The sequence below is a fragment of the Pseudidiomarina aestuarii genome, assembly GCF_003987355.1.
Classification (GTDB): domain Bacteria; phylum Pseudomonadota; class Gammaproteobacteria; order Enterobacterales; family Alteromonadaceae; genus Pseudidiomarina; species Pseudidiomarina aestuarii.
In genome coordinates this window covers 402921-460591 of the sequence record NZ_PIPR01000001.1, presented here as the reverse complement: position 1 = coordinate 460591, position 57671 = coordinate 402921, and the positions used below count along the sequence as shown (strand labels likewise).

The following is a 57671-nucleotide window of genomic DNA, read 5'->3' as shown; positions in this document are numbered from 1 at the left end:
GAAGCTGGATTAGCAAATTTGAAGGATTGGGTCGAAAAAGGCGGTGTTCTCATTACGCTAGGAACTGCGACGCGCTGGGCTGTTGATAATGATCTTCTCGCCAGTGCACGAGAAGCTGCCATCACTGATAAAGAGCCCGGCCATGGCGATGATAACCGAGTGGACGGATTGCTTCTTGAAACCGCTAAAGACCTTGCTCATTACATTCAAGCTGACGAGTCTGATCCATATTGGACCGCAGGTATTCTCGCGCGTGGTGATGTAGACCAAGATCATTGGCTGGCGGCAGGCGTTAAGCCTGAGGTGGTCAGTATTACTGTGGGGAATGACATTTATCGTCCACTGACCATCGATAATGGTCGCAATATCGTTAGCTATGCGGCTGCAGACCGTGTTGTCGCTAGCGGTTATCTGTGGGCGGAAAATCAACAACAGTTGGCACACAAGCCGGTATTGATGTGGCAGCCGCACGGCCGGGGAATGTTGATCTCCTTTACTCAAGAACCGACTTATCGTGCGTATCTTGATGGCATGAACTTGCTATTGATGAATGCTATTTTTGGCGGCTCGGCGCACGCACAACCGTTACGTTAGGCGTCGCATAATAAAAAAGCGTTGCCGTTGTTATAACGGCGACGCTTTTTTTATAGTCGTACGAAAGGATTTCGTCTAATCGTCACTAGTATCGTCAGCACTGATACGCGACGCCACCGCTCCGCGTTGATCTCTGTATTTGGCGTCCTTACGTTTACTATACGGACGCAGACAAGGCTCATCGAGCAACTCAAAGCTTAATGCACCAATTTTCATAAGTGGGCGCAGAGCCAACGGCAGTTTCCCACTATTAAAAAACTCGAGGACTACCTGCCCTGACCAACCTGGATCTATTCGATGCGCTGTTACATGCACCATAAGTCCGAGTCGAGCTAATGAGGAGCGACCGTCTAACCAACCCACCATATTATCGGGCAATGTCACCGATTCATGAGTCACTGCCAGAGCAAACTCGCCCGGATGAATAAAGAAAGCCTGATCCTCGGTTAAGATAATCGCATCACTCATCACTTGTTCAATGGCCCGCTCGATATCATCACGAGGTCCGCTGATATCGATAAAAGGTGCGGCATGATCTTGTAACACTCGAAATTCATTGCCGAGATGAATATCGACCGTCACACCAGTAATATCGGCGGATTTAGGTCTTGGCTCGAGATGGATAATGCCTTGATCTAGGTAACTTTCAATTTGTCGATCGGTCAAACGCATAGTTTCTTTCTCCTTGAAGCCCGACTATACCCGATCCTGCGCTTGCAGGTATAGCTGCGCAGATAAACGAGCTGCAGAGTTTTCAATCGTAGTACTCAAGACACTCGAGTTTGCCAATATGGCGTCGACTTGGCCTGCATCCAGACATTCACGCAAGCCTCTATCTAAGGGCCATTGCCCAAGCAGCGGGACGTTTTCTGCGGCAGCTGCTTCGGCTCCGCCCGAGTGACCAAAGAGGTCCTCGTGATGACCGCATTGTGGACAGGTATAACCACTCATATTCTCGATCAACCCAGTAATAGGAACTCCGACCTTACGGAACATAGTGATTCCCTTGTATGCATCAGCAAGAGCAATTGTTTGTGGCGTGGTAACAATGACCGCACCAGTAATTGGAAGTTTCTGAGCGAACGTTAATTGAATGTCACCAGTACCCGGCGGCAAATCGACCAATAAATAATCGAGCGATGGCCATTTGGTATCACGCATGAGTTGTTGTAGTGCGGCACTGGCCATTGGCCCACGCCAAATGGCAGCATCCTTCGCATCGCTTAAATAGCCTAACGAACTAACATGGACACCAGCACGGTGATGGGGAATCATTTTTTGTTGTTCATTGAAAACTAATTTCTGTTCTGGTTGCCCGAACATAGTGGGCATCGATGGGCCATACAAATCTGCATCAAGAACACCTACATTGGCACCAAAACGGGCTAAAGCTACGGCCAATTGTGCTGTTACCGATGATTTACCAACGCCCCCTTTGCCCGAGGCGACCAACACCACATTACCGTAAATCATCGGCAGATCAGGCTGTGAATTGGGTAGCTTACGAATATCGCAACGTAGCGACCAGTCGTAGCGACGCAATAAACTATCCTCAAGTAACGGTGTTAACACCGTTGCAGGTGCCGCAAAAGGTAGGGTTAGCCGCGCTTGCTGAGCACCAGTGCGCTGAAACCACTCTAATGGCGGTGCTTCCGGCCAATTCGATAGTCTGATTTGGCCTAATGCATCAACTTCATCTTGACTCCACTGCGACTCGTCTGCTGAGGCTGGCTTTGCTTGCGCTTTTTGCTTCATCCAATCGAACACACCACACTCCTTTAGCGAAATACAATCGAGCACTTCTCAGTTCGTTCAAACGCTCACGAATCCGCTCATGATACGGCTAGTGTAGCTGGATTGCCACGCTTGATTCGGGTACACTTTGCAGTCTTTCCACAGCGATAAAATAGGACTCTGAATGACAGCTCCGCGTAAGATTTTGGTCACCAATGCCCTGCCGTATGCCAATGGTCCGATTCATATCGGTCATATGTTAGGTTATATCCAAGCGGACATCTGGGTGCGCTTCCAAAAGTTGCGTGGAAACGAATGTCATTTTGTCTGTGCCGATGACGCTCATGGCACACCGATTATGCTGAAGGCGAAGCAACTTGGTATTGAGCCGGAGCAAATGATTGCGGAGATGAACCAAGCTCATCAGGCCGATTTTGCTGATTTTCACGTGGCATTTGACAACTATCATTCAACCCACAGTCCTGAAAACCGTGAATTAGCAGAACTGATTTATACCCGCTTGCGTGACCATGGTTATATTAAAACCAAAACTATCGAGCAGCTATTTGATCCCGAACAGAAAATGTTTCTGCCCGACCGCTTTGTAAAAGGCGACTGTCCCAAATGCGGCGCGACCGATCAATACGGCGATAACTGCGACGTCTGCGGTGCAACCTACGCACCGACTGAACTAAAAAATCCTAAATCAGCAGTATCGGGTGCGACTCCGGTGCTGCGTGAGTCGGAACATTATTTTTTCGATCTCCCAGCGTTTGAGGGCATGCTCAAAGCTTGGACGCGCTCAGGGTCATTACAAGACGAGATGGCCAATAAACTGAACGAGTGGTTTGAGTCTGGCTTACAACGTTGGGATATTAGCCGTGACGCACCCTACTTTGGCTTTGAAATTCCGGACGCGCCGGGCAAATATTTTTACGTCTGGCTAGATGCGCCGATTGGTTACATGGGCTCGTTCAAAAATTACTGTGACCGCACCGGTGCTGCAGATTTTGATACGTTCTGGAAAGTGGGTAGTGAGGCTGAGGTCTATCACTTCATTGGTAAGGACATCATTTACTTTCACAGCCTATTTTGGCCAGCCATGCTCAAAGGTGCCGACTTCCGTCAACCGACCAATGTCTGGGCTCATGGCTTTATTACCGTAAACGGCACCAAAATGTCCAAATCTAAAGGGACATTTGTGATGGCGCGCACCTACCTCGATCATCTCGATCCCGATTATTTGCGCTATTATTTCGCTGCAAAACTGACCAGTCGCATTGATGATTTAGATTTAAACCTCACCGACTTTGCACAGCGTGTAAATGCTGATTTAGTCGGTAAAGTCGTCAACATTGCCAGTCGATGTGCTGGTTTTATTCAGAAGAAATTTGACGGCAAGCTCAAATCAGAACTCGCTGATCACAGTCTTCTTGATGAATTCCAAGCTGCCGGAAGTGAGCTTGCTACTCTCTACGAAAAACGCGAGTTTTCACGTGCCATGCGGGACATTATGGCATTAGCTGACAAAGCGAATTTCTATATTGCCGAAAAAGAGCCATGGCAGCTTGCCAAAGATCCAGAGAAGCTCGATGAAGTGCACGAAATTTGCTCTATCGGCATCAACTTGTTCCGTTTGCTCATGATCTATCTCACGCCAGTCGTTCCTGCGTTAGCCGAACGTGTGCAAGGTTTCTTGAACGATTCCTTCAACTGGGACAGTCATCGTGAATTATTACTCGGTCACGCCATCGAGCCTTTTAAAGCACTACTACAACGCATTGAAATGGAAAAAATAGAAGCCATGATCGAAGACAGCAAAACGCAAGCACCAACATCAGCAGTAACGACCAATGGTGAACTTGAAAAGGATCCCATCAGTGCTGAAATTCAATTCGACGACTTCGCTAAAATCGATTTACGTATCGCGCTGATTGCGAATGCCGAACATGTTGAAGGCGCAGACAAGTTATTGAAACTAACCTTGGACTTGGGCGGTGAAACACGCCAAGTCTTTGCCGGTATCAAATCAGCTTATGCCCCAGAAAAATTGATTGGTCAGCATACCGTTATGGTCGCAAATTTAGCACCACGGAAAATGCGTTTCGGACTGTCCGAAGGCATGGTCCTCGCTGCAGGTCCGGGTGGTGAAGATCTATGGATTCTGAATCCGCATGACGGTGCAAAACCGGGAATGCGAGTTAAATAATGGTCGCAACGGTCCATCTCAGTCCTGGCAAGGACAAATCACTGCGGCGTCTGCACCCGTGGATATTTAGCGGTGCTATCGATCGCGTCAAAGGTAAACCGGAGCTTGGTGAAACCGTGTCGGTGCATAGTGCTGAAGGTGATTGGTTGGGCTACGCTGCTTGGTCACCGCAATCACAAATTCGGGCACGGATCTGGAGTTTTAGCCAACGCGATAGCATTAATGCCGAATTCTTTCTCTCGCGTATACGTGCGGCGCAAGAGTTGCGTAGCGGCCTATCGCTGAATTCCAATGCCTACCGTGTTGTCGCTGCGGAATCGGATGAACTTCCCGGCATCACCATCGACCGCTATGATAACTGGCTGGTTTGCCAATTGCTTAGCGCTGGCGCTGAATACTGGCGCGACGCGATTGTCGCTGCCTTGCGCGAATGCTTTCCGGAATGCAGTATTCTCGAACGCTCAGACGTCGATGTGCGGCGCAAAGAGGGTTTAGAGCCCATCGTTCAGGTTTTGCATCAACAAGCAAATGCAACCTTCGATGACAGCATCTGGATACAGGAGCATGGTATCGAGCTCGGTGTTGACCTGTTGAAAGGCCATAAAACTGGCTATTACCTGGACCAGCGCGATAGTCGGCAAGCCATCATGAAATATGCCAAAGGCAAGCGGGTATTAAACGCGTTCAGCTATACCGGTGGTTTCGGAGTGTTTGCTGCCCACGCTGGCGCGAGTGAAGTCGTGAATCTGGATGTCTCTGAAAGCGCATTAGCTCAAGCAACCTTGAATCATGAACGCAATCAGCTGCCTGCCCCTACCAACCAGCAAATCGATGTTTTTGAAGCATTGCGTCAATTCCACCACACCGGTGAACGATTTGATGTGATTGTTCTGGATCCACCCAAATTTGTTGATAGCAAAGCCAACCTAATGTCCGCATGCCGCGGTTATAAAGACATCAACCGGCTCGCATGCATGATCTTGAAGCCAGGTGGCACGCTGTTCACGTTTTCATGCTCAGGCTTGCTGTCAGGCGAATTATTCCAAAAAGTCGTCGCTGATGCTGCTCTGGACGCTAAGCGCCCAATGCATATCATCGAACGCCTGTTCCAAGGCGCCGATCATCCAGTGCGCACCAATTTTCCAGAATCCCTCTACCTCAAAGGACTCGTCCTCCGCGGTTGATTATCAGTCGCGAGTCTGCAAGCCTGATCATTATTCGACTACACTTGGTACTATTAGAGTAAGAATGGAAACGGAGTTTGGCTATGACGAATGAAACAGCAGGAAATACAACACTGTTTACGAAAATCATCAATCGTGAGATTCCAGCAGATATTGTCTATGAAGATGAGCATGCATTGGCATTTCGGGACATTAATCCGCAAGCCCCTGTGCATGTGCTGATTATTCCGAAAAAGCCGATTGCGACAATAAACGATATTACTGAGGATGATCGTGAATTAGTGGGCCACCTCTATGTCGTAGCCGCTAAACTCGCTGTTCAATTTGGTTTTGCCAAAGCCGGCTATCGGGTTGTGATGAATTGTAATGAGGATGGTGGACAGTCTGTCTACCATATTCACCTGCACTTGCTTGCTGGTGTCACTATGGGCTGGCCACCGTTCGCGAATCATCGGCCTAAACAAGTTTAAAACCTTGAGCCGCACATTATGAGTGCTGAATTGTGGATTCGCTTGGGTTGCTTTCTGGGGGTCCTGCTCGTGATGACCGGTTGGGAATACCTGAGCCCGAAACGGTCCAATCGCATTGCTAAAGCGCTTCGTTGGCGAACTAATTTCAGTATGGTCGTTGTGAGTAGTGTACTCCTGCGGCTACTCATCCCAGCAGGCGCTATCGGCGCCGCATTGTGGGCTGAAACCAATAGCTTTGGTGTATTACATTCGCTAAACGTCAGCACCGCCGTGGCCATGGTCATTGGCTTTCTGCTCCTTGATGTCGCTATCTATTGGCAACACCGCCTGTTTCACCGAGTGCCGTGGTTATGGCGCTTGCATCGCGTCCATCATGCCGACCTCGACTTTGACGTCAGTACCGGCCTGCGCTTTCATCCCATCGAAATTCTCTTGAGTATGCTCATTAAGATCGCGGTCGTTATTGCTTTTGGCATTCCTGCTATTGCCGTTCTCATCTTTGAAGTTGTTCTGAACGCGACCTCTCTTTTCAACCATGGCAACGTTGCATTACCGCGTTGGCTCGAGAAACCTGTGCGGATGTTCATCGTCACGCAAGAAATGCATCGTATTCACCATTCACAACGTCCTGTCGAAACGGATAGCAATTTTAGCTTTAACTTTTCGTTGTGGGATCGTTTATTCGGAACCTATACCGCGCAATCGAAAGATGGCTCCGACGGCATCAACATCGGCCTAAAAGAATATGAGAATGAAGGTGAATCTGCTGGCTTTTGGGCATTGCTTACGAACCCTTTTCGCCCCACCCCGACACGGAGTACTAACGTAAAGTCCAATAGCCCGACCACAAGCGAATAGCCGTCGTCAGCCAACACAAAGCAGCGAAACTCAGAGCCAATATAGGAAACCACTGCGGCCAGAGACAAAAAGCAATAAAAGCCACAATCGTCTCGAATCCCTCGGTAATGCCACCCATGTAATGGAGTGACTTGTTGGGATAATTCGGATTATCGATACCACGCTTCGACGCCACCGCAGCAAAGGCTAAAAAGGTTGCGCCAGTTCCCATAAAGGTCAGCATCAGAAACGCTGCGGCTACTGCATTCTGCTCGATATCCGCCAGCAGAAATCCGAATGGAATGGCCGAGTAAAAAATAAAATCAAAGACACTATCGATATAACCGCCGGCATCGCTGGTCGTGGTTAAACGAGCAACGGCTCCATCGAGACCATCTGCAACGCGATTGCCCAAGATTAACACCAGTGCCAGTCCATACCATTGTAGAGCCAACGCAGGCACCGCCAGTAATCCCAGACCGAATCCTGCAATGGTGACATGATCGGCACGGATACCACGCGCCACTATTGGGCGAGCCAAATTCGCTAGAATGGGACGCAACGTTTTGTTGAGAAATGGGTCGATCACAGTTGCGACTCCGGCCATTGCATAACAGCCACTTGATTGTCGGTAGCTGTTGCGAAATCATCGCTTTGGTGGCTTACCATGACCGTGGCTATACCGCGTTCATGACAGCGTTGAAATGCCCAATCGCGAATACGTTCGCGAAGCGATTGATCGAGCGCCGCAAATGGCTCATCAAGCAACAGCACACGCGGCTCATTCAACAATGCTCGTAGTAGCCCCACACGGGCCCGTTGCCCGCCACTGAGCGCTGTGGGTAGCGCTTGCGCAAACTTTGCTAATTGAACTTGTTCTAACTCGGCAAGGACATGCTCAACTTGGTCTTGTCGAGAAAGTTTCCGTTGCGCGCGCGGTAGCGCAAATAATAGGTTATCGATTACGGATAGATGCGGAAACAATAAGATATCTTGAAATACAATCCCCATTGAACGTTCCGCAATAGTGAGTTCATCAACTCGATCACCCGCAACATAAATCTTACCGAGTACTTTTACATAATTGGGTGCGTCGCCCAATAGCCAACGTAACAACGTCGACTTACCGCTTCCACTTGGGCCCATGACACCTAATGTGCAACCGGCATTGACTTGTAATGCCGGTAACTCAACCTGATGATCGCGCCAACGAAAGTGAATTGGACTGGTACTGAGTACTACCGTTTCGCTCATTGTATCTCCCCTTCACGAGCAGCGGATGCACGCGGCTTGAGCACCACTAACACCACTGCACACAACAACCACATGGTCAAAGCATACAATGCCTGCATTGAACTATTGGAACCGCTGCTCAGTGCAACAAAGTCAGTCGTCAACGTAGACACTCGCCCACCACCGATTAACAATGTTGGAACATATTGAGCGATGCTCACCAGCATTGCTAGTGCGAAGGCGGTTAACAGTGGCACTTTGAGAAGTGGTCGTTTGACCAGCCACCAAGCTCGCCAAAATGAGTAACCAAAGGTTTGGCTCTGCTGCAGGTAGCGTTGTTCGAAACGTTCCTCGGCGGGTAAATAAGCAAGTAATGCATAGGCATAGGAAAATGGAACATGCGCCCAAGCCACCCAAAAAAGATTCGTGTCAGTCCAAGGTATCCACACCAAAATTAAAAACACCTGCGGAATGAACAAAGGCAGGAGTAATAGAGCCCGCGGAATTTTCTGCCGTCGCGCGCGCTGCCACTCAGCAGTCAATATGCAAAGAACCAAACTAATACTCGCAACCGCGACGGCTATCCAAAACGCACGCCAGGCTCCGTTTGCAAGAAACAACCATTCATTGATCCATAGCGTAAAATCCCACTGTTGCGGCAGTAAAGCCGGATAAAACCAGCCACGTCCATGCGCCAAGGTTATCAGTGCAACCAACAACACAAGTGCTAAACCAGTGAAGACTGAAGGCAAGACTCGCCCTATTCGACTGATGTTTAACAGTATCCACTCGCCTTTCGTCATAGCACGTGACAGAAGACGTTGCGCCCAAGTAAACAAGACCCATTCCTGCAGGCGCACCCAACCACAAACCAGCCCAGCCAACAGCGCTAATACCACGCTGCCCACCGCCGCTAACTGCTGACTGAGAGGATTAAACTCGAGTTGCCATTGCACAACCTGGACAGCTAATGGTGCCGGCGTTTGCGGTGCCGCAAAAAGCGCCAAATCAACGACCGTGAGGCTATATACCGCAACCACACACAATGGTAAGCGTAATCGTTGTACTAATGCGGGGATGACAATGAGCCACCAGGTTCGAGTTTCACTATGTCCCTGACTGCGACCAATCAACAGCCAGCGATCCAGAGGTAATTGCTGCAACGCTCGCAACGCCATAAACCACATAAAGGGCAATTCTTTCGCGATTAAGATAATCCATAAGCTCACTAAGTATTGGCGATCAAACCAAGGCATCCAAGGTGTTTCGACCGGTATCAAGCGCCATAACCAACCTGTTGGCGCAGCCAGCCATAACAGCGCAACCGCGAATGCAAGGTGCGGCATGCTCAAAATACCCAGCCAACTGTGTTGAGTATTCTGCGTATTAGTCGGTTGGCCACTCTGCTTCAAAGCCACCAAATAACGCGCACTAATGAGAGTGAGACCTGTCACTACAACAACGGAAATCAGTGCTGTCAGTAAGGACTGTGACAGCATCGTGAAAAATCCTGGATATTGGATTAACTCACGGATCACCTGCTTAAGATCCACTGACCAAAGCAACTCCGATAAACTCGGGATGATCACAAGCATTGGCAGACCAATCACAATGGCCACGACCAGCAGCAGGAAATGCGGATATCTCATTGTTGATAGCGCTCTAACCAACCGGATTCAATTCTTTCAACCCAGCCGATATGCATTTCAGCAACAGCAGGTAATAATGACAACGCCTGGCTGTCCTCTGGTAAGCTGACAACCGCTGGATCGCCCCACCCTGAAACATCTCGTTTGCGCTGCTGGGCTGCTGGACTCAGCAGGAAATCAATGACCACCTGTGCTGCCTGCGGCACACGAGTCCGCTTTGGAATCGCTAAATAATGGCTATTCGTTATAGCTCCATCACCTAAAACGACTCTTTCTGAACCACTGGGCAGTCGACCCTGCATATTCGCGACAGTCAGCTCCTGCGGATTAAATGACACCGCAAGATCAAGCTGTCCATTCGCAAGCATTTGTTGCTGAAAGGACGCTCCACTCGGGAAATCTTGGCCTGACCGCCAGAGCAATGGATGCAATCTATCGAGGTAGTCCCATAAGAGTTGCAGTGGTTGGCCACTCGAATCCATAGGTGCTTGTAAAAACAACTCGGGGTCGTCGTGCAACGCTAACAACAAACTCTTTAAAAATGTGGTGCCATGAAACTCTGGCGGTTTTGGATAACTGAATCGACCTGGGTTCTGTCGCGCAAACGCTAATAATTGTTGAGGATCTATTCGTCCAGCTTCAATGAAGCGCTGAACGGCACTCGTTCGAGCAATCAGATGAAACTGTCCAATCCCCCAAGGTAATTCAAAACCATCGACCGGTACGCCGAAATCCGATTGCCATGGAATGTTCTTGCGAATATTTTGAGCAGCGGGAATTCGTGTCGGTAAACTACCGAGTAATTGTCCGGCACCTTTCAATTGGTGAAAATTCTCGCCATTGATCCAAAGCAAGTCGACAGCACTGGGCGAATCATCTTCATTCAAAATCCGCGACACGGCTTCAGCAATATCAGCCACTTTGACATGCACCAGTTCAATACCGTACTGCTCGCCTATTTGTTCTGATGCCCAGCGCAGATAGTTATTCACCTCGCTCGACCCACCCCACGCATAAAAATAGACCGTTTGCCCACGCGCCTGGGATACCGTTTCACTCCACGTCGAGTCAGCAACCGCAGATGAACTCAGCAGCAACAGCGCCAGCACCGTAGATTGCCAGATTACTCTCATCGTCAAAATCAATCGTCCTTACCGCCACGGCGCCAGCGATGAAATGAGGCTAACCACGCCAACACTCGTTCTGGTGCATGCGCTCGTTGCCAGTTCCCGGCGGCAAACTTATTGGCTTCGGCCATCGTTGGGTAAATATGAATCGTGCCTAGAATTTTCTTCAATCCTAGCCCATGTTTCATGGCCAACACAAACTCCGCAAGTAGATCTGCACTGTGTGCACCGACAATGGTTGCACCGATGATTTTATCTTTACCCGGCACCGTGAGCACTTTCACCATACCGTAAGCTGCATCATCGGCAATAGCTCGGTCAAGATCGTCAATACCGTAGGTTGTCAACTCATAGTCGATGCTTGCGGCTTGCGCAGAGCGCTCTGTATGCCCTACCGTTGCAATTTCAGGTTGGATGAATGTTGCCCAAGGAATAACACTGTAATCAGCTTTGAATTTCTTAAAGGGAGAGAACAATCCGTTGACAGCGGCATACCAGGCCTGATGACTCGCCGTGTGAGTAAACTGATAAGGGCCTGCTACGTCACCGACAGCATAGATATTCGGCATGGTAGTTTGTAAAAAGCCGTTGGTCACTATCGTTCTCTCAGTCTCGATACCGAGCTCTTCAAGTCCATAGCCAGTCAAATTAGCAGCGCGTCCCACTGCAACCAGAATCAGATCACATGCTATAGACTCGCGTTGACCATCACGTTCAATGACCAGTGTCTGTGTGTCTACAGTTTGCACCTCAACCGCTTTCCAACCCAAACGCAATTGAATGCCATCCGCTTCGAATTGCTGTTTTACCAAAGCCGCCACATCTGCATCTTCACGCGGTAAGAGTTGTTCTTGCATTTCCACCACGGTTACCGCCGTTCCTAAGCGTGCGAATGCTTGGGCTAATTCCGCGCCAATCGGACCACCGCCGAGCACGACGAGTTGTTGGGGTTGTTCACGTAAGCCCCACAAGTTATCGGATGTGACGTAGGCAGCACTGTCTAAACCAGGAATCGGGGGCACAAAGGGGCGCGCGCCAGTTGCCAATACAATCGATTTCGCTGTTCGTGTTGATGTCGTCCCGTTTGCGTCGGTGATCTCAACTTCCCAGGGCGACACGAGTCGTGCATGACCTTGCACAACATTGACACCGAGGCTTTCATAGCGCTCTGGCGAATCATGCGGTTCAATGGCGCGGATGACATCGTGAATCGATTCCATGACTTTAGTAAATTGAATCGGCTTAAGGTCCACTGGCGCGCCTTGTTTCGCAAGCTGCGCCGCAGCATGCCGACCATGCGCGACATGCAATAACGCTTTGGAAGGAACACAACCCGTATTCAGGCAATCCCCACCCATTTTGTGCTTCTCAACCAGAGTTACCTTAGCCTTCACCGCCGCTGCAATATAGGCACTGACCAGTCCACCACTTCCAGCGCCAATGACCAGGAGATTATCGTCAAAACGTCGTGGCTTTTTGAACCCTTGATAAACTTTTCGAGCTTTGAGCACACCGACCAACCATTTCGCTATCAGTGGGAAAACGCCGAGTAATATAAAACTCAATAGTAATTCAAAAGAGACGATATCGCCGACCTGCTCCACCTGTGCCAGTTGTGTTCCCGCGTTTACGTAAACGGCGGTGCCCGCCAACATACCTACTTGACTCACCCAGTAGTAGGTCCATAGTCGGATTCTGGTCACTCCCATCAGCAAGTTAATCATCCAAAATGGGAATAACGGCACCAATCGAAGCGTCGCCAGATACCAAGCACCATCACGCTCAATACCTTGATTCATCGACTCTAAGCGTTTGGAAAAGCGTTGTTCGAGTGAGTCTCGAAATAAATACCGAGCACTGAGAAACGCTAAGGTAGCGCCTAAGGTCGAGGCGAATGAGGCGAGTAACAAACCCAAGCCAAGCCCAAATACAGCGCCAGCTCCAAGTGTAAGGATAATCGCTCCGGGAATCGACAACGCCGTTGCCAGCACATAGACCCCAAAGTACGCCGCAAACAACACCAACATGTGCTCATCCCGCCAACTGGCGAGTTGATTTTGCTGCTGCTTTAACTGTTCCAAGGTTAAGTACTGCGTGACATCGAAAAAGATACTTGCGGCAATTGCAGCAATAATGAGTACTGCAATCAGCAGCTTTTTCCAACTGGTAATGAGGCTCACTTTAGTAGCACTTCCCTCTAGCTAAATGGTTTCAATTAGAATTTGTAGGTATACGTTAGCTCTAGGTGTCGGGGTAACTCTGGGAACACCAAAGTCGACCCGAAATACCCACCTTCAAACACCGGCGACCAGTTCTCTTCATCGGTTACGTTATAAATATCTAAGCGTACTTTATGGCGTTGAGTTACTGACCGCCATTGCGCAAAAAGATTCAACGTATGTTGGTCTCGAATACGCACAGTATCCAAAAAGTCGAGCTTATAGTCACCGGTATAAGTCGCATTGCCACCAACGGCAATCTGGCTCGTGACATCGTAACCAAGAGCGACGGACGCTTGATGATCAGGCAAACCTTGAACTCGCATGGTTGACGGCGCGAACGCAGCAAAGTTTGGTGCGCCAACGCCCGTCCCAGCAACCAAATCTGGCCGCTCATCAGTAAACGCGTCGTAAACCGTGCGAGAATCTTGGAAACTTGCTGAATTATCGAAGCGGGCATCCAAATAGCTGTAGCCGGCAGTCAACCAGAGTTGATCCGCTTGATAAAACCACTGCGCTTCGATACCGCGAGTCTTAATACCCGTATTACTGCCATCGCGGTTACGTAGGCCTCGAGTTTGCGTAAACCACGCCACATCAGCATACCAAGTTGCGGCGACTGGGGCATATTTATAGCCTACCTCGAATGCATCGGTTTCACCGGCAAAATTAAGCGGGTTGATGCGTTGATCAGCGCCCAACACGGTCCCTCCAGCAACACTATTCGACGTCGCCTCTTGTTGATTCAAACTTGCATACCACACATGCGCTTGGCTCGGCTGGTATTGGATGCTCAATTGAGCGCCATAAAGCCAATCGGTGTAGGTATCCTCTGGAATTTCAGTTACACCTGCCGGCGGCAACGGGTCACTTGCCGTCACATTATAGTAGTCAGCACGGATACCACCATTCACTTTGATAGTATCGGTCCATTGCCGCTCGTGCTGAACGAATAGGCCCCATTGCTGACTGGTCGAATCGGTGCTATCCGACAAGTTAAAATCACCTACACCGTCGCCATCGAGATCATATTGGGTTCCCGGTGAGACAAATACACCGGGACGCAACTCTACCAGACGCGCTTGTTGCTCAGGCGTCAAAGGAATACGCCGATTGCTCAGCGGACCGCTTAAATCGACCGGTAAATCGGCCTCTGTGGTGAACTGACTGTACGCCAACACGTCGTTAACGCGCAGATTCACACCGAACCAAGTAATCGCCTTCGGAGACTTGGCATAGCGCAATTCAGCTCTGGTCTCAAAGGTCTGGGCGCCGTCCACAATTTCCACGAAAGAATTCTGTGCAATCTCCTCGCGGTCGAGATGCTGATAATAGAAGCGCTGGCTAAATGCCCACTCTCGATTCAGTTCTCGTTCATAGATGCCGTGCAACAAAAATGTCTGCGCACCATTGATATCATCCGGGTCGGTATAGACTTGTGAGCGCGGTAATTCGACCAAACTCTCGGGCGAAACCAAAGCAAATGCACCAGGTACCTCAGATCCATTGGGCTGGCGACCTTGTCCCGTCACGTATAAACCGTCGTCAATCAAGGCTTGAGTCGGGCGATTGAAACCCGCGTTATCAGTCCATTCGACGTCGTACCATTCGGCAAATAGATTTAATTCCGACTGACTATCAGGGCGCCACCGATAGCTCACAAAAAGATCGTCGCTTTTATGCTCGCTGTAATCATAGAAACTGTCCTCACGAATCACTTCGACACTGGCTCTGAGCGCCTCGTTATCTTTTTCGAGCAAGGCACTGTAATCGAATTGACTACGGTAACTCTGCCACTCACCCACTTCTACTTGAGCAGTACCGACATCTTGACTTAAATTGGCACGCTTTGGCTGGATATTGACAAAGCCGCCCGTACGTTGTGTGCTGCCAAGAATAACTGGCGGTAGACCGCGAACTACGTCAATTTGACCGACACTATTAAACGACAGCGGAATACCGAGGCCATTATTCCCACCTTGGCGTCGCATACCCAGTTGGAAAATCTCACCCAGCTGTCCACGTAACGTCGGTAAGCTTGGAGCGCCAAATCCAGCAGCCGCAAAACTATTCGGTGCTATTTTGTTGATATCGTGCAAATCATTCACAGCGGCCGCTTCAATGAGCTCTGCCGAAATGGGTGTGACAGATCGAGCTAATTCAGCCAGTGCTTGGGTGTCACCAAACAAATCACCGATACCAGCGCTTTGTGGTGATAGCGCTGCAGAGTCTGTTCTCGTGCCTTTAATTTCGATCACTTCAGTGGTCTCGTCTCTGCCGCTATTCTCTACAGAATCAGCAGCTTGCATTGCATAAGATACGGGCAAACTCAGCGTGCTACATGCCAATACGCAACTTTGAGCGACCAGCGAAATCCGAAACTTACTCACCGACATATGAATTTCCTTTATTATTCTCAATGATTTACCAATACTAGGATACGCGTTCAATTGTTCATCTGCGCAGCTTTATTTGCGCAAAAATGTGATCAATTTAGTGTAGTAATACGTAAATTTTGCCTAACGCTATAGACTGATCTTACAGTAGGCAACGATAACAATAAGGATTAAATGCCATGTTCAACAAAATCACTCTCGCCATCATCGTCGTCGGAATCCTAGCGATTCTTACGTTAGCTTTCTCTGGGCCACTCTACCGCTTTGATGTGCTGACGCTCGGTGATGCGTTTTTCATTCTTCGCTACAGCGCGATAACTGTCGGTGTTGTTGCGATTTTGTCGTTACTACTGATGATTTTTCGTCGTCCACAGGCTGCGAAACAAGGTTTACTGGTTGCGTTAATACTGGTCGGCGCTATTGGTTTCTATCTGCCCTATCAGCAGTATCAAACCGCTATGAGTGTGCCACGCATTCACGACATCAGTACTGACTTAGAGAATCCACCAGCATTTGTCGCTATTGCGCCTTTGCGAGCCGATGCGCCAAACCCAGTAGAGTACGCTGGTGCTGAAACTGCGGAGAAACAACGTGAAGCGTACCCTGATATTACCACCTACTTTACGGCCGTTTCCCCTGCAACTGCTTTCGATACTGCACTTCTTGTTGCCGCCGATATGGGTTGGGAGATTGTCGCTTCGGATCCTGCCGCAGGCCTGATTGAAGCAACTGCAACAACCACTTGGTTCGGTTTCAAAGACGACGTTGTGATTCGATTAGTCGCAACCGGTGATAACACTGCTATTGATGTTCGTAGTAAATCACGTGTTGGTTTGAGTGATGTAGGTGCCAATGCGCGCCGCATCCGCGCTTTTATTGAGGAGTTAGATAGCCGCCTATGAGTCATTATTATCGCCGTTTAGTTCGTTTAACCGCAGCCATCGTGTTCACCGCGCTGGCACCCGCTTCTTTTGCCCAGAACTCTACCGATTCTGAGCAATACAGCAATTATGCCCAAGCTACCTTTGCGGGTGGGTGTTTTTGGTGTGTAGAAAAGGCCTTTGAAGAAGTGCCAGGGGTGGTTGAAGCTGTTTCGGGCTACACTGGCGGTGATGAGGTCAATCCAACTTATCGCGAAGTGGCTGGTGGGCAAACTGGCCACACTGAGGCGGTCCGAGTATATTACGACCCAGAGGTGGTCACTTATACTGCATTATTGGAAGCATTGTGGCGGATGATGGATCCGACTGATCTTAACGGGCAATTTGTCGACCGAGGTCAACAGTACCGACCCGGTATTTTCTATCATTCGGAGCGTCAACAACAATTAGCTGAATTAGCAAAATCGAAACTGATTGCAGAGAATCGATACGACGAGCCTGTGGTCATTCCGATAGTACCTGTTCGAGAGTTCTATCTGGCAGAAACGTATCATCAGAATTATTACCAGAAGAATCCGGTTCGGTATCAAATCTACACGTTCAATTCCGGACGGTTTCAGTTTACCGAAGCGGCTTGGGGGAGTGACTATGAAATTGACTACAGTCAAATCAAAGACCCCATTGTCCCTGCTGATACAGATAAATCACAGCCCTCATCAGCAGCTGAATCAGATGTTAACGCTGGAGCCACAACTATGAATTTCGAGAACTTTGTGAAGCCATCGGATGCAGAGTTAAAAGCAAAGCTCACTCCGATCCAGTATTCCGTGACACAAAAAGATAAAACGGAACGGGCTTTCGATAATCCATTGTGGGACGAGAAACGTGACGGCATTTACGTCGATATTGTCAGCGGTGAGCCGCTCTTCTCATCACGTGATAAATTTGAGTCCGGTACGGGATGGCCAAGTTTTACACAGCCTATTGATGACAAGTACATTGTCACCAAAACCGACCGGTCGTGGTTTATGACACGTATTGAAGCGCGTAGTCGCTATGCTGATTCCCATCTAGGCCACGTATTTGAAGACGGTCCTGCGCCAACGGGGCTGCGCTATTGCATGAATTCAGCGGCGCTCGAGTTTATTCCACTCGCTGAAATGGCTGAGCGCGGCTATGGCGAATACGTCTCTGCTGTCACTGCAGACTAGTTTACACGCTTCAATAAAAACGGGCCCGTCGAGGCCCGCTTTTTTATTGGCCAGCGGCTATCCCCTCACGCCTAGGATCAGCGCCACCGAATAGGGTTCCATCAGGCAACACCGTAATGCCATGCAAGCCACTGTTCAAATCTTGCACTTGAACCTTGTGCCCTCGGGCTTGTAATGCTTGTTCTAACTCTGCCATCACCGTTCCAGCCTCGAGCTGAGTCGAACCGTTCAAGTTGGTGATATGTGCTTGGTCGATGGCACTTTGCATGTCCATCTCAAAATCCGTCAAACCGACAACCGTTTGAGCAACATAATTGATGATGCGCGAACCGCCGGGAGAACCAACCACATGCACCAAATCATCACCCTCTTGATCGAAAATCATGGTGGGCGACATGGAACTGCGCGGACGTTTGCCACCCTGAACACGATTGGCAACAAGTTTACCATCGGCCATCGGAATGATAGAAAAATCGGTTAACTGGTTATTCAGCAAAAAGCCACCCGCCATAACTGCCGATCCAAAGCCCATTTCAATGCTCGTGGTCATGGATACTGCATTGCCTTGGGCGTCTACAATTGAGATATGGCTGGTATTCGGGAACTCAGGTGACTGGTCATCCGCATAGCTGTATTGAGCAAATACACCTGGCTGTGCCCGTCCCATATCCTCGTTGCTAATCAACGCAGAGCGTTCTTGCAGGTAGGCTTTATCCAGCATCGCTGATACTGGCACATCAACAAAGTCACTGTCTGCTAAGTACCGATTCCGATCAGCAAATGCGAGCCGCGACGCCTGCGCAAAATGATGCACAAACGTTTCACCCGTTGGACTCCACTCACTGACCGGGAAGTTCTCTAGAATCCCTAAAATTTGTAGGACTGTCGTTGCGCCCGAGCTCGGTGGTCCCATGCCACAGATGGTATGAACACGATACAGCGAACAAACAGGCTCACGGAGCTTCGCTTCGTATTGCGCGAGGTCATCCAGTGTCATGAGCCCAGGTGACTGCGTACTATTTTGAACGGCTTGCACAATTTGGGCAGCAATAGGTCCAGTGTAGAACGCATCCGCGCCTTGCTCAGCGATGAGCTGAAAACTCTCGGCTAGCTCGGGATTCTTCAGAACAGTTCCTACTGCCAGTGGCTCACCATTCGGATAAAAATAGTCCGCAGCTGGACGGAGTTCCTTAATTCCAGGATTCATCTCAATCGCTAATAATTTCGCTAACCGCGGTGATACTGGGAAGCCTTCTCGAGCAGTTTGAATGGCGTCGATAAAGAGTTCGGACCACGCCAAACCGCCCCACTTTTGATGCGCTAGCTCGAGTCCTCTCAGAACACCAGGAGTGCCAACCGACCGCCCACCAATTACCGCATCCCAATAACTTTGAGGCGGCTTTCCTTGGGCGTCAAAAAACAATTCGGGACCGGCGTTTAGCGGAGCTCGTTCTCGTGCGTCAACGGTATACAATTTCCGCTCTTCGGCACTCCAATAGAGAATAAACGCGCCGCCACCAATGCCGCTCGATTGCGGTTCCGTCAATGTCAACATAGCCTGTACCGCTATAGCTGCATCTATCGCCGTGCCGCCTTCCGCAAGTACTCGAGCACCCGCCTCTGCTGCTAAGGGCGTTGCTGCGGCGGCCATATAGTTTTGTGCGGTTTGCCCCGTTTTGACGGCACGACCGGTTGCCGCTTCTGGGTCTGCTGCTACAGATTGATCAACAACAGAATCGTTAGTTGATGGCTTGGGCTGACAAGCGACTAACGCGCAACTTAAAATGCCTGCTGCACATATCCAACCGACCTTAGACCAGAATGTATACGACACTCACTACTCCTCGTTCCGGGATCCAAAAATCTATGACTATGATTATTTCTGATTCGAAATAAACGTTCGATTCGGTATGATAGGCAGCATGATTCAGGAGCGCAATGCCGGTATGGAGTTTCACGACTAATGTCGGATAGAAATCAGGTCATTATCACGAGTCTTTTACTTGCCATCATAAGCCTCTGGCTATACGGCATGGCTGTTGAACAGCCCTCATTCATTGAACCCTATTGGTTTGAACGCGAATTAGCTTTTTCAGAAATCTGGCGCCTCATAACCACTCATGCACTGCATCTCAGCTGGCAACATGTGGGTTGGAATGCCGTTGCATTAGTCTTCGTCACTCTGTTGTTCGCACAACACTTTACCGTTCGCACTTACATCAATGGTGTGCTCATTATCACTACTCTGAGTAGTCTATTCATCTACGGTTTCGGTCAACCGGAATCATTTGGTGGCTGGTCGGTGCTTATTCATGGTTGGTTACTCTTTGGGTTACTGATTGAATGGCGCCGCGCCGAGTGGTCCATGCGCGATTATTTAATCATCATTCCTTTGGTTCTGCTGCTTCTGAAAGTGGCGAGTGAATGGCTAGGATGGACATTTTTAGAAATAACACCTGCTAAAGAGCTGGCTATTGTTCACACAGCAGGCCTCATTGCTGCTCTACCGGCTTTTTACTTGCATCGCAGAGCATTACGGCAGTTAGCAATGAAAGGCGCACCAGAGAACTGATGCGCCGTTTTACTCATGTCGCTAAATAACCAAACGATCTTTGTTGATCTCCAGCATCCGTGGGCCAATTCCTTTGACCTGCAGAAGCTGATTGATATCACTGAAACCACCGATCTTCTCACGCAACTCTATAATTGCTTGAGCGCGCTTTAAACCCACACCGGTGAGATTCATCGCTAACTGTTCTGCAGTTGCAGTGTTGAGATTCACTTGCTCATTGGCGGCGACTGCAGCAGCTTTCTGTACCATTGGATTCATTGATGCATAAGACGGTTCTGCGTAAAGCGTTGCCGAGGCACCACCGATGACAACCGCGAGAGCGACCAAAAACGACCGCCGGGGATTATGACGTTCCATGTAATGCTCCTTGTTAAAGACCTGCTTAATGCAGTCCATTTAGTGTAATCAAGGAGAATCATGGATACGAATTGCTTACGCGGAACTTGCTGTAAGACTTTCTTGGATTGCTTGTAGCGCTGCTAGCGGATCTTTTGCTTGCGTTATCGGACGTCCAATCACCAATACCTGTATGCCCAGCGCTGCGGCCTGCTCTGGCGTCATGATACGGCGTTGATCACCTTGTTCACTTCCATGTGGACGAATGCCTGGAGTTACCAGGATAAATTCATGGCCTTGTGCTTGTTGCAGCGATTCGGCTTCATGTGCAGAACAGACTACACCATCTAAACCAGCGTCAGCTGCAAGTTGTGCGAGTGCCTGCACATGTTGTTCTGGAGTCCTTTCAATACCGAGCTCGCGTAAATCATCAGCGGTCATACTGGTCAGCACGGTAACAGCAATCAATAATGGGCGGTGTTCGCGGTCTGCTAACGCGTCTCGAGCCGCAACTAGCATACGTCGACCTCCCATCGCATGGACATTCACCATCCACACACCGAGGTCGGCGGCGGCTGCTACTGCTTTAGCGACCGTATTGGGTATATCATGGAATTTTAGATCGAGAAAAACCTTGAAGCCTGATTGCACTAGTTCGCGCACAAAATCCGGTCCAGCCGCGGTAAACAGCTCCTTACCGACTTTTAAACCACACAATTTCGGATCTAATTGATTCACCAACTGCCGTGCAGATTGCGCATCAGCATAATCTAAAGCCACAAAAAGTTGCGAACGAGTCGTCATTTAATCTCCATCTAATCCAATAATTGGCTTTAACTGTCCCCAGCTTCGACAGGATGGACAATGCCAATACAAAGTACTCCCTGAAAATCCACAGTGTCGGCAACGATAACGCGGCCGTTGCGACATTTGTTGTTGAACCAATCGCTGCAGGACTTTCAAACTATCACGTGCTTTACCAACGTCCGCGGCGCGGATATGAAAGTCCATCAACTGATGAAAGCCTTTCATGGTTGGATTTCTAATCAAGCTACTCTGCACGAATTGCTCAGCGGCTTCGATACCATTTTCTCGCGCAATTAATTCGGACAACAGAATACTGGCGGTAGTCGACTGCCCCTCACGCACACATTCATGGAGGAAGTGGATTAGACCGGCTTCATCATCCAATGCTTCGTAGCAAGCTTTAATCAGTGGCAGTGCTTCAGCAATGAAGTCACTGTCCTCATGCAAAATACCGCACAAGATCGATTGTGCTTTACGAAAGTGACCTTGGTTATACCATAACCGCCCCAAGGCTAACGCCGCGCGAACACAGCTACCGTCATGTTTACGTGCTTTGTTATAAAACTTCTCAGTCAGTTCGCTATCGTCTTGCTTGTCTGCCAATTCACAATACAATTGCGCCACGATTTTTTCGGCATTATTGTCAATTTTGGTTAACTTAAGCGCAATCTTAATCGCTTTATCCCACTCATGTGTAGACTCATAAAGCTCTAATAGGTGGCGTAAGCAGGCAGCTTTAAATTGTGGATCAGATTGCAATGCTAACAACATGTCTTCTGCGCGGTCATAAAGACCAGCCGCTAAGTAATCGAGACCAAGCTCGAACATAGCGGTGCGTCGTTCACTCTCGCTGATAGCAGGTCGCGATGTTAGGTTCTGATGGATTTTAATCGCGCGGTCAAATTCACCTCGGCGGCGAAACAGTTTACCTAACGCCCAGTGAGTCTCAAGCGTGTCGGAATCGACATCAAGCAGCTCAATAAACAAATCGACCGCTTTGTCAGGCTGATCCGATAGTAATAGGTTCAAACCCGTTACATATTGTTTCGAGAATTGTTCTTGTTCTTTCCGATCTTCATTACGGACACTATTGCGACCCATAAACCAGCCATAGGCGGCTGCAACTGGAAGCAATAAGAACAGAAGTTCAAGCATCGTTTATGGTCGCTCTGCCGCCGCTGAAGTTGTGTTGGGTTGGGCTTTGGTTAGTTGCTTTTTCAGTTTGCGATTTTCACGACGTAACCACCAGTTCCGCGATACTAATCCAGCTGCACCAATGAGGAAGCCGAGCACTAAGAATAGTGCGGTCAGGACGGCGAGTGGAAGTTCTGTTTGGACGATGATGAAATCAACGGCAACCACATTCTTATTGAGCGCACCGAAAGCAATGGCCAACAAAAAGAGGACCACGACGGGGAGAATGACAAAGACGAAACGCAACATGATATTCCCTATTCTAACGAGGCTAAATCGTCATAAAAAAACGGCATGCTGTACTATAGCATGCCGTTTTTATGAACTCGACGACGAATTCCAATAACCTTAGCCGAGATTATCTACGCGTTCACGCAGCTCTTTGCCTGGTTTGAAGTGTGGAACATACTTTCCATCTAGTTCCACTTTCGCTCCGGTTTTTGGATTTCGACCCACTCGTGGTGCGCGGTAATGCAATGAAAAGCTGCCGAAGCCGCGGATCTCGATTCGACCTCCGCTTGATAGCTGTTGCGCCATTTGCTCAATCAACTCCTTCACAGCATCTTCAACTTGACGCGGCGATAGGTCTGGATACAGCGACGATAACTGTTGAATCAGTTCCGATTTTGTCATCACAAACTCCTCTATTAGCGTCAATGCCTATACAGCGCATCACAAATGGTTATTAATCGTCAGTTTTCGCAGCTTTGAAAGCTTCAGCCATTGCGTTACTGAAGTTGTCTTCTTCCTGCTTGTTGACAGTTTCCATCGCTTCTTTCTCTTCTACTTCGTCTTTTGCACGAATAGAGAGGCTCAGCGTACGGTTTTTACGATCAACGCCCATGAAACGAGCTTCAACTTCATCACCAACTTTCAATACAGTGCTCGCATCTTCGATACGGTCACGTGAAATGTCAGCAACGCGAACGTAGCCTTCAACACTATCTGCAAGCTCAACTTTAGCGCCTTTGGCATCAACTTCGATGACCTTACCAGTAACGATAGCACCTTTTTTGTTGACTGCCAGATAATTGTTGAACGGATCTTCTTCCAACTGCTTAACGCCCAACGAGATACGCTCGCGTTCTGCGTCGACTTGGAGTACCACAGCAGTGACTTCTTCGCCTTTCTTGAATTCACGAACAGCTTCTTCGCCAGTCGCATTCCAGCTGATGTCTGACAAGTGAACCAAACCATCGATACCACCGTCCAAGCCGATGAAGATACCGAAGTCAGTGATTGACTTGATTTTGCCTGATACTTTGTCGCCCTTGTTGAAGTGTTTCGCGAACTCTTCCCACGGGTTAGCTTTACATTGTTTCAGACCCAATGATATACGGCGACGCTCTTCGTCAATTTCCAATACCATCACTTCAACAACGTCATCTAAGTTCACAACTTTAGATGGGTGTACGTTCTTGTTGGTCCAATCCATTTCAGATACGTGTACCAAACCTTCCACGCCTTCTTCGATTTCAACGAAGCAACCGTAGTCAGTTAAGTTAGTGACACGACCTTGCAGGCGATGCCCTTCTGGGTAACGCGCAGCAATGTCAGCCCACGGATCAGCGCCCAACTGCTTCAGACCCAGAGATACACGGGTACGATCGCGGTCGAACTTCAATACTTTGACAGTGATCTCGTCACCAACATTCACGACTTCGCTTGGGTGCTTCACGCGCTTCCAAGCCATATCAGTGATGTGTAGCAGGCCGTCAACGCCGCCTAAGTCAACGAACGCACCGTAATCAGTCAAGTTCTTAACGATACCTTGAACTTCTTGACCTTCTTGCAGGTTCTCAAGCAGTGCATCGCGCTCAGCGCTGTTTTCAGTCTCAATCACAGCACGACGTGAAACCACAACGTTGTTGCGTTTCTGGTCAAGCTTGATGACTTTAAATTCGAGTTCTTTATTTTCTAAGTGGGTCGTTTCACGAACTGGACGTACGTCTACCAAAGAACCTGGTAAGAACGCGCGTACACCACCTAAATCAACTGTGAAGCCGCCTTTAACTTTACCGCTAATTAAACCGGTAACAGTTGCTTGCTCTTCGTATGCTTTCTCAAGCACCAACCACGCTTCATAACGCTTCGCTTTTTCACGAGACAGGATAGTCTCACCGAAGCCGTCTTCTACTGCGTCCAACGCCACATCAATTTCGTCGCCGACTTTGATTTCGACTTGGCCTTCAGCATTGCGGAATTGTTCAACTGGGATAGCACTTTCAGACTTGAGGCCTGCGTCAACTAACACGACATCGCGGTTAATCGCTACGACAGTACCTTTTACGATAGAACCTGGGCGAGTTTCGACCGTTTTCAGGCTCTCTTCAAACAGTTGTGCAAAATTTTCTGACATATGTGTTAACTACTTTTAGTTAAGTACGTCCACCAAGCAATCCTGAAAGGCGGGGTTGTGAAAAATAATCTGCTCGCATCCTTACGGCAGACAGCTAAGCCAACAGCGTCTTAGGCTGTTTTCTCAGAATGTGAGAGCTTGCCATGAGCAAACTCTAAAATTTGGTCCACGACTTCTGCAATCGTCAAAGTCGTTGAATCTACAAACAAAGAACCCTCGGCGGCCTTCAAAGGGGCAACCGAGCGGTTCGTATCGCGTTCATCACGCTCTTGGATTTCGGCGATTAATTGGTCAATTTTAGCAGGTATTCCCTTTTCCAGCAATTGCTGGTGACGGCGGCGTGCTCGTTCTTCAGCACTGGCGGTCAAATAAACTTTCGCGGCAGCATCTTTAAATACCACAGTCCCCATATCGCGACCATCAGCAACCAGACCGGGTAACTCTTTGAACGCGCGTTGGCGACGCAGTAACGCTTCACGGACGCGAGGTAATGCAGCGACCTTCGAAGCCATATCAGCGACCTGCTGAGTGCGAATCGTCATGGTGACATCTTCGCCCTCAAGAATGATGTGCGTGAGCGCCTTCTCAGCCTCAACTTCGAACTTCACATCAAGATTGCTGGCGAGTGCCACCAGACTCTCTTCATCGTCCGGAGCGAACCGGTGATGGATAGCAGCCAACGCTAACACCCGATAAATCGCACCGCTGTCGAGTAAATGCCAGCCAAGTTTTTCCGCCAATATTTGGCTTACTGTGCCTTTGCCGGCCCCGCCTGGGCCATCGATTGTAATTACCGGTATGTTTGTCGCCATGCTGTCCTCTATAAAATTGAAGCGCCGCAATTATACGGATTTTTACAAAAAATGCACGTTTAATCGAAGTTTGGGAGGTGAAGGCTACCGTCCGTTAATGACAGTACTGTTGAAACTTCGTGAAGAAATCGGGATAGGTCTTACGACAGCAATTGGGATCACGGATGGTCACGCCGGCGGTGCTAAAGCCCAGCAAAGCAAAACTCATGGCCATACGATGATCATCGTAAGTGTCAATGTGTCCATGAGAAATCACGGCAGGCGGGGTAATTTGAATGTAGTCACTGCCCTCTTCGACTGTCGCACCAACTTTTCTCAGCTCAGTCGCCATCGCCGCCAAGCGGTCGGTTTCTTTGATTCGCCAGTTAGCGATATTGCGAATTGTTGTTGGTCCATCGGCAAACAATGCCATTGTCGCAAAGGTCATAGCCGCATCCGGAATCGCATTCAAATCAGCATCGAAGCCATGAATATCGCCACCGGCAACATCAATATAGGTTTCTGCGACGGTTACCTTGCCACCAATGGCTCGTAGTTGCTCGGCAAAGGCCAGATCACCTTGAATACTTGCACTGCCGACGCCATGGACCCGCAGCGGACCTCCACCGAGCACCCCTGCCGCTAACCAGTAGGAAGCTGAGCTAGCATCTCCCTCAACCCAATATTGCTGTGGTGAGCGGTATCGCTGTCCACCCGGAATTATAAATTCATGTTTTGCGATGCGATGAATTTCAATGCCAAAGCGTTCCAACATGGCTAAGGTGAGCTCTATGTATGGCCACGAGACCACAGTACCAGTCAGTGTCAACAAGCTTTCCTGAGGTAGCAAGGGCAATGCCATCAAGAGAGCACTCACATATTGACTCGATTCGCTTCCATCAATACTGATTGAACCCCCGTGCATACCCGCGCGAATACTGAGCGGTGGATAGCCCTCCTCGGCAAGATATTGGATACCTGCATCACCCTGCAATAGCGCCGACACTAAAGCTTTGATAGGACGTTCCTGCATCCGAGCATCACCAGTGAGCTTGATATTTTGCGACTGCTTTAACGTACTGGCAAGCACTGCAACCAGGGGACGCATAGCTGTTCCTGCGTTCCCTAGGTAGAGTTGTTCAGGTATCTGAGACCAGTGTCCTCCGCAGCCTGTTACACGGACGGTAGTGGGATTCGCGTCAAACTCAATGGCGACACCGAGCGCTTGTAACGCTTCAAGCATACGTTCAGTATCGTCACTGCGTAACAAATTGGTCAATTCGGTCACAGCTGGCGAACCGTCATCAGTTGTACTCAACGCTGCCATCAGTAAGGCTCGATTCGCAATACTTTTAGAGCCAGGCACATGAATTTCACCTGCGCACTGCTGTAGTCCTTGGAGCCTGATGGTTTCCATAGTTAGCACAGCTACAGTATGGCTTCCATGGCGTCGATAAACGCCTGGTTTTCATGTTTGAGACCGATACTCACCCTTAAATGGCGCGGTAACTCGTAGCCCGCAACTGGACGTACGATCACACCGTGCTGCAACAGTTTCTGATATAAACCGGCCGCGTCAGAGCCCACTTCAATAGTGAGAAAGTTTCCGTATGATGGAATGTATGGCAATTCATGCTTTTCACAAAATGCTACCAATTGCGCCATCCCTGCATCATTCACCGCTACTGATTCATTTAGGTACGCTATATCATCAAGAGCAACTTCAGCAGCACGCAAACTTAAGCTATTCATATTAAATGGCTGACGAACGCGATTCATCAAATCAGCTAAATCAGGATGAGTCACCATGAAGCCCGCGCGCAAACCTGCTAGGCCATAGGCTTTTGAAAAGGTCCGGCTAACTACTAAATTGGGATAACGCTGAACCCAATCAATAGATGGCGCGCGTTGTGACTCTGGCACATATTCGTAGTACGCTTCATCGAGAACGACCAACACGTTCTCAGGAACCTTGGCGATAAAAGCTGCTAATTGTTCTGACGTTAAAAAAGTACCGGTTGGATTATTGGGGTTGGCAATAAAAATCATGCGCGTACGCGGTGTAATCGCCGCTAACATTGCATCCAAGTCGTGGCCATAATCTTTGGCTGGTACCGCAATACCCTTAGCTCCCAACGCTTGGGTCACTAGCGGATAGACGACAAAAGCGTGCTGTGAATAGATGACTTCATGCTCATCACTCACAAAGGTTCTTGCTAGCAACTCAAGCACATCATTCGAACCGTTACCCAAAGTAATTTGATTCGCGCGCACACCAAATTTTTCAGCAATTTTCGCTTTCAAGTAAAAACCATTCGCGTCCGGGTAGCGTGCTAAACCTGCTAGCGTCGCGGTCAGAGCCTCTTTAACGCGAGGACTCAAACCAAGCGGATTCTCATTCGAAGCCAGTTTCACGATATTCTTGATACCGAGCTCGCGCTCTACTTCTTCAATGGGCTTACCCGCTTGATAAGGGCTTAGATTGCGAATGCCTAAGTTGGCCAATTCGGTCGCGTTAAATGTCATGATTACACCTTGTGACTCGTAATACCGTTAATAGTTAATAGTTAATAGTTAATAGGTAATAGATAGTCGAAAGAGACTACCCTTTGGCTTTTTCGAAGTCGCGCATAAAGTCGAGTAAAGCGTCGACGCCAGCCATAGGCATAGCGTTATAGATGCTCGCGCGCATGCCGCCGACAAAGCGGTGACCTTTAAGCCCAACCAATCCCGCCGCCGCAGCTTGTTGTAAGAATTCACCGTCGAGCCGATTATCGGCTAACAGGAACGGCACGTTCATTATAGAACGGTAATTCGGATGGACTGGATTCGAATAGAAATCGGATTGATCAATGTATTCGTAAAGTTTATTTGCCTTGGCGTGGTTCATTCGCCCGATCGCCTCGACTCCACCTTGTCGCTTCAGCCACTGAAAAACGAGTCCAGACAAATACCAAGCAAATGTATTGGGGGTGTTATACATCGAGCCATCTTTCGCCTGAACGGTATAATCCATGATGGTTGAGGTATTACCTTGGGCTCTGCCCAGCAAATCATCACGGACTATCGCAATAGCAAAACCTGACGGACCGATATTCTTCTGGGCGCCGGCATAAATAACACCGAAGCGGCTCACATCCAAAGGCTCGGACAAAATGTTTGACGACATATCCGCAACTAACGGCACGTCTCCGACATCGGGAATATCATGTAATGCAATACCGTCCACGGTTTCGTTTGGGCAATAATGAAAATATGCCGGTGCGCTTGACCGTTGCCAAGTTTCTGGGGCACTAATCGCTCGACCTTGCGGCGTATCGACCGTTGCTCCCACCACATTCACTTGAGCCACGTATTTTTGGGCTTCGCGAATCGCAAAATCAGACCAAATACCACAATGCAAATAATCGACGGTTGCATCGGGCCCAGCAATATTTTGCGGCACCGCTGAAAACTGCCCTCGACCACCACCATGCATGAAGAGCACGCGATAGTTGTCGGGAATACTCATCAAATCGCGAAGATCTTGCTCTGCCGCCGCAGCCATATCCATAAAAGCTCGGTCACGGTGACTGATCTCCATCACTGAGATGCCGCTGTGATTCCAATTACGGAATTCCTCTTGGGCTTGCACCATGACTTCAGCCGGCAGCATTGCCGGCCCCGCAGAAAAGTTAAACGGGGCACTACTCATGCACTTTAATCCTCGTTTTTGTCCACCGGACTATCACTATCCATGTCACCGTCAGCGGCATCATCAGTTGCTTCCGCATCATCCAGCGCTTCTGGCTCTTCTACCAAATCTGCTGGATCAACAGGTTCAAGTGCATCGGTCTCTGCATCTTCATCGATCTCATCGATCCGCTGCATACCAACAACTTTCTCATCACCGGTGGTTCTTATCAGTCGCACACCTTGTGTGTTACGGCCAACCACGGAAACTTCACTGACTCGCGTTCGAACTAGGGTGGCGCGGTCACTGATCAACATAATTTGGTTGTTGGCGACCACTTCCATCGCTCCAACTACCGCACCATTACGTTCACTGACCTTAATTGAGACCACACCTTTGGTCGCGCGACTCTTCGCAGGATATTGACTAATCGGAGTACGCTTACCATAACCGTTTTCGGTCACCGTCAGTACCGCGGTTTCCGTCTCGTCTTCACCTAATTCAGGTTCGCTACGTGGCACAATCAACGACACCACGCGCTGCCCTGCTTCGAGGCGAATACCACGAACACCGGTAGCCGTACGACCCATTGAGCGCACTTGATCTTCGCTGAATCGAACCACTTTACCCGCGTCCGAGAACAGCATGATTTCGTCGCCGGCACTGGTTAGATCCACACCGATCAGTTCATCACCATCATTTAGGTTAAGAGCGATAATGCCACCATTACGTGGTCGTGAATAATCGACCAATGGGGTTTTCTTCACAGTCCCGTTACGCGTCGCCATTACGACAAACTTGTCTTCTGGATAGTCACGTGTCGGCAGAATCGCGGTGATACGCTCTTCAGCTTCAAGTGGCAATAAGTTCACAATAGGACGGCCACGCGAAATACGCGTCGCCAACGGCAGTTGGTAAACCTTCATCCAGTAAATCCGACCGCGCGTCGAGAAGCACAGAATAGTGTCATGGGTATTGGCCACCCAGAGTCTCTCGACGAAATCTTCGTCTTTCATCTTCGTCGCTGACTTGCCTTTACCACCACGACGCTGAGCCTCATACTCGGTCAACGGCTGATACTTCACGTAACCATGATGTGACAGTGTTACGACGACGTCTTCCTCGTTGATGAGGTCTTCCATGCTGATATCATGCATTGATGCGGTAATCTCGGTACGACGCGCATCACCATAATCGGCTCTAATTTTCTCAAGTTCTTCGCGAATCACTTCCATCAAGCGGTTGGAGTCATTCAAAATCAGCAACAGTTCTTCGATTTGCTGCAGCAGATTCTTATATTCTTCTAGGATTTTCTCATGCTCAAGTCCAGTCAACTTGTGCAGGCGTAAATCCAAAATCGCTTGCGCTTGTTCTTCGGTGAGATAGTACTGACCGTCGCGAATTCCAAACGCAGGATCCAAGTGATCAGGACGCGCAGCGTCAACACCAGCGCGCTCCAACATAGCTGCCACGTCACCTAACAACCACGCTTGTGCAGTTAAGCCAGCTTTCGCTTCCGCTGGTGTGGGTGAGCGCCGGATCAGCTCGATAATTTCGTCGATATTGGCCAGCGCAATAGCGAGACCTTCGAGGATATGTGCACGTTCACGCGCTTTACGCAGTTCATAAACCGAGCGGCGCGTCACCACTTCTCGACGGTGACGAATAAAGCATTCGAGCATATCGATAAGGGTAAACAAACGCGGTTGATTGCGATCCAAAGCCACCATGTTGATACCAAACACCACTTGCATTTGGGTATTGGCATACAGATGGTTCAGAACTACGTCGCTGACTTCGCCACGTTTCAATTCGATCACGATACGCATACCGTCTTTGTCAGACTCGTCGCGCAAGCCAGAAATGCCCTCGAGACGCTTCTCTTTGACCAGTTCCGCAATCTTTTCGATTAATCGTGCTTTGTTAACCTGATAAGGAATCTCAGTAACGATAATGGCTTCACGACCATTACTATCGGTCTCAATTTCAGCCTTAGCCCGCAAATGAATACGGCCACGACCGGTTTTATAAGCTTCGATGATGCCGGCACGACCTGAAATACTTGCCGCCGTCGGGAAGTCTGGACCCGGAATGTATTCCATCAATTCTTCAATGGTGATCGCCGGATTCTCAATCATCGCCAAACAGCCGTCGATAACCTCGGTCAAGTTATGCGGCGGGATATTGGTTGCCATACCGACAGCAATACCCGACGAACCGTTCACCAATAAGTTCGGGACCCGTGTTGGCAATACATCAGGGATTTGTTCAGTACCGTCATAGTTAGGGACAAAGTCGACGGTTTCCTTATCGAGGTCTGACAGCAATTCACTGGCAATTTTTGCCATGCGAATTTCGGTGTAACGCATAGCTGCAGCCGAGTCACCATCGACAGAACCGAAGTTACCTTGGCCGTCGACCAACATATAGCGCAATGAGAAAGGCTGGGCCATACGGACAATGGTGTCATACACAGCACTGTCACCGTGGGGGTGATACTTACCAATGACATCACCGACAATACGAGCTGATTTTTTATACGGCTTGTTAAAATCATTCCGCAATTCGTTCATCGCGAACAACACGCGTCGATGAACGGGTTTTAGACCATCGCGTACGTCTGGCAATGCACGTCCGACAATGACGCTCATCGCGTAATCGAGGTATGAACTCTTCAGTTCATCTTCAATATTGACCGGTACGACTTCTCTTGCGAGATCACTCATAGCTTTATCCCTAAACGATCATTCTTTTTATAATATTCAAACGGATTCCATTGTACCCGTAGCAAAATGCTATCGCATCCTTTTTCCGGCGCTTTTTTTAAGGCGGTAGGTTGAGTACACTGTACCCACTTTTTCGCCGTAGCAGAAGTATTATGAGCCTTAAACAGCCCGCACATGAAAATGTCGACCCGAATGAAATCGCAAAATTTAGTGCCCTCGCCTCACGCTGGTGGGATCCGGAAGGCGAGTTCAAACCCCTGCACGCTATTAATCCGCTGCGGTTAGACTTTATTCAGCAGCATAGCGACGGTGTCTTTGATCTGGATGTTCTCGATATCGGCTGTGGTGGCGGCATTCTTGCTGAAGGTTTAGCAAAAGCCGGAGCGCGAGTCACAGGTATAGATTTGGCTGAGCAATCCTTGGAAGTAGCTCGTCTGCATGCATTAGAGAGTCAACTGACTATTGATTACCGCTGTGTAGCCGCAGAAGATTTTGCTGAGCAACAACCATACCAGTTCGACGTGGTAACTTGCTTAGAGATGTTAGAACACGTGCCTGACCCCAGTAGTGTCGTGCGCGCAGCGAGTCAGTTGGTGAAACCCGGTGGTGTGGTGGTGTTCTCCACTTTAAATCGAAATCTCAAGTCGTGGTTACTAGGTATTGTCGCTGCTGAGTATGTCTTGCGCTGGGTGCCGCGGGGGACGCATGACCATAAACGCTTCATTCAACCGGCCGAACTGCTCAGAATGACTGATGCAGTCGGTCTATCAGCAATAACGATGACGGGTCTGCATTACTTACCATGGCGCGGCTTTTATTTAGACGAGCAAAATGTCGATGTGAACTATATTGTGGCGTTGCGTAAGCCTGAGTCTAAGGAGAACAGCTGATGTCTCTGACGAAGCCGCAAGCCATTCTCTTTGACCTTGATGGTACCTTGCTCGATACCGCACCTGATTTAGGCGCTGCACTTAATAAAGTACTCGCCGCAGAGGAGCGACCGTTGGTCACTGCGGAAGAATATACGCCGCTGGCCTCGCATGGTTCGGCGGGTTTGTTGAAGCACGCGTATGGTATTGACGAGTTTGAACAACGCAAACACGAGTTACGCACGGCATTTTTACAGGCCTATGCGGACTCCATTGCCAACGGCACAGCGCTCTACCCTGGCGTTATTGATCTGTTGGAAGCGCTCAAAACGCACTCTATAGCCGTTGCTATTGTGACCAACAAGCCGAGTAAACTGACTGAGCAACTGCTGCCTTACTACCCACAACTGCATGCTATAGATGTCGTTGTGTCTGGTGACACGTTAGCGGTCGCTAAACCGCATCCCGAACCACTCCTTCATGCAGCACAGCAACTCGGCGTCAGTGCCGAGGCTTGCTGGTACATTGGTGACGCTGAACGAGACATCCAAGCGGGCCGAGCGGCCGGCATGCGGACCATTCTCGCTGCGTACGGCTATATCCACAGTTCCGAGCAGCCGCACCTCTGGCAAGCTGATCACCAAATTCAGACGCCACTAGACCTATTATCGCTGCTGTAACCGAAAGACATGGAACGACCGCAAACACTAGATGTAGGGTTTGTGGTCACAATTTCTTCAAACATCTTGTGCAAGCCTTATAAATAGGCGCTTATGATTTGTATATCTTAAGAAGCTATCTGAAAGACCAAAAAATTCTTAAAAATAAGTTTTTCTCTGCTTGATTTTGCTAAAGCGTTATAACCACAACGCTTTTAGCCAGACACCTCGACCCAGTTGTCCGCTTACCCACACTTTTGTCGAAAAGAATCGCTTGATCATCCGTAGATCCATGACTACGATACCCAAAGCTAACAACCCTAGATATTGTGCAATTTTCGCTCGAAACACCTATTCAAAGCACTACATCTAGTGGTAACAAAAATAACTCATAACGATAAAAGTGACGGAAATACGCCCCATGAACCAACAGCTCTTCGTGACGAAACGTAGCGGTGAACGCGAACCTCTAGACCTCGATAAAATCCACCGAGTGATTAGTTGGGCCGCGGAAGGCCTGAATAATGTCTCAGTCTCACAAGTTGAGATTAAGTCACACATTCAATTTTATGACGGTATCAAAACCGAAGACATTCATGAAACCATCATTAAGGCTGCTGCTGATTTGATTTCGGAAGAAGCTCCGGACTATCAATACCTCGCCGCGCGGTTGGCCATCTTTCACTTGCGTAAATTAGCGTATGGCAAATTCGAGCCACCACACCTGTACCAGCAGGTGAAGCGAATGGTCGAAAACGGTCGTTATGACAAACACTTACTCGAAGACTACACCGAAGCTGAGTTCAATGAGTTGAACGATTACATGGATCATGGTCGCGACCTCAACTTCTCGTATGCCGCTGTGAAACAATTGGAAGGCAAATATCTAGTCCAGAACCGCGTCACTGGTGAAATCTATGAGAGCGCGCAGTTCCTTTACCTGCTCGTTGCGGCTTGCTTGTTTGCGAATTATCCTCGCGAAACCCGTTTGACCTACGTCAAACGCTTTTACGACGCGACCTCATTATTTAAGATCTCATTGCCGACACCAATCATGTCAGGTGTCCGCACGCCAACTCGCCAATTCAGCTCATGCGTATTAATCGAAGCGGGCGATAGCCTAGATTCTATCAATGCCACGGCGAGCGCCATCGTCAAATACGTATCACAGCGCGCTGGTATTGGAATTAACGCTGGGCGCATTCGTGCACTCGGTAGCCCAATTCGTAGCGGCGAAGCATTCCACACCGGCTGTATTCCGTTCTACAAATACTTCCAAACTGCGGTGAAAAGCTGCTCGCAAGGTGGCGTGCGTGGTGGTGCAGCGACCCTCTTCTATCCGCTATGGCACTTGGAAGTTGAAAACTTATTGGTATTAAAGAATAACCGCGGTGTTGAAGAAAACCGCGTACGTCACCTCGATTATGGCGTCCAGTTTAACAAGCTCATGTACCAACGTCTGATTAAAGACGATTACATCACCCTCTTCAGCCCATCGGATGTCCCTGGGTTGTATGACGCATTCTTTGCTGACCAAGTCGAGTTCGAACGCTTGTATCTTCAATACGAAGCTGATGACTCGATTCGGAAGAAACGTATCAAAGCCATAGAGCTCTTTGGGTTATATATGCAAGAGCGCGCCAGTACAGGTCGTATCTACTTGCAGAACGTTGACCACTGCAACACGCATAGCCCATTTGACCCCAAAGTTGCACCGATTCGACAAAGCAACTTGTGTCTCGAAATCGCGTTACCGACCAAGCCATTGCGTCATGTCAATGATGAGGAAGGCGAAATTGCGTTGTGTACGTTATCGGCATTCAACTTAGGTGCGATTAAATCACTCGATGAAATCGAAGAAATGGCGGATTTGGCAGTACGTGCCCTTGATAGTCTGCTCGATTATCAAGAGTATCCAGTGCCAGCAGCACTCAATGCCACTATGGGCCGTCGTACACTCGGTATTGGCGTGATCAACTTTGCCTATTACCTAGCCAAAAACGGTGTCCGTTACTCTGACGGGTCAGCCAATGGTTTGGTCCACAAGACATTCGAAGCGATTCAATATTATCTCATGAAAGCCTCGGTGAATTTGGCGAAAGAAGTAGGCGCATGTCCGAAGTTCAACGAGACCACATACTCGCAAGGCTTGATGCCAACCGATACCTATAAAAAAGAACTCGATGCCGTTTGTTCAGAACCACTGCATCTGGATTGGGATCAATTGCGCGCGGATGTCAAAAAATACGGTATGCGTAACTCCACGCTGTCGGCGTTGATGCCATCAGAAACATCATCGCAAATTTCGAATGCAACGAACGGTATCGAGCCACCACGTGGCCATATCAGTATCAAAGCATCGAAAGATGGTGTCACCAAGCAAGTTGTCCCTGAATACGAAACGCTGAAAGATGCGTATGAGTTGCTGTGGACTATCCCGAACAACAAAGGCTATTTGGAATTAGTCGGCATTATGCAGAAGTTTGTCGATCAAACCATTTCTGCCAACACCAACTACGACCCGAACAAGTTTGAGGGTGGCAAGGTTCCGATGAAGCAGTTACTACAAGATCTGCTCTATGCCTACAAACTGGGCGTCAAGACTTTGTACTACCACAACACTCGCGATGGTGCGTCTGACAACCAAGTCGATCTGCGCGATAAAATTGACCAAAAACAAGTAGAAGCAGCAAACCAGAGCGCAACCGTTGACGTAAGTGAAGAAGACGATGATTGTGCAGGCGGCGCTTGTAAAATCTAACGCATCTGATGAGAAAGGAAGTAGTAACGCATGAGTTATTCGACATTTAATAAGAATCAGATCAACCCACTGACCGAACCTATGTTTTTCGGTAACTCGGTTAACGTTGCTCGTTATGACCAACAAAAACACAGTATTTTTGAAAAGCTCATTGAAAAGCAAATTAGCTTCTTCTGGCGTCCAGAAGAAGTTGATGTGAGCCGTGATCGGGTTGACTTCAATAATTTAACCAGTGCAGAGAAGCACATTTTCATCTCCAACTTAAAGTATCAAACACTGTTAGACTCGGTACAGGGTCGCAGTCCGAATATTGCTTTACTGCCGATAGTGTCGATACCTGAGTTGGAAACCTGGATTGAAACTTGGTCATTCTTTGAGACTATCCATTCGCGCTCATACACGCATATTCTGCGTAATTTGTTTACTGACCCGAGTGAAGTTTTTGAAGATATCGTAATCAACGAAGAGATTCAGAAGCGAGCCAATGATATCTCGCAATATTACGACGATCTGATTTTCTACACGCAACTCTGGCAGACCCATGGTGAAGGCGAAATTGAGGTACATGGTGAAGTCCACAATGTCACCATGCGTGAATTGAAGAAGAAGCTGTTTTTATGCATCAACTCAGTCAATGCGTTGGAAGCGATTCGGTTCTACGTCAGCTTTGCTTGTACCTTTGCCTTTGCTGAGCGTGACTTGATGGAAGGCAACTCGAAGATCATTCGTCTGATTGCACGTGATGAGAACTTGCACTTGGTGTCGACCCAGCAGATTCTGAATTTATGGCAATACGGATCTGATGATCCTGAGATGAAAGAAATTGCTGAAGAGCTTCGTGAAGAAGCCTTGGCGATCTTTATGAAGGCCGTCGAGCAAGAGAAAGAATGGGCACATTATCTATTCCGTGATGGTTCGATGATTGGTTTGAACGAAGAGATCCTCTGCCAATACGTTGAGTACATTGCCAATTTACGGATGGAAGCTATTGGCTTTGACGCGCCGTTCAAACAACGGAGTAATCCTTTACCATGGATGAACAAATATTTGGTTTCTGACAATGTCCAAGTGGCACCTCAAGAAGCCGAAATTTCATCCTATTTAGTCGGTCAAATTGATAGCCAAGTCAGCGCTTCTGACTTGGGAGATTTCGATTTATAACTGGTAACCATGACCACTACATTCCGAGTGAAAGTCAACGGTCAGCATGAGCTGACCGTTGATCCATCTGAAGGTACGCTATTGGAAGCTATGGAAGCCGCCAATATCGACACTCACTATCATTGCCGTGATGGTTTTTGTGGTGCCTGTCGAACTAAGCTCGTCAGTGGTGATGTCTATTACATTAATGAGCCGCTGGCCTTTGTTAGACCCGGCGACTGTCTACCCTGTTGTTGTGTCCCCGCTTCAGACCTTGATCTCGATCATTAATCGATTTCTTATGTAGTGATTATTCAGCAAAGCTATTGGTCTCTAGGTACGATTTATAGGAAAATATGTTCTGTTTTACTGCATTAGAAGCGAGAAAGGAGTTCTATGTTTACTGTAATTTTTGGTCGCCCTGGCTGCCCGTACTGTGTCCGCGCCAAGCAGATAGCCGAAAAGCTCACGGCTGATCGCGATGACTTCGAGTTTCGCTACATCGACATGCTCGAAGAAGGTATTACTAAAGCGGATCTAGAAAAAACGGTGGGTGCACCGGTTCACACAGTGCCACAAATCTTTATTGACGAACGTCATGTTGGCGGCTGTACCGAATTTGAAGCTTATGCTCGCGCAAATCTAGGTCTATACGCGTAAATATCAGCGTAAAACCACTGACCGTCTAGATAAAGGCACTCAATCGAGTGCCTTTATTGCTTGTTCGACCCGCTTCTCAGAGATTGGTACACGCGTTCCGAGCGTTTGCGCAAACAAACTTACCCGTAACTCTTCAATCAACCATGGCAATTCACGCCAATCTGGCTGTTGCAGCTTGGTATTACTCTGCTTTGCTCGTTTAGCCTGGTACTGTTGCCATAATTTATCGATCACTAAAGTTTGTAAACGATCTCGATTCGGATCCACTGGCAGTTTATCGAGACGGCGCTCAATCGCTTTTAAATACCGTTCAATATCCACCAAACGATGTGCGCCCGCCGCGCTTACGAAACCCGGATAAACAAGCTGATCTAATTGCTGCGCGATATCACCATGGGCTTGAATTTGATCCAGTGGTACACGTCCTTTTAGTCGTTTCCGGATTGCTTGGCTCAGAATTAAACAAGGTTCCACACGCTGCGCTATTGCCGTTACCCGATCATTAAGCTCCGCTCGCGCTTGTTCTAATAACGTCTTGAACGCAGTTGCATCGCGATTGGCCAAAGCACCGCCATGCTCTTCAATCAGTTGATTCAGCGCAGCCACTACACAATCCTGAATTAGTTCATCGACTTTGCCCCAAGGATTGTAATACATGGCTAATTTAGCCTTGTTAGACAGAGATTGTTGCAGGTACCGAACCGGAGATGGTAACTGAACCAGGAGCAACTGACGTAAACCTTTTAAGTGCGCCTGAGCCGCTTTTTCTGGGGAATCAAAGAGCTCCTGTCGAACACCTTGTTCAAAAGGGACTAATGCCGGATACGCCTTAATCGAAAATCCTTGTTGTTGCTGCTCCAACACCTCTGGTAGCTCGCCAAATTGCCAGTCCGTGGCGACCGCTTTAGTTTGCTCCTTCGGTTTGTCATCGACCGCTTGTCGCAACGCATGTTTCACTCGATTTTGCAGTTGCGACTTCAACGCTTTAAGGTCACGACCTTGGGCAACCAACTGTGGCTTCTGTTTACCCGGCGGGCTTGCCCAAATGGCAAAGTTCATTTGCAGATGCACAGGTAACTGGCTGGAATCCCACGCTTCAATCGGTACCGTGACACCGGTCATTCGCCGCAATTTTGCTGCTAAGACCTCCAATAACGGCTCCCGGATATCTGGCTCAGCGCCGATATCAGCCAGAAACGCTTGTGCATAATTCGGTGCCGGCACAAAATTTCGCCGCCATGACTTCGGTAAGCTTTTGATCCAAGCCATGACCAACTCTTCGCGCAGTGCCGGAATCAACCAATCGAAGCCCACGACCTCCACTTGATTCAATAATGTCAACGGAATATCCACGGTGACGCCATCATCCAACTCACCCGGTTCAAACCGATATCTGAGCGGCAATCGAATGCCATCTTGTTGCCAAATGTCGGGATAAGCCGCTGAAGTGACATGACTAGCGTCTTGAGCGAGTAAATCAGACCGTTCAAAAAATAGTAGCCGTGGCGCTTGTTTAACGGCTTTATGCCACCAGCCACTCAACAGTTGCTGATTATAGATTCCCTCTGGTATTTCAGCGTCATAGGCTGCGAACAGTGCTTCATCGTCAACGAGAATGTCGCGCCGCCGTGATTTCTCTTCGAGTTCCTGAACTTGCTGGATCAATGCTAGGTTGTGTTGCACAAAAGGCAATGGGCGCTTCAGTTGACCTTGCACTAATGCCTCTCGAATGAACAGTTCACGCGCTTCAACGGGGTTAATCGGGCCATACTGAACTGAGCGCTTTGGAACGATAATCAAACCAAATAATGTGACCTGCTCATCGGCTATCACTGAGCCTTGCTTACTGGAAAAATGCGGCTCGAAATAGTTCCGCTTGACCAAATGTATTGCTGCAGGCTCTACCCACTCCGGCTCAATTCGGGCGTTCACTCGCGCAAAGAGTCGCGATGTTTCCACCAATTCGGCACTCATCAACCATTTTGGAGACTTCTTAAAGAGTCCAGAACCCGGAGATACATAGAACTTACGGTTTCGGGCACCAAGAAATTCATGCCCTTCTTCTTTGGTGCCAAGATGCGACAACAGGCCGGTCAGCAGTGCTCGGTGAATCGCTTCATAGCTCGCCGGCTCTTGATTGATTCGATAACCCAAGCCGCGCACAGTTTGTCGAATTTGCGTGTACACATCTTGCCACTCACGCATGCGCAGAAAATGTATAAACTCCGACTGTAGTCGTTTTCTAAATTGGGTTTTGGAGAGCTCATCTTGAAGCTCTCTGGCATAGTTCCAGAGCTTCAAATAAGCCAAAAAATCCGAATCCTTGTCATGAAATCGTTGATGCAGCTCATCAGCTTTTTGTTTCGCTGCTTGCGGTCGTTCGCGAGGATCTTGAATACTCAGCGCAGCGACAATCACCATGACCTCTTGCACACAGCCAAATTCGTTCGCGGCCAACACCATTCGACCTAGTCTCGGATCAATCGGCAATTGGGCGAGCTGACGTCCTAATGGAGTTAGCTGAGCGCCACCACGGCGTTTCCGACCATTGGAGCGAACGGCATGTAGCTCCTGCAACAAATTAAATCCATCATTGATAAACCGCTCATCGGGTCGATCAATGAATGGAAACTTACGGATATCACCGAGCTTAGCTGCTGTCATTTGTAAAATAACCGCGGCTAGGTTTGTTCGAAGTATTTCTGGTTCGGTGTACTCAGGTCGGAGCGAGAAGTCATCCTCGCTATACAAGCGTATGCAAATACCGGGAGCTACGCGTCCACAGCGCCCTTTTCGTTGGTTGGCACTCGCCTGTGAAATCTTTTCAATCGGTAATCGCTGCACTTTGGTGCGATAGCTATAACGACTAATCCGTGCCGTCCCTGGGTCAATCACATAACGAATACCTGGCACCGTCAACGATGTTTCAGCCACGTTCGTTGCAATCACAATGCGTCGGTTGCTATGCGATTGAAAAATCCGATTTTGTTCACTGTTGGAAAGACGTGAGAATAACGGCAACAGCTCAGTGTCATGCAAATCCAAGTCACTCAGAGCTTCGGCAAAATCGCGAATTTCTCGCTCACCACTGGCAAAAATCAAAATGTCGCCGGGGCCTTCACGACGTAATTCTTGTACCGCATCGCACACACCTTGAATGACATCACCCGAGTCTTCACGGCTATCTGCATCGCGATCCTGAAGCGGTCGATAACGCACTTCAACCGGATAAGTGCGCCCTTCAACCGTGATAATAGGTGCCGCGTTGAAGTGCTTAGCGAAACGCTCGGTTTCGATAGTCGCAGAGGTAATGACAACCTTAAGATCGGGTCGTTTAGGCAGGAGTTGCGCCAGTACACCCAGCAAAAAGTCGATATTGAGACTACGCTCGTGTGCTTCATCAATAATGATTGCGTCATAATCACGCAACAGTGGATCCGCTTGCACCTCAGCCAGCAGCATACCGTCAGTCATCAGCTTAATAGCGGTACCGGCATGAGTTTCGTCTTGAAAGCGAATCTTATAACCCACCAACTGCCCGACAGCCGTCTGTAGCTCTTCTGCAATGCGCTGTGCCACGCTTCGTGCAGCGAGCCGGCGCGGTTGCGTATGACCAATTTTACGAGCGGGCTGCGACGAATCTTGGTTCGGTGGTTGTCCATAGCCTAATTCGAGCAGCATTTTCGGTAACTGAGTGGTTTTACCAGAACCGGTCTCACCGGCAATAATAACCACCTGATGCGTCTGGATCGCTCTCTGAATCTCAGCTTTGGCTTGTACGACCGGAAGTTCGGCTGGATAGTGAATGGACTGCACGCGCTGCCTTAAGGAATCAATGAGTAGACAGCGCGTAGTTTACCAGTGTATGACAGCGATGTTTAGCGCTGCCGATAATGATTCTGGAGGTGGACGTCAATTGCTCGCAACACATCGGTTCGCGTAATAATACCGACCAATATGCCACTGCTATCGACGACGGGATAGATTTTCGGCTTATTGGACTGCATGGATTGCGCCAAGTCGGTGATACTGTGATGATCGACAACCATCAGTACATCGCCTTTGAACATGCAATCGCCAACATTGGCGCTTTGTTCATTGTGATAGGTATCGCGTAACATAGCCGCTAAGCAATCTTGTTCGGATAGAAAGCCAACAACACGTTGTTGGTCATCCACCACAGGACCCCCACGCTGATGACTTTGTAAAAGTCGTTCGACCGCATGTTCAATCGACATCGATGCAGTAAACACCACGGGATGTCGATTCATGTAATCCGCCACCGTTAACGATTGCATACCACCTCCAAAGTTCACTGTTCACTGTTCACTGTTCACTAGTGATTATAGTTAATCTTTGTAGATTGCGACTTCGATCGTTTGATTCGCTTGCCGACTTGCGCGATACATTCCTTCCGTATTAAACGGCAAGTGAACGCGACCATCTTTATCGACAATAATCACCCCGCCCGTTCCACCAGCGGGCAATAAGACGTCATGAATGACTGTATCGCCTGCGGTGTAGACATCGAGGTCCTGATATTTCATGCGATTACAAATATCCGCTGCAACTTGATAGCGAATAAAGTACTCGCCATGTCCGGTGGCACTGACTGCGCAGCTTTCATTATCCGCCCACGTACCAGCACCGATAATCGGCGAGTCACCAACTCGACCCCAGCGTTTGGCTGTCATGCCACCCGTGGAGGTCGCCGCGGCTAAATTCCCCGCCTTATCACGCGCTACCGCACCAACCGTTCCATATTTATAGCGTTGGTCGAGGTTTAGATATGCTTGTTTATCAGGCTGTTCACCTAACTTCGCACGCGCCGCTTCCAATTGCTGATAGCGCGCGGGCGTATTAAAGTAGCTATTCTCGACTTGCTCAAGGCCCTGTAACCGTGAAAACTCCTCAGCACCTTCGCCGCTTAACATCACATGAACCGAGTTTTCCATAACAGCACGCGCTAATGTAATCGGGCTCTTTACTGTTTTCACGCCGGCAACCGCTCCTGCTTCACGTGTGGCGCCATCCATAATCGAAGCATCTAATTCATGCTCGCCATCGAAGGTATACACGGCACCACGACCCGCGTTAAACAATGGAGACTCTTCCATAATGGTGACCGCCGCTACCACGGCATCCATACTGGTACCACCCGATTCGAGAACAGCATATCCGGCATTGATTGCCTCAGTTAACTTGGCTTCATAGGCCGCTTCCTGTTCCGCTGACAAATTCGCTCGAGTAATGGTTCCCGCACCGCCGTGAATCGCAATCGCAAACTCCGCGCCGTCTGCATGATCAGCAGCCACTGCTGCAGGGCTGAGTATTAACAAAGTCGAAAGTAATAAATGTCGCATGACCGCTCCGTTGTTCAAAAGATGCTCATAGCTATTAGATATGAGTTACTCGTAAAACAAAAGACCGAAAGCCTAGCTTGAACCGGTAAAGCGGACCATTTATCTCGTATCACGCAACCGAGTATCCAGTAACTAGCCGCCACTAGCAGTGTGTTGTTGGCTGTTTCCTTACCGATACGATATTCTGTTGCCACGAGCGAACAACCGATAGATAGCGAATCCATGCAAGAACCCACCTTCTACTGGCATGATTATGAGACTTGGGGTGCCAATCCGCAGGTTGACCGACCGGCACAGTTTGCTGGACTGCGAACCACGCTAGATGGCACACCTGTGGGGCGGCCGTTGATGCTATATTGTCAGCCGACACCTGATTTCTTGCCACATCCGCAAGCCGTCATGATTACCGGCATTACGCCGCAACATGCGCTCAAGCAAGGCTCAAACGAAGCCGCTTTTGCGGAGCGAATCGCTGCCGAATTCTCGCAACCGAATACCACCATCATCGGCTATAACAACATAGCTTTTGATGACGAAGTCACACGCCATCTGTTCTATCGAAACTTTATCGATCCCTATGCACATACCTGGCAACAGCAGAATTCGCGTTGGGATCTGATTGATTTGGTGCGTGCCTGCTATGCATTGCGTCCGGAGGGAATCAAATGGCCCTATCATGATGATGGACGGGTTAGTATGAAGTTAGAACATCTCACCAAAGCCAATGGGATTGATCATGGACAAGCCCATGATGCGCTAGCAGATGTGAATGCAACGATTGCTATGGCGATGAAGATCAAACAAGCACAGCCCAAGCTGTTTGAATACGCTTATGGCTTACGTCGTAAGCAAGCGGTGCAACAACACATCAAATTGGCCGAGTTCAAACCTCTCGTACATATCAGTGGTTTCTATGGCGCTGAGAATGGTTATTTAAGTCTGATTATGCCGCTGGCCTATCATCCGGAACAGACCAATGGCTTGATCTATTGGGATCTACGGGTTGACCCGCGCGTTTTTGAAAACGCAAGTCATGACGAATTGGTAGACTGGCGCTTTACACGCCGAAACACATTGCGTGAACAACAACGTCCATTTTTTGCTGGTAACACGCTGCATACCAATAAATGTCCATTCATCGCCGACCCGCGGGTTCTCGATAGTGAGCGAGCGCAGCATTGGCAAATTGATCTTGAGGCCTGCGCTCGTCATCGCGATTACCTGATTCAACAGCCTGAATTGCGTGAAAGATTGCTACAAGCTGCGCTAGAACAAAGACAGTACGAACAGAGCAGCGACCCTGATTTGATGCTCTACAGCGGCGATTTTTTTTCCGACCAAGACCGCTCCAATATGGATATTATACGCGCCACTGCGCCCGACCAACTTGCCGGCTTGTCATTGAACTTTGCCGACCCTCGGTTACCTATCATGTTGTTTCGATATCGTGCCCGTAACTATCCGGCCACACTGACCGACCAAGAACTGCAACGCTGGCGGAGCTTCTGTCAAGAACGTCTGACGCACCCACCTGCAAAAGGGTTAAATGCTGAGCAATTTCTGCTTGAATTACAGCGTTTAAGTGAGCAGTATCAAGAGCATCCTAATCAATTACGACTGCTTAATGACCTCTATCAATATGCGCAACAGCTTTGATTTTATTATTGTCGGCGGTGGCTCCGCAGGCTGTGTTCTAGCAAATCGCTTGTCGGCTTGTGGTCGCTTTCACGTTGCTTTGATTGAAGCAGGACCGGCAGCCACCTCTCCTTTTTCAACCATGCCGGGCGGTGTTGCACGGTTTATGCACAGTCGCCGGTTTAACTGGTTGAATCGCAGTTCTGATGCAGCCCCGTTGCGGGCAGGCAAAGGGCTCTATGCGCCACGTGGTAAAGGTCTGGGTGGCAGCAGCGCCATTAACGCGATGATTTATACCCGCGGCTTACCCAGTGACTACAATCGCTGGGCGGAAACTGCCGGCGAGCATTGGAATTGGGAGCATGTGTTACCTGTATTCAAGCGGCTCGAGTCAAACACGCGCGGTGCGAATGCTTATCATGGCGCTGATGGCCCACTGCATGTCAGTGATGTTGCACCGCATTTTGCTGTTGCAAAAGCATTCCTTCAGGCAGCGCAAGAAGCTGGATACCCGCTCAATCCAGATTTTAATGGCGAGAGTTTGGAAGGATTTGGCCCGTTTCAATTTACGATTAAAAACGGCGAGCGTTTCAGTGCCAAACGCGCATTCTTGGAACCCGTTATCGATCGCGTCAATCTCCATATCTTGTCTGCTACTGCCGTTGAAAAGATCCTGTTCAACAGTAGTGGTGAAGCGCAAGGTGTTCAAATTCGGCACGGCAAGCTGGTCTCAAGCCTCACGGCATCGCGGGAAGTGCTTTTAAGCGCCGGCGCATTTAATTCACCGCAACTGTTATTGCTATCGGGTATAGGCCCGCGAGAACAGTTACGCAGCCATGGTATTGAGGTGATCGCGGACAGGCAGGAAGTTGGCGCGAATTTGCAAGAACATGTCGATATTACCGTTCACGTGCGCAACAAAAAACGCGACACCATATCTTTAAATCCACTTGGATTGCTGCAATTAGCCGGTCAAACTTGGAAGTATTGGCGTCATCGCAAAGGGGCGATGGCCCATCCCCCCTGTGAAGTAGGCGGATTTATCAAATCGAACGATCAGCAAGCAGAGCCTGACTTGCAACTACACCTCGTCAGTACACTCTTTAATGACAGTGGCTATGATCTGACACCTGCCCTGCGCTACGGCTTTTCGTGTCATGTCTGCGTATTACGTCCGCAAGCACGCGGGACCTTGACCTTAGCGAGTTCAGACCCGCGTCAACCACCGCGTATTCAATTTAATTTTCTCGATAACGAAGCCGATCAGCAAGCGCTTATTGCGGGCGTCAGACAGGTCCAACAGATCATGCAGCAACCCGCTTTAGCCAGTCACTATGGTGGTGAATTAATGCCCGGTCAGTTCGACGATGATGAGGAATTATTGGCGCAGTTACAGCGACATTGTGGCCTTATTTATCACCCGACTAGTACCTGCCGGATGGGGCTTGATGCCGACGCCGTTGTGGATGAAAAACTGCGAGTTCGTGGAGTGCACAACTTACGTGTTATTGACGCATCAGTCATGCCACAAGTGATTAGCGGCAACACCAATGCGCCCACCATGATGATTGCTGAGCAGGCTGCTGACTTTATCTTGGCTGACTACAGTTAACACCGCGTCAGCCAAGTTACAGTCAACTCGTCCTTAATGCATTGGTTTGCCCAGCTTTGAGAACAACCGTGCGAGCGCCGGTATCAGGATCAAGGCTCCCAACATATTCCACAGGAACATGAAAGTGAGCAGGATACCCATATCGGCTTGGAACTTGATTGGTGAGAATATCCAAGTCGCCACGCCAATCGCCAGTGTCAGACCAGTAAACCCTACCGCTTTACCCGTATTCTCAAGTGCATAACGGTAACAGTCATTCAAGTTCATGCCCTGCTCTAAGCCTTCTTTCATTTTGGTATAGATGTAAATACCGTAGTCGACACCAATACCAACACCTAACGCAATGACGGGCAGAGTCGCTACTTTCACACCGATACCTAACACCGCCATCAAGCCTTGACTCATGACAGTCGTTAATGCGAGTGGCAACACAATACAGGCAACCGTTCGAATGCTACGGAATGTGATTAAACATAAGACCACCACAACGCCGTACACCCACAACAGCATCTCGTACTGAGCATCCTCGATGACAGAGTTGGTCGCCGCCTCAATACCCGAGTTACCGGCCGCCATCAGCAATTCTAAGCCTTCTTGTTGATAGTTTTGGTTAAACTCGTTGACCGAGGCAACAACTGTTTTCAGTGTTTCCGCTTTGTGATCATTGAGATAAATGATGATCGGAGCCATGGAGCAATCTGGATTAATCAGCCCCGGTGGCGTGCGTGATGTATTCGCGTTTAATACGTACTGGTTACGATTGAGGCTAAACCACTTCAGGTTTCCTTCGTTTAAACCAAAGCCGCCCATTTTTGCGACATAGACAATCGATTTCACATCTTGCACACCCGGCGTGTTTTCCATGTGCCAACTGAACCGATCCATCAACTCCAGGTTATCATAGGCAATACATTGGCTAGGCGCCGTTTCAGCCATCACCACGAAGATATCGGTGCTGGAACTGTAGTTGTCGACCACAAACTGATTATCCAGGTTGTAACGGCTGTCTGGGCGCAATTCTGGTGCCCCCGCATCCAAATCACCGATCTTCATCTGCTGCCCGTAATAAGCCCCCCAAGACAATCCGACCACGGCTAGAATCAGCGCGGTGTAAGCGTATTTTGGCTGAGAGAAGCGACCGAAGAATGCCAGCATTGGATGCGCTTCGTTGCGAACCGACGCGGTGTAGGTTTGTCCACGTGGTGAAATACCTACGTAGGACATGATGATCGGTAGCAAGCCTAAATTAGTTAGGACGACAACAGCCACACCGATACTGGCTGCGATAGCCAGCTCTTGAATAACAGCGATATCAATGACCATCAAGGTGGTAAAACCAATAGCGTCTGAAATCAGAGCGGTTAGACCGGCAATATAGAGGCCACGGAATGCGAGTTGTGCGGCTTTTAATTTGTCGTGCCCATCAACGGTGTTGTTACTGATCGCGTTTATGATTTGTACACCATGGCTCACACCAATAGCGAACACCAAGAATGGCACGAGCATTGAATAGGGATTGATACCGCTGCCGATTAACTTGATGATGCCCAACTGCCAAATTACCGCAATAATTGAGCAAGCAAGCACCGCAATCGAGCTCCGCCAGCAACGGCTGTACCAAAACAGCATGACCAGCGTAATGATAATGGCGAGCAGGAAGAACAAACCAACTTGCTGCGCGCCTTCAATTAAATCACCAATAATTTTGGCAAAGCCAGTCATATGAATAGAGATAGTATCGCTTGAGTACTTGTCTCGGATCTGCGTTTCGAGCTGTTCGGAAAATTCCTGATAATCAAGCGGCTCTCCAGTTTCTGGATTCGTCTCGATCAAAGGAACATAAACGATAGCCGACTTAAAGTTCGTTGCGACTAAATTACCGACTTCGCCAGAGCGCAACGTATTGGTACGGAATTGCTCGAGTGACTCTTCTGGATTGTTATCATCCCATGTGTCTGGGACCACAGGTCCGCCAACAAAGCCTTCTTCAGTGACTTCACTCCAGCGCACGTTGGGTGTCCACAAGCTCTTGATTGCTGAGCGGTCAACTCCCGGAATAAATGTTGCTTCATCGGTTACAGAACGAAGCGTTTTTAAAAACTCAGGAGTAAAAATATCACCTTCTTCTGTGGCAACAACAATACGTACCACGTTACCCAAGCTGCGCAGATCATCTTGATGTTCGAAATAATTCTGGATAAACGGATGATTGGTGGGGATCATCTTCACAAAGCTGGCCTCGGGACGAACTTGACTCGCGTGCCAGCCTAAAAATAACGTCAAAGCCGCAAAAATAACGAACCACAACGGGCGAATACCAAATAATGCACGTTCCAACATTGTCAGCGATTCCTTATTCTTGTTCTACAGAGGCTGTATCAAACGATTCAAGTGACAGCACACCGCGCTGCCCAACCAAGGTCAACGAACCGTCTTGATTGATAGTTAAATCCGTCAAAATAGCGCCACTACTGTGTGTTCGTTGTTCAACTTCACCTTGCTCATCGACATAACCAACAACGCCAGCATTACCCACTAGGTAAACGCCACCGTTTGCTGCGTCGACGATGCTATTGATGTTGACCGTATCTTCAAGACGGATTTGAGTGTAGGTTTCACCTTGATCGTCGCTCATGAAAATATTGCCTCGTAGGCCAGCAACCCAGAGTCGGTCCGATTGATCGACATGTAATCCAAAAAACGAACCGTAATACGGTGAATCGAGAACTTCCCAAGAATCACCGCGGTCCGCACTGCGGAATATTTGCCCAGCCTCACCGGCAAGGAATAAATACTCAGAGCCATTCGCCAAACCGTTAAAGTGATAACCATCCGGATTCTCGACATTGGCATCCAATAAATTCCAGCTGGCTCCGCCATCATCACTACGCAGTAAGGTTCCATATGCTCCAGCAACCAGCACCGTGTTTGCATCCAGAGCTAAGACGTCAAGAAAAGGTTTTGTGGGACCTTCTTCCGCAGCAAAGTCGGCGTTTTCTGCTTGAAAGGTCGCATTCTCCAAAGCCCACTCGAGTTCTTCTATTTCAGCCTCATCGTCACTGGCATCAATGGCGGATTCAAGCTCTTCCACTAAGTTGCCCCAATAATTTTGCTGCAATTCAATAAATTGAAAGCCGTCAAGTTGGCGTTGCCAAGTTAACCCACCGTCGCTGGTCGCAACAATGACACCATGATGACCGACTGCCCAGCCGCGCTGAGCGTTGGCAAAACTGACTCCCGTGAACAGGACACTGGTAGGCACATTGGCTTGGATCCAATCACTACTATTCTGCTCACGCGTGAGTATCAAACCGTAGTCACCCACTGCGATCAGCCGCTCACCGGCTACCGCAATTTCTGTTAGTACAGCACGCTCAGCCTTTGGCGCAACCAGAGCTGGCGCGGTAATGACTTCATAGTCAGTCACCATTTGTGCTGCCACTGGCACCGTTAAAAGCGTCAGTGCACAACTTATGCCTAACCCTACGATTGTTCTTCTCATGGAACCCTCTTACAAATTTTGTGTCTTAGTATTGTCATTGTAACAGTTGCAAATTTTCGATAAGCGATACATGCTATGGATATTTCATGACAGGTCAAACCAGCTGCTACCATACCTTGAGAAAGGTAGAAACGCTAGTATCAGCTGGGGATTTTAATCGGTCTGCTTTTCATGTAGTTTAAGCGTATAAATCGATAAGAGTACAAAGTACAACAAGGAAAAACCCATGAATAAAATGATGCTTAAAGCCGGTGTGTTTGCGCTTTCTGTGATCTCAGTCAGTGTAATGGCGAAAGTCACTCCTGAGGAAGCTGCACGTCTTGGCCAAGATTTAACCCCAATGGGGGCTGAAATGGCTGGTAATGCCGATGGCTCCATTCCGGCGTGGACAGGCGGTTATAGCGTCGACGCAAATGGTGACGTCCCGGCTCGCCCAGCAGACCCTTTTGCTGATGATGAAATTCTCTTCACCATCACTCGCGATAACTTAGATGAACACCGTGACATGCTGTCTCCTGGACAGGTTGCTATGTTCAACAAGTATCCTGATTACAAAATGAATATCTATCCGACTCGTCGGACCGCTGCTTATCCGCAAGAAGTTTACGACGTCGTGAAAAAGAACGCCGTCAACGCTGAAATGGTTGCTGGTGGTAATGGTCTTGATAACTTCGACCGCCATGTGCCGTTCCCGATTCCACAAAATGGTCTGGAAGTGATTTGGAACCATGTAACCCGCTACCGCGGTGGTGCCGTCACTCGTTTGGTCAATCAGTTCCCAGTTCTCGAGAATGGTGATTTCGTGCCAGTTTTACTGCGTGAATCACTTGTATTCCCTGAATATATGCAAAGTGGTCGTGAAGAAGCAGACGACAACGTTTTGTTCTACTTCTTACAAGAAGTCCTAGCACCGAGTCGTTTGACCGGTACTGTATTGTTGGTGCACGAAACCATCAACCAGGTTCGTGAAGGCCGTCGCGCATGGTTATATAATGCAGGTCAGCGTCGCGTCCGTCGTGCGCCAAACGTTGCCTATGACGGTCCAGGTACTGCTTCGGATGGTCTACGTACCTCTGATGGCTTAGACATGTACAACGGTGCTCCAGACAAATACAACTGGGAACTCGTTGGTAAGCGTGAAATGTACATCGGTTACAACAACTACAAGTTGATGGATACCAATTTAAGCTATGACGATATCATCAACGCAGGTCACTTGAACCAAGATCTGATTCGTTATGAAAAACACCGCGTATGGGAAGTGAAAGCCACGTTGAAAGATGGTGAGCGCCATATCTATTCTACGCGTCACATGTTTATTGACGAAGATACTTGGACAGCGTCAGTGATTGATCATTACGATGGTCGTGGCGAGTTATGGCGTGTTGCTGAAGCTTACAATTCGCAGTTCTATCATCACGACACTCCGTGGATGGCTGCAGAAGCACTGTATGACTTAAACTCAGGTCGTTACATTGTCCTTGGTCTCGCTAACGAAGAATCTTCTTATATGGATTTCGATATCGAGCCAGAGCGTAGTGATTTCAGTACTTCTGCGCTGCGCCGTATGGGTATTCGTTAATCATCCTAATCATTTAAAAAGCCCCTTTACGGGGCTTTTTTTGTTATTGGCTACTGGGGCTACGAGCTACTAGCGATGTTTTTCTAATCGTGCTAACAGACTCGACGTATCCCAGCGATTCCCACCCATTTGCTGAACTTCCGCATAAAATTGGTCCACTAAAGCGGTCAATGGCAAAGTTAGACCCTGACGGTCCCCCTCTGCTAGAGCAATTTTAAGATCCTTACGCATCCAATCTACGGCGAAACCATGGTCGTAGTGTTGCTCCCACATTGTCTTGTAACGATTTTGCATTTGCCATGAACCGGCAGCGCCCTGACTAATTGCTTTAATCAGCGTATCTGCGTCTAATCCAACTTTGCGCGCAAACGATAACCCCTCGGCTAAGCCTTGCACCACACCCGCTATGCAAATTTGATTCACCATCTTCGCTAACTGGCCATGCCCTGCTGGACCCATATACTCGCGAGTTTTAGCATAGCTGGATAGCATCGTATCGACAGCTGCTAGGGCACTTTGGTCACCGCCAATCATCGCCGTCAGCTTGCCATTTTCTGCACCTTGCTGACCACCGGATACGGGCGCGTCGAGAAAGCGCCCGCCTGCTTCACTAACAGCCTGACTTAACTCGCGAGCGAGTTCTGCGGATGCCGTCGTATGGTCAATCACAATAGCACCCGGTTTTAGTTCAGCGAGCAGGCCATCCGAGCCGTAAAAGACACTACGGACGTCGTCGTCATTGCCAACACAGACACAAATGACATCCTTCCCAGCCGCCGCTGCTCGTGGTGTCGATGCCGCTTCTCCGCCGTATTCTTGTACCCAGCGTTGCGCCTTACTGCCAGTGCGATTATAAACGGTCGTGTTCCAACCCTCTCGCTGTAAATGGCCGGCCATGGGATAACCCATGACGCCTAAGCCGATAAAAGCAACCTGCGGTTTCATCATGACTCCTTCTGCTGGTTGTGATTAATCTTTAGATGATTGAATGGGTATATGTATCGTTAAGCCTTGTGGAATAACTTGAACGGGTTGCGGCCCAGTATCGAAACAATCGCCATCTAATTCAATAGAGTGCTCACTATCACCGATTATGAACTGACTACCAACACTTAAATTGACCAACTCCGTTTGTTCGATATGCCCGCGAAGCACTTGAACCAATGCTTTGAATTGACACCAGCGTGATGCCCGCGGCACTGCCGCCCACTGTGCGATTCCTGCATAGCGATTGGCGCGCGGATAAATGGGTATACCTCCACCAATAAAGCGACTTACCGCAACAATTTGTGCATCGTACAAAGCTCCGGTTTCAGTATCATGTATGGACGATCGCTTTTCATAGGGGCCACAGAGATAGCGCAAGATGGCGAGTACATAACTACCACCACGCAAAAGTCGTTTCATCCACGGCCGTTGCAGCCGAATCAGATCAACTGTAAGTCCTGCTCCGGCATGATTGACAAAGAAATGTTCACCACATCGACCCAGGGCAACGTGACGCTTTGCATAGCTGTTCTGCAAACGCCAGCTTGCGTCGAAAATGCCATTGTCGCGAGCAAAGTCGTTGCCAGTACCTAAAGGCACCACCGAAATCGGTACGTCACTGTGTGCGAATACTTGCGCAGCTATGTTGACGCTGCCATCGCCACCCATCACGATTAATTCATCAATGTATCCGCGTAACGAAGTTAATTGCTGAATATCGATGCGACGATTCGGTGTGCTTGCAATAAGCGATACCGCGCAGCCCAAACGATGAAAGTGTTGCTCATACATCGCGACCAACCGCAAAATTCGCGGCCGAAGTGCGTGGTAGTAGATAGCAATATGTTGTGATGAGGACGTCACGTCGTTACTCGTCAAAACGAATGAGCCAATGCAAATAGCGGCCTAAATCACGAAATGGGGATTCTTGGTTGAATCTGAGTTCAATTTCTAACAGTTGGTCAAATTGCTCGGCATCCTTTGGGTTACGGAGATAATCATGAATAACCCGAACACCCGTTTTGCTTAAAACGTGACCATTTTGGGCCTGGATCCACTGCTCAACCTGATTGGGATCCAGCGGTTGCTGTGGACTGAGTCGAACTGTTTTCTTCACCTTCAAATTGCTTTGAACATAGTCGAAATTGCCATAAATGGCGTTCGCAAAATACTTTGCATTACGATTGTAGAACATCAACGACAGTTGTCCGTTGGGAGCCAGCAGTCGCTTGATAACCAGCAGCGCTTGCTCAGGATTAGCCATCCACTCCAATACTGCATGGCATAACACTAAATCATAGTGCTCGGACTCGAGAAGCTGCGGTAAATCTTGCAATGCCGCGACTTCGTAGCGATGCGCTAGTAACCCCTGCTGCTGATGCAGCGCTTTCGCTTCGACAACCATTTCGGCAGCGATATCTGTGTGTGTGACTTGGTGTCCAGCCGCAATGAACCAAGCGGATAACTGCCCTAGCCCGCCTCCAATATCTAATATTCTTAACGGTGATGCTTCGTAAAACGACGCCAAGTCACGTTTCAGAACCGCGAGTCTCAATCGACCCTTCGTTGTGGCGTAAATATTACGCTGAAACTTGCCCGTCATCGAAGCAAAGCTTTGGTCATGTTCACTCATGCAGGGTTATCGATATCAATAAAGTGGTGCGTTAATTCAAACCGTTCCGCCAAATGTTCACCAAGCGCTTTAATGCCGTAGCGCTCGGTTGCATGATGGCCTGCGGCGAAAAATGCTAATCCTTGCTCGCGAGCGCTATGCACGGTTTGCTCAGAAACTTCACCCGTCAAATATGCATCGATGCCAACATCTGCCGCAATATCAATAAAACCCTGCCCGCCCCCAGTACACCAAGCAATGGTTCGAATGGGATCGTTTCGATCAATTTGGCAGGTCAGTGTTCGTCCAAGAACACTCTCAATATGTTGAGCAAAGGTCACGCTACTGTGATTGCCCGACACATCCCCCATCATCATGACACCCGGTGGATTTGCCGCCGCGACAATGCGTGCCTCCAAAATTCCCAGCTTTTCTGCTAACTGAATGTTATTTCCCACCCGCGGATGAATATCCAGCGGTAAATGATAGGCAAATAAATTGATGTCATGCTGCAACAAAAGTTGTAACCGGCGCTTCTTCATCCCCACTATTTCACTGCGCTCGTTCTTCCAAAAATAACCATGGTGAACCAATATCGCATCAGCATTTCTACTGACGGCCGCTTCGATCAAAGCTTGGCTTGCTGTAACTCCAGTCACAATGGTTTGAATGGCACTCCGCCCCTCGACTTGCAGCCCATTTGGACAATAATCTTGAATCGAGTCGACCTGAAAGAAGTCAGCTAAATAGCTGTTTAATTGTTGGCGCTCTAACATGGGTATGGCTCCTTCTAAGCTCGTATTTATCTCACTTCAACGAGGTCGTTGGACAAGCTCCGTAAAAAACGGTATAAAAATGAAGCGAACTGTTCATTTATAAAATTTCATCTTTAAAAAGGTAATCCATAGGATATATTGCATGAGCAAACTTGATAAAGACAAAGTTCTTGCTGATTTTACTGAAGCTTATCAGCAAGCCCACGGTAAACAACCGAAAATTGAAGCAAGTGGTGGTTGGTATAGCGTGGATGGTGGCAAAAACATGCGCCTAGCGCAATTGGCTGAGCAAGTGGACGAGCTGAAGGGTGGCGCTAAAAAAGCGACTAAAACAGCGGCTAAGAAGCCTGCAAAAGAAGCCGCAAAACCTGCTGCCAAAGCTGCTCCTGCGAAGAAAGCGGCCGCTGCAAAGGCACCAGCTAAAAAGGCTGCTCCAGCTAAAAAAGCCGCCGCGAAAAAATCGGCTTCTGCTAATTCGGGTGGTTTAACAGCCAAAGAGTTGTGGAAGAAGAAACTCGAAGAAGACGCTACATTGTCGCGTCTACCGCGTGGCTATGATAACTAAGTCATACACGAACTTCAGATAGAACAAAGCCCCATTGAATTGGGGCTTTTTTATGCGCACACTATACGCATTAACGTTTACCGATATAGAGCGTCAGTTCACCCACTGGTAAGCCGTATTTGTACATTTTAGTGCGGTTGATCATATTGTCTGCGTCGACCAGATACATCCAATCATCGAGCGTGACTGAAAACGGTTCACCGTCCATTTCAATGACTAAAACATATTCCCAGGTCAACACATTGCCAACGGTTTTACCCTTGGCCACGCCCTCTACGTCACTAGCGCGACCTTCGTATTCATTTGGCCCAGTCTTCGTGAGATACCAAATACGTTCTTGCTCGCGTCCATCAGCATAATAAAACTGTTCATCGAGCACGCCTTCGTTACCTTCCCAGGTGCCAACCATCTCCACTCGAAACCGTTGAATGACTTCTCCGCTGTAATCTTGGACAACACCATAAGCTACTAACTCACCATTAAAAAACTCTTCAAGTTTCAATTCTGGAGTTTCACCACGATAATCTTCAATACTCGAAGAACAGGCTGCTAGTACCAAAATAAATGCCGCGATAATGCTAAATTTCTTTGTCATGATCCTGCTCCTATTAATTCATTCCGCTCGTCTTTGAAGCGAGAATTTTCATCGAGCCAAATGGCTAAAAAGTCATCTGTGAACGTAGCCGACTGGATGGTTCCTAATTGCCCATCTGCCGAATGAAATTGAGCGAATCCATCAGCGTCCTCAATCATCATCAAACAGGTGCCTTTTTTCACGTCAGGCCACATTTGATTCAGTTCTTGCAGCCAAGTCTGATGATTCTCAGTAATCTCGATTCCCAATCGTTCCCACTCTTCCTGAGTGCTCTCAACAAGTTCTGTCGCTTTAATTTCACGCAGGTAAGTCAAGCGAAGGGCGCGCTGGTCATAACTATCATAATTCCCGCTATCGGTGCGTAATTGAGCATCGTATACATCCCAAAACAATACCGACAGCCGGGTTTCGCCAACCACTTCTAAACTTTCAAACTGGTCGTTGACGCAGGCACCTTGAGCAGAAAACGTTACTGAACTCAAACCAATAACACTTGCAGCAACAAACCAACTAAGCCGTTTTTGTCTCTTCATGGGACTCTCCTTGAAGCTTCATGACATACGCAAAGATCAGCATATAGATGCACCATAAGACCCCATAAAGGGCCCAAAGTTGCCACTCAGGACCGTGCAAGGTAGCGGCATCTAATCGTATCCCTATGGCATAGGTTAGAGGTCCCGAGGCGATTCCAAAGAAACTGGCCAACCAGTAGCGACCTGCTAGCCAATCCAGTGTGTTCATCAGCATGGCAACAAAACCAAACCAAAGAAGTACTAGCCACCATGGAAAGGGGCCCTCGGTGAAGCTGATAATGCCTGAGAGAATAACGGTACCTTCGAGGCCTAAGCCAAGCAGGAGTAGCAGCGTGTAAAGATAAAATGAACGCTTCCCTATTAACGCTCCGCCTTTCCAAGCTAAGCCAATCTGAGCGACGACCAGCAAAGCTGTAACGAGTAACCAGTCACCTCGTCCAATCACCGCAGCAAACCAAACTGCATCAAACAGAAACAGCCCAGCTATGCGGCGCATATTCTGCCAAGAAAACGTTTTTTTCAGTTGAGCTTTGCTGGCAATCGACATAGTTAGCGACACATAGGCTTGGTGGCCACCAGTTGCACCGCAGACACAGCACGTTCACGAAAACCACCTTC

Annotated in this window: 51 protein-coding genes (2 of these 51 cut by a window edge); 18 read left to right on the top strand and 33 right to left on the bottom strand. The window is 48.7% G+C overall.

The features are described 5' to 3' along the window. Positions 1 to 594, top strand: the 3' end of a protein-coding gene (locus CWE22_RS02095; protein WP_169929742.1) for a M14 family metallopeptidase. It extends 2067 nt beyond the left edge of the window; 594 of the gene's 2661 nt are visible here — the last part of the coding sequence; the start codon falls outside the window, past its left edge; its stop codon occupies positions 592 to 594. Positions 595 to 669: 75 nt separating this feature from the next. Here the strand turns inward: CWE22_RS02095 and dcd are convergent, their stop codons facing one another. Both dcd and CWE22_RS02085 read right to left on the bottom strand, forming a co-directional pair. Next, positions 670 to 1266, bottom strand: a complete 597-nt coding sequence (dcd, locus tag CWE22_RS02090) for a dCTP deaminase (RefSeq protein ID WP_169929741.1) — start codon at positions 1264 to 1266, stop codon at positions 670 to 672. A 24-nt stretch (positions 1267 to 1290) separates the two neighbouring features. Next, complete coding sequence (locus tag CWE22_RS02085) at positions 1291 to 2361, bottom strand: Mrp/NBP35 family ATP-binding protein (protein WP_244595934.1); 1071 nt, start codon at positions 2359 to 2361, stop codon at positions 1291 to 1293. 151 nt (positions 2362 to 2512) lie between these two features. Between CWE22_RS02085 and metG the strand changes: the two genes are divergently transcribed. The 4 genes from metG to CWE22_RS02065 all read left to right on the top strand — a co-directional run bounded on the left by metG (position 2513) and on the right by CWE22_RS02065 (position 7049). Further along, complete coding sequence (gene metG, locus CWE22_RS02080; RefSeq protein ID WP_169929740.1) at positions 2513 to 4537, top strand: methionine--tRNA ligase; 2025 nt, start codon at positions 2513 to 2515, stop codon at positions 4535 to 4537. Next, positions 4537 to 5721 carry a class I SAM-dependent rRNA methyltransferase gene (locus CWE22_RS02075; RefSeq protein ID WP_169929739.1) on the top strand — a complete coding sequence of 395 codons (1185 nt, stop codon included), beginning with the start codon at positions 4537 to 4539 and terminating at the stop codon, positions 5719 to 5721. Before metG ends, CWE22_RS02075 begins: the two co-directional genes overlap by 1 nt. Before the next feature lie 83 nt (positions 5722 to 5804). Further along, a complete protein-coding gene (locus tag CWE22_RS02070; RefSeq protein ID WP_169929738.1) occupies positions 5805 to 6191 on the top strand; it encodes a histidine triad nucleotide-binding protein in 387 nt (128 codons plus the stop codon). Between the two features lie 18 nt (positions 6192 to 6209). Further along, on the top strand, positions 6210 to 7049 hold the full coding sequence (locus tag CWE22_RS02065; RefSeq protein WP_169929737.1) for a sterol desaturase family protein: 840 nt from the start codon (positions 6210 to 6212) through the stop codon (positions 7047 to 7049). Here CWE22_RS02065 and CWE22_RS02060 read toward each other — a convergent pair. From CWE22_RS02060 to CWE22_RS02035, 6 genes are read right to left on the bottom strand one after another with little or no spacing between them, the layout of a single operon-like run. Then, positions 7012 to 7617: a CDP-alcohol phosphatidyltransferase family protein gene (locus CWE22_RS02060; protein ID WP_169929736.1), complete on the bottom strand. Its 606-nt coding sequence runs from the start codon at positions 7615 to 7617 to the stop codon at positions 7012 to 7014. The two genes, CWE22_RS02065 and CWE22_RS02060, sit on opposite strands and share 38 nt — an antisense overlap. Continuing rightward, the gene (locus tag CWE22_RS02055; protein ID WP_169929735.1) at positions 7614 to 8282 is read right to left on the bottom strand and encodes an ATP-binding cassette domain-containing protein; all 669 of its coding nucleotides are present in this window, start codon (positions 8280 to 8282) and stop codon (positions 7614 to 7616) included. The genes CWE22_RS02060 and CWE22_RS02055 overlap by 4 nt, the downstream gene beginning before the upstream one ends. Next, positions 8279 to 9910, bottom strand: coding sequence for an ABC transporter permease subunit (locus CWE22_RS02050; RefSeq protein WP_169929734.1), 1632 nt, complete (start codon positions 9908 to 9910; stop codon positions 8279 to 8281). The genes CWE22_RS02055 and CWE22_RS02050 overlap by 4 nt, the downstream gene beginning before the upstream one ends. Beyond that, positions 9907 to 11043 carry an ABC transporter substrate-binding protein gene (locus CWE22_RS02045; protein WP_169929733.1) on the bottom strand — a complete coding sequence of 379 codons (1137 nt, stop codon included), beginning with the start codon at positions 11041 to 11043 and terminating at the stop codon, positions 9907 to 9909. The genes CWE22_RS02050 and CWE22_RS02045 overlap by 4 nt, the downstream gene beginning before the upstream one ends. An 8-nt stretch (positions 11044 to 11051) precedes the next feature. After that, a complete protein-coding gene (locus CWE22_RS02040; protein WP_244595933.1) occupies positions 11052 to 13217 on the bottom strand; it encodes an FAD-dependent oxidoreductase in 2166 nt (721 codons plus the stop codon). A 35-nt stretch (positions 13218 to 13252) separates the two neighbouring features. Beyond that, the gene (locus CWE22_RS02035) at positions 13253 to 15652 is read right to left on the bottom strand and encodes a TonB-dependent receptor (protein ID WP_169929732.1); all 2400 of its coding nucleotides are present in this window, start codon (positions 15650 to 15652) and stop codon (positions 13253 to 13255) included. A 179-nt stretch (positions 15653 to 15831) separates the two neighbouring features. On the opposite strand from CWE22_RS02035, the gene CWE22_RS02030 reads away from it, so the two are divergent. Then, positions 15832 to 16554 (top strand): DUF1499 domain-containing protein, encoded by a 723-nt coding sequence (locus CWE22_RS02030; protein WP_244595932.1) that lies wholly within the window; start codon positions 15832 to 15834, stop codon positions 16552 to 16554. Then, the gene (msrB, locus tag CWE22_RS02025; protein ID WP_169929731.1) at positions 16551 to 17744 is read left to right on the top strand and encodes a peptide-methionine (R)-S-oxide reductase MsrB; all 1194 of its coding nucleotides are present in this window, start codon (positions 16551 to 16553) and stop codon (positions 17742 to 17744) included. Before CWE22_RS02030 ends, msrB begins: the two co-directional genes overlap by 4 nt. Before the next feature lie 43 nt (positions 17745 to 17787). Here the strand turns inward: msrB and ggt are convergent, their stop codons facing one another. Next, positions 17788 to 19578, bottom strand: a complete 1791-nt coding sequence (gene ggt / locus CWE22_RS02020; protein WP_244595931.1) for a gamma-glutamyltransferase — start codon at positions 19576 to 19578, stop codon at positions 17788 to 17790. Positions 19579 to 19707: 129 nt separating this feature from the next. On the opposite strand from ggt, the gene CWE22_RS02015 reads away from it, so the two are divergent. Then, the gene (locus CWE22_RS02015; RefSeq protein ID WP_169929730.1) at positions 19708 to 20316 is read left to right on the top strand and encodes a rhomboid family intramembrane serine protease; all 609 of its coding nucleotides are present in this window, start codon (positions 19708 to 19710) and stop codon (positions 20314 to 20316) included. Between the two features lie 21 nt (positions 20317 to 20337). Here the strand turns inward: CWE22_RS02015 and CWE22_RS02010 are convergent, their stop codons facing one another. The 11 genes from CWE22_RS02010 to gyrA form a co-directional block, all read right to left on the bottom strand. After that, entirely contained in the window at positions 20338 to 20673 is a 336-nt protein-coding gene (locus CWE22_RS02010; protein ID WP_211618589.1) for a ComEA family DNA-binding protein, read from the bottom strand. Between the two features lie 75 nt (positions 20674 to 20748). Then, positions 20749 to 21456 carry an orotidine-5'-phosphate decarboxylase gene (gene pyrF / locus CWE22_RS02005; RefSeq protein ID WP_169929728.1) on the bottom strand — a complete coding sequence of 236 codons (708 nt, stop codon included), beginning with the start codon at positions 21454 to 21456 and terminating at the stop codon, positions 20749 to 20751. Next, positions 21457 to 22614: a lipopolysaccharide assembly protein LapB gene (lapB, locus tag CWE22_RS02000; protein ID WP_169929727.1), complete on the bottom strand. Its 1158-nt coding sequence runs from the start codon at positions 22612 to 22614 to the stop codon at positions 21457 to 21459. A 3-nt stretch (positions 22615 to 22617) separates the two neighbouring features. Continuing rightward, positions 22618 to 22902, bottom strand: a complete 285-nt coding sequence (locus CWE22_RS01995) for a lipopolysaccharide assembly protein LapA domain-containing protein (protein WP_169929726.1) — start codon at positions 22900 to 22902, stop codon at positions 22618 to 22620. 99 nt (positions 22903 to 23001) lie between these two features. After that, positions 23002 to 23286: an integration host factor subunit beta gene (locus CWE22_RS01990; RefSeq protein WP_169929725.1), complete on the bottom strand. Its 285-nt coding sequence runs from the start codon at positions 23284 to 23286 to the stop codon at positions 23002 to 23004. 52 nt (positions 23287 to 23338) lie between these two features. Continuing rightward, positions 23339 to 25012, bottom strand: a complete 1674-nt coding sequence (gene rpsA, locus CWE22_RS01985) for a 30S ribosomal protein S1 (RefSeq protein ID WP_169929724.1) — start codon at positions 25010 to 25012, stop codon at positions 23339 to 23341. Positions 25013 to 25122: 110 nt separating this feature from the next. Then, a complete protein-coding gene (gene cmk / locus CWE22_RS01980) occupies positions 25123 to 25824 on the bottom strand; it encodes a (d)CMP kinase (RefSeq protein ID WP_169929723.1) in 702 nt (233 codons plus the stop codon). Between the two features lie 94 nt (positions 25825 to 25918). Next, positions 25919 to 27220, bottom strand: coding sequence for a 3-phosphoshikimate 1-carboxyvinyltransferase (aroA, locus tag CWE22_RS01975; RefSeq protein ID WP_169929722.1), 1302 nt, complete (start codon positions 27218 to 27220; stop codon positions 25919 to 25921). 11 nt (positions 27221 to 27231) lie between these two features. Then, complete coding sequence (gene hisC, locus CWE22_RS01970) at positions 27232 to 28332, bottom strand: histidinol-phosphate transaminase (RefSeq protein WP_169930989.1); 1101 nt, start codon at positions 28330 to 28332, stop codon at positions 27232 to 27234. Between the two features lie 73 nt (positions 28333 to 28405). Next, positions 28406 to 29497 carry a 3-phosphoserine/phosphohydroxythreonine transaminase gene (gene serC, locus CWE22_RS01965; RefSeq protein WP_169929721.1) on the bottom strand — a complete coding sequence of 364 codons (1092 nt, stop codon included), beginning with the start codon at positions 29495 to 29497 and terminating at the stop codon, positions 28406 to 28408. A gap of 5 nt (positions 29498 to 29502) precedes the next feature. Beyond that, positions 29503 to 32202 (bottom strand): DNA topoisomerase (ATP-hydrolyzing) subunit A, encoded by a 2700-nt coding sequence (gyrA, locus tag CWE22_RS01960; RefSeq protein ID WP_169929720.1) that lies wholly within the window; start codon positions 32200 to 32202, stop codon positions 29503 to 29505. A 152-nt stretch (positions 32203 to 32354) separates the two neighbouring features. On the opposite strand from gyrA, the gene ubiG reads away from it, so the two are divergent. From ubiG to CWE22_RS01930, 6 genes are all read left to right on the top strand, one after another. Continuing rightward, positions 32355 to 33092 carry a bifunctional 2-polyprenyl-6-hydroxyphenol methylase/3-demethylubiquinol 3-O-methyltransferase UbiG gene (gene ubiG, locus CWE22_RS01955; RefSeq protein WP_169929719.1) on the top strand — a complete coding sequence of 246 codons (738 nt, stop codon included), beginning with the start codon at positions 32355 to 32357 and terminating at the stop codon, positions 33090 to 33092. Beyond that, positions 33092 to 33751 carry a phosphoglycolate phosphatase gene (gene gph / locus CWE22_RS01950; protein ID WP_169929718.1) on the top strand — a complete coding sequence of 220 codons (660 nt, stop codon included), beginning with the start codon at positions 33092 to 33094 and terminating at the stop codon, positions 33749 to 33751. Before ubiG ends, gph begins: the two co-directional genes overlap by 1 nt. Before the next feature lie 400 nt (positions 33752 to 34151). After that, on the top strand, positions 34152 to 36491 hold the full coding sequence (nrdA, locus tag CWE22_RS01945) for a class 1a ribonucleoside-diphosphate reductase subunit alpha (RefSeq protein ID WP_169929717.1): 2340 nt from the start codon (positions 34152 to 34154) through the stop codon (positions 36489 to 36491). A gap of 30 nt (positions 36492 to 36521) precedes the next feature. Further along, the gene (nrdB, locus tag CWE22_RS01940) at positions 36522 to 37652 is read left to right on the top strand and encodes a class Ia ribonucleoside-diphosphate reductase subunit beta (protein ID WP_169929716.1); all 1131 of its coding nucleotides are present in this window, start codon (positions 36522 to 36524) and stop codon (positions 37650 to 37652) included. 9 nt (positions 37653 to 37661) lie between these two features. Further along, entirely contained in the window at positions 37662 to 37922 is a 261-nt protein-coding gene (gene yfaE, locus CWE22_RS01935) for a class I ribonucleotide reductase maintenance protein YfaE (RefSeq protein WP_169929715.1), read from the top strand. A gap of 105 nt (positions 37923 to 38027) precedes the next feature. Continuing rightward, complete coding sequence (locus CWE22_RS01930) at positions 38028 to 38291, top strand: GrxA family glutaredoxin (RefSeq protein WP_169929714.1); 264 nt, start codon at positions 38028 to 38030, stop codon at positions 38289 to 38291. A gap of 39 nt (positions 38292 to 38330) precedes the next feature. Here the strand turns inward: CWE22_RS01930 and hrpA are convergent, their stop codons facing one another. The 3 genes from hrpA to CWE22_RS01915 all read right to left on the bottom strand — a co-directional run bounded on the left by hrpA (position 38331) and on the right by CWE22_RS01915 (position 43654). After that, positions 38331 to 42107, bottom strand: a complete 3777-nt coding sequence (gene hrpA / locus CWE22_RS01925; RefSeq protein ID WP_244595930.1) for an ATP-dependent RNA helicase HrpA — start codon at positions 42105 to 42107, stop codon at positions 38331 to 38333. Between the two features lie 62 nt (positions 42108 to 42169). After that, positions 42170 to 42589 carry a CBS domain-containing protein gene (locus CWE22_RS01920; protein WP_169929713.1) on the bottom strand — a complete coding sequence of 140 codons (420 nt, stop codon included), beginning with the start codon at positions 42587 to 42589 and terminating at the stop codon, positions 42170 to 42172. Positions 42590 to 42640: 51 nt separating this feature from the next. Then, a complete protein-coding gene (locus CWE22_RS01915) occupies positions 42641 to 43654 on the bottom strand; it encodes an isoaspartyl peptidase/L-asparaginase family protein (protein ID WP_169929712.1) in 1014 nt (337 codons plus the stop codon). A gap of 222 nt (positions 43655 to 43876) precedes the next feature. Between CWE22_RS01915 and sbcB the strand changes: the two genes are divergently transcribed. After that, complete coding sequence (gene sbcB, locus CWE22_RS01910) at positions 43877 to 45310, top strand: exodeoxyribonuclease I (protein WP_169929711.1); 1434 nt, start codon at positions 43877 to 43879, stop codon at positions 45308 to 45310. After that, positions 45279 to 46901, top strand: coding sequence for a GMC family oxidoreductase (locus CWE22_RS01905; protein WP_244595929.1), 1623 nt, complete (start codon positions 45279 to 45281; stop codon positions 46899 to 46901). Before sbcB ends, CWE22_RS01905 begins: the two co-directional genes overlap by 32 nt. Before the next feature lie 33 nt (positions 46902 to 46934). Here the strand turns inward: CWE22_RS01905 and CWE22_RS01900 are convergent, their stop codons facing one another. Continuing rightward, a complete protein-coding gene (locus CWE22_RS01900) occupies positions 46935 to 49241 on the bottom strand; it encodes an efflux RND transporter permease subunit (RefSeq protein ID WP_169929710.1) in 2307 nt (768 codons plus the stop codon). Positions 49242 to 49254: 13 nt separating this feature from the next. Beyond that, positions 49255 to 50403, bottom strand: coding sequence for a WD40/YVTN/BNR-like repeat-containing protein (locus tag CWE22_RS01895; RefSeq protein ID WP_169929709.1), 1149 nt, complete (start codon positions 50401 to 50403; stop codon positions 49255 to 49257). 226 nt (positions 50404 to 50629) lie between these two features. Between CWE22_RS01895 and CWE22_RS01890 the strand changes: the two genes are divergently transcribed. Then, positions 50630 to 51985: a DUF1329 domain-containing protein gene (locus CWE22_RS01890; protein ID WP_169929708.1), complete on the top strand. Its 1356-nt coding sequence runs from the start codon at positions 50630 to 50632 to the stop codon at positions 51983 to 51985. A gap of 69 nt (positions 51986 to 52054) precedes the next feature. Here the strand turns inward: CWE22_RS01890 and CWE22_RS01885 are convergent, their stop codons facing one another. From CWE22_RS01885 to CWE22_RS01870, 4 genes are read right to left on the bottom strand one after another with little or no spacing between them, the layout of a single operon-like run. After that, complete coding sequence (locus tag CWE22_RS01885; RefSeq protein ID WP_169930986.1) at positions 52055 to 52930, bottom strand: NAD(P)-dependent oxidoreductase; 876 nt, start codon at positions 52928 to 52930, stop codon at positions 52055 to 52057. 24 nt (positions 52931 to 52954) lie between these two features. Further along, positions 52955 to 53836, bottom strand: a complete 882-nt coding sequence (locus CWE22_RS01880; RefSeq protein ID WP_169929707.1) for a diacylglycerol/lipid kinase family protein — start codon at positions 53834 to 53836, stop codon at positions 52955 to 52957. Between the two features lie 4 nt (positions 53837 to 53840). Then, complete coding sequence (locus CWE22_RS01875; RefSeq protein WP_169929706.1) at positions 53841 to 54605, bottom strand: methyltransferase domain-containing protein; 765 nt, start codon at positions 54603 to 54605, stop codon at positions 53841 to 53843. Next, the gene (locus tag CWE22_RS01870; protein WP_169929705.1) at positions 54602 to 55360 is read right to left on the bottom strand and encodes a Nif3-like dinuclear metal center hexameric protein; all 759 of its coding nucleotides are present in this window, start codon (positions 55358 to 55360) and stop codon (positions 54602 to 54604) included. Before CWE22_RS01870 ends, CWE22_RS01875 begins: the two co-directional genes overlap by 4 nt. 142 nt (positions 55361 to 55502) lie before the next feature. Between CWE22_RS01870 and CWE22_RS01865 the strand changes: the two genes are divergently transcribed. Beyond that, positions 55503 to 55925, top strand: coding sequence for a hypothetical protein (locus tag CWE22_RS01865; RefSeq protein ID WP_169929704.1), 423 nt, complete (start codon positions 55503 to 55505; stop codon positions 55923 to 55925). A 70-nt stretch (positions 55926 to 55995) separates the two neighbouring features. On the opposite strand, the gene CWE22_RS01860 is transcribed toward CWE22_RS01865, so the two are convergent. The 4 genes in view from CWE22_RS01860 to CWE22_RS01845 are tightly spaced (at most 2 nt apart) and all read right to left on the bottom strand, a layout consistent with a single transcriptional unit that may run on beyond the window. After that, complete coding sequence (locus tag CWE22_RS01860) at positions 55996 to 56520, bottom strand: DUF3833 domain-containing protein (RefSeq protein WP_169929703.1); 525 nt, start codon at positions 56518 to 56520, stop codon at positions 55996 to 55998. Continuing rightward, positions 56517 to 57053, bottom strand: coding sequence for a chalcone isomerase family protein (locus CWE22_RS01855; protein WP_169929702.1), 537 nt, complete (start codon positions 57051 to 57053; stop codon positions 56517 to 56519). The genes CWE22_RS01860 and CWE22_RS01855 overlap by 4 nt, the downstream gene beginning before the upstream one ends. Beyond that, positions 57031 to 57600 (bottom strand): DUF2878 domain-containing protein, encoded by a 570-nt coding sequence (locus CWE22_RS01850; protein ID WP_169929701.1) that lies wholly within the window; start codon positions 57598 to 57600, stop codon positions 57031 to 57033. The genes CWE22_RS01855 and CWE22_RS01850 overlap by 23 nt, the downstream gene beginning before the upstream one ends. 2 nt (positions 57601 to 57602) lie before the next feature. Further along, a protein-coding gene (locus CWE22_RS01845) for an SAM-dependent methyltransferase (protein ID WP_169929700.1) crosses the window boundary here: on the bottom strand, positions 57603 to 57671 show its 3' end. It continues 1170 nt past the right edge of the window; only the last 69 of its 1239 coding nucleotides appear in the window; its start codon lies off the right edge, out of view — the gene reads right to left on this strand; the stop codon is at positions 57603 to 57605.

What these genes read in the sequence shown, in the direction of transcription:
- ubiG (WP_169929719.1), top strand. Translation starts at nt 32,355, where the DNA reads ATGAGCCTTAAACAGCCCGCACATGAAAATGTCGACCCGAATGAAATC.
- CWE22_RS01990 (WP_169929725.1), bottom strand. Translation starts at nt 23,286, where the DNA reads ATGACAAAATCGGAACTGATTCAACAGTTATCGTCGCTGTATCCAGAC.
- pyrF (WP_169929728.1), bottom strand. Translation starts at nt 21,456, where the DNA reads ATGACGACTCGTTCGCAACTTTTTGTGGCTTTAGATTATGCTGATGCG.
- CWE22_RS01995 (WP_169929726.1), bottom strand. Translation starts at nt 22,902, where the DNA reads ATGTTGCGTTTCGTCTTTGTCATTCTCCCCGTCGTGGTCCTCTTTTTG.
- CWE22_RS02015 (WP_169929730.1), top strand. Translation starts at nt 19,708, where the DNA reads ATGTCGGATAGAAATCAGGTCATTATCACGAGTCTTTTACTTGCCATC.
- CWE22_RS01860 (WP_169929703.1), bottom strand. Translation starts at nt 56,520, where the DNA reads ATGACAAAGAAATTTAGCATTATCGCGGCATTTATTTTGGTACTAGCA.
- msrB (WP_169929731.1), top strand. Translation starts at nt 16,551, where the DNA reads ATGAGTCATTATTATCGCCGTTTAGTTCGTTTAACCGCAGCCATCGTG.
- CWE22_RS01850 (WP_169929701.1), bottom strand. Translation starts at nt 57,600, where the DNA reads ATGTCGATTGCCAGCAAAGCTCAACTGAAAAAAACGTTTTCTTGGCAG.
- CWE22_RS02050 (WP_169929734.1), bottom strand. Translation starts at nt 9,910, where the DNA reads ATGAGATATCCGCATTTCCTGCTGCTGGTCGTGGCCATTGTGATTGGT.
- rpsA (WP_169929724.1), bottom strand. Translation starts at nt 25,012, where the DNA reads ATGTCAGAAAATTTTGCACAACTGTTTGAAGAGAGCCTGAAAACGGTC.
- nrdA (WP_169929717.1), top strand. Translation starts at nt 34,152, where the DNA reads ATGAACCAACAGCTCTTCGTGACGAAACGTAGCGGTGAACGCGAACCT.
- aroA (WP_169929722.1), bottom strand. Translation starts at nt 27,220, where the DNA reads ATGGAAACCATCAGGCTCCAAGGACTACAGCAGTGCGCAGGTGAAATT.
- lapB (WP_169929727.1), bottom strand. Translation starts at nt 22,614, where the DNA reads ATGCTTGAACTTCTGTTCTTATTGCTTCCAGTTGCAGCCGCCTATGGC.
- CWE22_RS01930 (WP_169929714.1), top strand. Translation starts at nt 38,028, where the DNA reads ATGTTTACTGTAATTTTTGGTCGCCCTGGCTGCCCGTACTGTGTCCGC.
- sbcB (WP_169929711.1), top strand. Translation starts at nt 43,877, where the DNA reads ATGCAAGAACCCACCTTCTACTGGCATGATTATGAGACTTGGGGTGCC.
- gyrA (WP_169929720.1), bottom strand. Translation starts at nt 32,202, where the DNA reads ATGAGTGATCTCGCAAGAGAAGTCGTACCGGTCAATATTGAAGATGAA.
- CWE22_RS01920 (WP_169929713.1), bottom strand. Translation starts at nt 42,589, where the DNA reads ATGCAATCGTTAACGGTGGCGGATTACATGAATCGACATCCCGTGGTG.
- CWE22_RS01915 (WP_169929712.1), bottom strand. Translation starts at nt 43,654, where the DNA reads ATGCGACATTTATTACTTTCGACTTTGTTAATACTCAGCCCTGCAGCA.
- metG (WP_169929740.1), top strand. Translation starts at nt 2,513, where the DNA reads ATGACAGCTCCGCGTAAGATTTTGGTCACCAATGCCCTGCCGTATGCC.
- dcd (WP_169929741.1), bottom strand. Translation starts at nt 1,266, where the DNA reads ATGCGTTTGACCGATCGACAAATTGAAAGTTACCTAGATCAAGGCATT.
- gph (WP_169929718.1), top strand. Translation starts at nt 33,092, where the DNA reads ATGTCTCTGACGAAGCCGCAAGCCATTCTCTTTGACCTTGATGGTACC.
- nrdB (WP_169929716.1), top strand. Translation starts at nt 36,522, where the DNA reads ATGAGTTATTCGACATTTAATAAGAATCAGATCAACCCACTGACCGAA.
- CWE22_RS01890 (WP_169929708.1), top strand. Translation starts at nt 50,630, where the DNA reads ATGAATAAAATGATGCTTAAAGCCGGTGTGTTTGCGCTTTCTGTGATC.
- CWE22_RS01895 (WP_169929709.1), bottom strand. Translation starts at nt 50,403, where the DNA reads ATGAGAAGAACAATCGTAGGGTTAGGCATAAGTTGTGCACTGACGCTT.
- CWE22_RS02055 (WP_169929735.1), bottom strand. Translation starts at nt 8,282, where the DNA reads ATGAGCGAAACGGTAGTACTCAGTACCAGTCCAATTCACTTTCGTTGG.
- CWE22_RS01865 (WP_169929704.1), top strand. Translation starts at nt 55,503, where the DNA reads ATGAGCAAACTTGATAAAGACAAAGTTCTTGCTGATTTTACTGAAGCT.
- CWE22_RS02075 (WP_169929739.1), top strand. Translation starts at nt 4,537, where the DNA reads ATGGTCGCAACGGTCCATCTCAGTCCTGGCAAGGACAAATCACTGCGG.
- cmk (WP_169929723.1), bottom strand. Translation starts at nt 25,824, where the DNA reads ATGGCGACAAACATACCGGTAATTACAATCGATGGCCCAGGCGGGGCC.
- CWE22_RS02035 (WP_169929732.1), bottom strand. Translation starts at nt 15,652, where the DNA reads ATGTCGGTGAGTAAGTTTCGGATTTCGCTGGTCGCTCAAAGTTGCGTA.
- yfaE (WP_169929715.1), top strand. Translation starts at nt 37,662, where the DNA reads ATGACCACTACATTCCGAGTGAAAGTCAACGGTCAGCATGAGCTGACC.
- CWE22_RS01875 (WP_169929706.1), bottom strand. Translation starts at nt 54,605, where the DNA reads ATGAGTGAACATGACCAAAGCTTTGCTTCGATGACGGGCAAGTTTCAG.
- serC (WP_169929721.1), bottom strand. Translation starts at nt 29,497, where the DNA reads ATGAGTAGTGCCCCGTTTAACTTTTCTGCGGGGCCGGCAATGCTGCCG.
- CWE22_RS02045 (WP_169929733.1), bottom strand. Translation starts at nt 11,043, where the DNA reads ATGAGAGTAATCTGGCAATCTACGGTGCTGGCGCTGTTGCTGCTGAGT.
- CWE22_RS02070 (WP_169929738.1), top strand. Translation starts at nt 5,805, where the DNA reads ATGACGAATGAAACAGCAGGAAATACAACACTGTTTACGAAAATCATC.
- CWE22_RS01870 (WP_169929705.1), bottom strand. Translation starts at nt 55,360, where the DNA reads ATGTTAGAGCGCCAACAATTAAACAGCTATTTAGCTGACTTCTTTCAG.
- CWE22_RS02030 (WP_244595932.1), top strand. Translation starts at nt 15,832, where the DNA reads ATGTTCAACAAAATCACTCTCGCCATCATCGTCGTCGGAATCCTAGCG.
- CWE22_RS01885 (WP_169930986.1), bottom strand. Translation starts at nt 52,930, where the DNA reads ATGAAACCGCAGGTTGCTTTTATCGGCTTAGGCGTCATGGGTTATCCC.
- CWE22_RS01855 (WP_169929702.1), bottom strand. Translation starts at nt 57,053, where the DNA reads ATGAAGAGACAAAAACGGCTTAGTTGGTTTGTTGCTGCAAGTGTTATT.
- CWE22_RS01905 (WP_244595929.1), top strand. Translation starts at nt 45,279, where the DNA reads ATGACCTCTATCAATATGCGCAACAGCTTTGATTTTATTATTGTCGGC.
- CWE22_RS01900 (WP_169929710.1), bottom strand. Translation starts at nt 49,241, where the DNA reads ATGTTGGAACGTGCATTATTTGGTATTCGCCCGTTGTGGTTCGTTATT.
- CWE22_RS02010 (WP_211618589.1), bottom strand. Translation starts at nt 20,673, where the DNA reads ATGGAACGTCATAATCCCCGGCGGTCGTTTTTGGTCGCTCTCGCGGTT.
- CWE22_RS02065 (WP_169929737.1), top strand. Translation starts at nt 6,210, where the DNA reads ATGAGTGCTGAATTGTGGATTCGCTTGGGTTGCTTTCTGGGGGTCCTG.